Consider the following 54,247-nt stretch of genomic DNA (forward strand, 5'->3'; position numbering starts at 1 on the left):
TCCATCACCATCACGCGCGCCGCTTCGATGTCGGGCGCGAAGAAGCGGTCGTGCTCGAAGGCCGGCACGCGCGCGCGCAGGAGCGCATGTACGTGCTCGAGGTGTTCGGAACTGGTGAGCGGACGGTGGAACTCGATGCCCTGCGCCGCCGCCAGCAGTTCGATCCCGACGATGACGCCGGTATTGTGCGCCATCTGGCCGAGACGGCGCGCGGCGAAAGTGGCCATGCTGACGTGGTCTTCCTGGTTGGCCGACGTCGGCAGGCTGTCGACGCTGGCCGGATGCGCCAGCGATTTGTTTTCCGAAGCCAGCGCGGCCGCCGTGACGTGGGCGATCATGAAGCCGGAATTGACGCCCGGCTCGCGCACCAGGAACGGCGGCAGCCCGGACAGCGTGGCGTCGATCAGCAGCGCGATGCGGCGCTCGGCCAGCGCGCCGATCTCGGCGATGGCCAGCGCCAGCGTGTCGGCGGCGAAGGCGACCGGCTCCGCATGGAAGTTACCGCCCGAGACGACCACGCCGCCGCCCGGCGCATCGGCGTCGGGGAACACCAGCGGGTTGTCGGTCACGGCGTTCGACTCGATCAGCAGCGTGCGGCCGGCCTGGGCGATGAGGTCCATGACGGCGCCCATCACCTGCGGCTGGCAGCGCAGGCTGTACGGGTCCTGCACGCGCTCGTCGCCGACCAGGTGCGAGGCGCGGATCGCACTGCCCGCCACCAGCTCGCGATAAATCCTCGCGGCGGCGATCTGGCCGGGCTGGCCGCGCACCTCGTGCACGCGCGGATCGAACGGAGCGTCGCTGCCGCGCGCGGCGTCCAGCGACAGCGCGCCGGACACCATGCCGGCTTCCAGCAGGCGTTCGGCCAGGAACAGGCCGTGCAGCGCCAGCGCGGTCGACACCTGGGTGCCGTTGATCAGCGCCAGGCCTTCTTTCGCGGCCAGCGTCACCGGTTCGATGCCGGCGGCGTCCAGTGCGGCGTTGGCGTCCATCAGCGCGCCGCGCATGCGCACCGGGCCCACGCCCAGCATCGCCAGCGTCATGTGGGCCAGCGGCGCCAGGTCGCCGGAAGCGCCGACCGAACCCTGCGCGGGGATGGCCGGCATGATGCCGGCGTTGTACAGGGCGATGAGGGTGTCGACGATCAGCGGGCGCACGCCGGAATAGCCGCGCGCCAGGCTGCCGATCTTGGTCAGCAGGATCAGGCGCACCACGTTGTCGGGCAACAGCTCGCCGGTGCCGACCGCATGCGACAGGATCAGGTTCTGCTGCAGCTGCTCGAGCTGGGCCGGCGCGATGTGGCGCTTGGCCAGCAGGCCGAAGCCGGTGTTGATGCCGTAGGCCGGATCGCCCTTGGCGACGATCGCCTGCACGGTGGCGGCCGAAGCTTCGATGGCGGCGTAGGCGGCAGGCGCGAGCGCCAGCGTGCCGGCCGAGCTCCAGGCGGCGCGCAGCTCGGGCAGCGTGAGCTGGCCGGGTTGCAGGGTCAGGTGGTGCGAATCTTGATGAATGAGTTGATGCATGAGTTGAGTCATAAATCGTGGTGTCTTGTGTTACTTGATCATTGGGAGCGTCAGGCCGAAACGCTTCGCGGCTTCGATCGCGAGTTCGTAGCCGGCGTCGGCGTGGCGCATCACGCCGGAGGCGCAATCGTTGACCAGCACGCGCGCCAGGCGCTTGCCGGCCGCTTCGCTGCCATCGGCCACGATGACGACGCCGGCATGCTGCGAATAGCCCATGCCGACCCCGCCGCCGTGGTGCAGCGAGACCCAGCTGGCGCCGCCGGCGGTATTGAGCATGGCGTTCAGCAGCGGCCAGTCCGACACGGCGTCGGTGCCGTCGCGCATGGCCTCGGTCTCGCGGTTCGGGCTGGCGACCGAGCCGGTGTCGAGGTGGTCGCGGCCGATCACGACCGGCGCTTTCAGTTCGCCCGTGCGCACCATCTCGTTGAACGCCAGGCCGGCCAGGTGGCGCTCGCCCAGACCCAGCCAGCAGATGCGCGCCGGCAGGCCCTGGAAGGCGATGCGCTCGCGCGCCATGTCGAGCCAGCGGTGCACGCGCGCGTGCTGCGGAAACAGTTCCTTGATCTTCGCATCCGTCTTGACGATGTCTTCCGGGTCGCCCGACAGGGCCACCCAGCGGAACGGGCCGCGGCCTTCGCAGAACTGCGGCCGGATGTAGGCCGGCACGAAGCCGGGGAATGCAAAAGCGTCCGTCACGCCGGCGTCGAAAGCGACCTGGCGGATGTTGTTACCGTAGTCGACCGCCTGGGCGCCCAGCGCCTTGAAGTCGAGGATCGCGCGCACGTGCGCGGCGCAGGACTCGGCCGCCGCCTGCTTCAGTTCGGCGTGGCGCGCCGGGTCGCGCTGCGCGTCCTGCCATCGTTCGATGCTCCAGCCGCGCGGCAGGTAGCCGTGGATCAGGTCGTGGGCCGAAGTCTGGTCGGTGACCAGGTCCGGCACCAGTCCCCCTTCCCTCGCGCGCCGCACCAGCTCGGGCAGCACCTCGGCGGCGTTGCCGAGCAGGCCGATCGAGACCGCTTCCTTGCCGGCCTTGTGCGCGCGGACCAGCGCCAGCGCCTCGTCGATGCTGGCCGCCTGCTTGTCGAGGTAGCGCGTGCGCAGGCGGAAATCGATGCTGCTCTGCCGGCATTCCACGCTCAAGGAAACCGCGCCGGCAAAGGTGGCGGCCAGCGGCTGGGCGCCGCCCATGCCGCCCAGGCCGGCGGTCAGGATCCAGCGTCCGCGCATCGTCCCACCGAGGTCGCCGCCGAAATGCTGGCGCCCGGCTTCGGCAAAGGTTTCGTAGGTGCCCTGCACGATGCCCTGGGTGCCGATGTAGATCCAGCTGCCGGCCGTCATCTGGCCGTACATGAACAGGCCCTTGCGATCGAGCTCGTTGAAATGCTCCCAGGTCGCCCACTTCGGCACCAGGTTCGAGTTGGCCAGCAGCACGCGCGGCGCATCCGGGTGCGTTTGAAACACGCCGACCGGCTTGCCGGACTGGATCAGCAGGGTCTGGTCGTCTTCCAGCTCGCGCAAGGACGCCAGGATCTGGTCGAAGCAGGCCCAGTCGCGCGCCGCGCGGCCGATGCCGCCGTAGACGACCAGGCACTGCGGGTTTTCCGCGACCTCGGCGTCGAGGTTGTTCTGCAGCATGCGGTACGCGGCCTCGGTCAGCCAGCTCTTGCAATGCAGCCGGCTGCCGCGCGGGGCGCGGATGTGGCGCGTAGGGTCGAAGCGAGGATCGAAGCGGGGGTCGACGACAGTGGTCATGGCAGCCTCCTTGGCATGCCAATCAGACTAGCTTGTCTATACAACAGCGTCAACCCCGCCGGCGGGATGGGTCCTTACTTTTTCTGGTAGACCGGGCGCCCGGCGACCCAGGTCTGCAGCACGCCGATCTTGTAGATGTCGTACGGCGAAATCTTGAACATGTCGCGGTCGACCACGATGAAGTCGGCGTACTTGCCGACCTCCAGCGAGCCCAGCGTCTTTTCCTGGTGGCCGGCATAGGCGGCGTCCAGCGTAAAGCAGCGGAACGCTTCCTTCAGCGACATCTCCTGCTCCGGATACCAGCCGGCGATCGGGTTGCCGCCGGCGTCCTGGCGCGTGACCGCGGCGTGGATGCCGAAGAAGGGATTCGGCGCCTCGACCGGGAAGTCGGAACCGCAGGCGATGCGCGAGCCCTGCTGCAGGAAGGTGCGCCAGGCGTAGGCGCCCTTGATGCGTTCGTGGCCGACGCGGGTCTCGGCCATGTTCTTGTCCGAGGTCGCGTGGGTCGGCTGCATCGACGGGATGATGCCGATGGTCTTGAAGCGCGGGATGTCTTCCAGGGTCACGATCTGCGCGTGCTCGATGCGGTTGCGGTTCGCCTCGGTGTGGTAGACCGGGATGTTCCTGGCGAAGGCGTCCAGGATCTGGCGGTTGCTGGCGTCGCCGATCGCGTGGATGTTGACCTGGTAGCCCTTCTGCATCGCCTTGGCGATCATGAAGTTGACTTCCTCGTCCGAGTGGAACAGCAGGCCGTGCGAATGCGGATCGTCGCTGTAGGGCGCCAGCAGCGCGGCGCCGCGGCTGCCCAGCGCGCCGTCGGCGTACAGTTTTACCGCGCGCAGCGCGTACATGTCGTGGCCGTAGCTGTCCAGCGGGCCGTTCTTGGCCAGCTGGTCGAAGTCGGTGCCGGTGCCGCCGATCATCGCGTAGATGCGCGTGGTCAGCTTGCCGTGGTCGGCGTAGTCGCGGTACAGGCGGTCCTCGTTGACGGTGATGCCGGCGTCGTGCGCGCTGGTCAGGCCGACGCTGGCCATCTTCGCCAGCGAGCGATCCAGCATGGTGCGCGCTTCCGCCTCGGTCGGCTGCGGCAGCACCTTTTCCATCAGGCCTTTGGCGGCGTCGACCAGCACGCCGGTGGCGTGGCCGTCGGCGTCGCGCACGATCCGGCCGCCGGCCGGGTCCGGGGTCTGGTCGGTGATGCCGGCCAGCGCCAGCGCGCGGCTGTTGGCCCAGCCGGCATGGTCGTCGACGCGCCCGAACCAGGCCGGGCGGTCCGACACCGCGCTGTCGAGTTCCTTGGCGGTCGGGAAGCGCCCCAGCTTCCAGACTTCCTGGTTCCAGCCGCGCCCGCGCACCCACGCGTTGCCCGCGTTCGCGCGCGCGTAGGTTTTGATGTCCTGCAGGGCCTGCGCCAGCGTGGTGGTGCCGGACAGGTCGAGCTGGGTCAGCATCTGGCCAAGGCCGAAGATGTGGCCGTGCGCGTCGATCAGGCCGGGCAGCACGGTGCGCCCGCCCATGTCGACGTGGCGCGCCCTGGGCGCCTTGGCGGCGACGTCCTTGGCCGCGCCGACCGCCAGGATCTTGCCGTTGTCGTCGAACGCCAGCGACGCGAACTGGACCACGTCGCCTTTGGCGTCGAGCGTGTAGCCGTTGGCGTTGTCGATAATGGTATCGATGCGGGTATCCGCGTGGGCGGTGGACAGGACGCCACAGGCGGCCAGGGTGAGCAGGGAACTGAGCAAGGAAGGCTGCAGGCGCATCGGGATGGTTCTCCGTTCTGTTCTGATGAGCTGAAAGAAACAGAGTGTATAGAAATCCCGGCAATGGTCAATCGCCGCCTTCCCCAGCGCCGGCCGCCTGTTCGGCTTCCCTGGCAAGCAGCGTGCGCTTGCGCTCGACGCCCCAGCGGTAGCCGGAGATGGCGCCGTCGTTGCGCACCACGCGGTGGCACGGGATCGCCACCGCGACCGGATTGGCCGCGCAAGCCCCGGCCACCGCGCGCGCGCCCTGCGGCATCCCCAGGCGCGCAGCCAGTTCCGCATAGCCGACCGTCTGCCCGGCCGGTATCCGGCGCAGCGCCTGCCAGACGCGCTGCTGGAAGGCGGTGCCGCGCACGTCCAGCGGCAAATCCAGGCCGAGACGCGGCGCTTCCACGAAACCGGCCACCAGCGCGACGCTGCGCTCGAAGCCGGGTTCGGCGCCGAGCAGCTCGGCCTTCGGGAAGCGGTCCTGCAAATCGCGCACCAGCGCGTCCGGATCGTCGCCGAGCAGGATGCAGCAGATGCCCTTGCCAGTGGCCGCCACCAGCAGCGCGCCCAATGAACACTGCGCCACCGCGAAGCGGATCGTCTCGCCTTCTCCGCCTGCGCGCCAGCGGCGCGGCGCCATCCCGAGCAGGCCTGGCGACGCCGCGTAAAAGCGGCCGCTGGAATGGAAGCCGGCGTCGTAGGCGGCCGCGGTGACGCTGGCCGCATCCTTCAGCGCCTGCGGCAGGCGCGCGGCGCGGCGCGCATCAAAGTAGGCCTTGGGCGTGATCCCGGTCTGCGCCTTGAATACACGGTGGAAGTAAAAGCGGCTCATGCCGCAGGCTTCGGCCAGGGCGGCCAGGCCGGGGACCGGATCGGCGGCGTCGATGGCCGCGTCGATCAGGCGGCAGGCCTGCGCCACCGCCTTGGCGTGGCGCTCGGCCAGCGGCGCTTCGAGCGGGCGGCAGCGCAGGCAGGCACGGAAACCGGCCGCCTCGGCATCCTGGCAGCTGGCGTGGAAGGCGACGTTGGCGCGGCGCGGCGTGCGCGACGGGCACGAGGGCCGGCAGTAAACACCGGTGCTGCGCACCGAATACCAGAAGCGGCCGTCGGCGCCGGATGCGCGTGCGCGCACCGCGTCCCAGCGCGCTTCGTCGCTGTCATAAGCGTGGTCGTGCGGGTTGGTGTCGATGCTGGCGTCCATGCGGGTCTCCCGGTAAGTCGATGGCGTCATCCTAAGCTGCGTGGGGCGCGTTCGCACTTCGCCGCTTGCTTTCGAATTTTCGCATTGCCGATGCTAGAATGCGATATTCGACATGATGTCTTTCCCGATTTCGGAGAAGTGGTTTGGACCAGTATCCCCCGCACGACAGCACGCCCATCTTCCAGCGCATCAAGGATTACCTGCTCGGCGAAATCGCCGCCGGCCACTGGAAGGAAGGCGACCTGGTGCCGTCCGAACAGGCGCTGGTGCGCCAGTTCGGCGTATCGCGCATGACCGTCAACCGCGCGGTACGCGAGCTGACCGCGGAACAGGTGCTGGTGCGGCGCCAGGGCTCGGGCACCTTCGTCGCGCCGCAGAAATACCAGGCTACGCTGGTCGAGATCCGCAACATCGCCGACGAGGTCCGCGCGCGCGGGCACGTGCACGCGAGCCGTCCGCGCCTGCTGGAACGCGGCCAGGCCGGCGAAGCGCTGGCGCGCCAGTTCGAGCTCGCCGCCGGCGCCCCGCTGTTCCATTCGGTGATTGTGCACGAGGAAAACGGACAGCCGATCCAGGTCGAGGACCGCTGGGTCAACCCGGCCTGCGCCCCGGCCTACCTGGAGCAGGATTTCACGCGCATCACGCCCAACGAGCACCTGACGGCGGCCGCGCCGCTGCAGGGCGCGACCTACAGCATCGAAGCGCTGCCGGCGCCGCGCGAGGTCGCGGAGATGCTCGGCATCGGCATCGGCGTGCCCTGCCTGGTGCTCAAGCGCCGCACCACGTCGAACGGCCGGGTCGCTTCGGTGGTGACGATGTGGCATCCGGGCCAGCTGTACAAGTTCACCGGCAGCGTCGGCTGAGTTGCAAAAGCGCCGCAGGTGGGCCGATGTCGGATGCACCACGGCGCAAAATAAACCCGCTTCGGCATATTGACGCGGGCCCGACATCCGCGATAATGAGAGCAGGTCAAGCAGCGCCGATCCTGCGCCACCAGGGCGCGCAACAACGTGTTAGGATTTTGTACAAAGCCCGCGAACACGTTTCAGGAAAATCGGTTATTATTTCAGCCAATCCCCGCCTGACGTCCTCTTGCAGCTCTTCCAACGATTGAATATTGCACGCGCTGACACCACCTCCGCTGTGCAGCAGTCTGACAAGCATGGGAACCAGACCGCCGAGCGAAACCGGCCGAAGGCCCTTGAAGCCATCGGGCGTTAATTGACCACCCTCACATTGAGGAAAAAATGAGCGAAAATATCAAATACATCAGCGATGCATCCTTTGACACCGACGTGCTCAAGTCCGAGCGCCCGGTCCTGGTCGATTTCTGGGCCGAGTGGTGCGGTCCGTGCAAGATGATTGCCCCGATCCTGGAAGAAGTCGCCAAGGAATACGACGGCAAGCTGACGATCGCCAAGCTGGACGTCGATGCGAACCAGGCCGTGCCGGCCAAGTTCGGCATCCGCGGCATCCCGACCCTGATTCTGTTCAAGAACGGTGTCGCGGCTGCGCAAAAAGTCGGCGCGATGGCCAAGGGCCAGCTGACCGCTTTCATCGACAGCAACATCTGATACCATAAGCGGCGGCAGCGCGCCCGCCCTGCCGCCTTTTCTGATCGGGAAGCCATCGACTCCGGTGCCTCCTCATTATTAACCCACGCAGTCCCCTCCCCTACCTTTACTTTCCCGTCACGGGACACCCGACACATGCACTTATCTGAACTGAAGGCAATGCACGTCTCCGCCCTTCTGGAGATGGCGATCAGCCTCGATATCGACAACGCAGCCCGCCTGCGCAAACAAGAACTGATGTTCGCGATCCTCAAGAAGCGCGCGAAACAAGGCGAACAGATTTTCGGCGACGGCGCGCTCGAGGTATTGCCGGACGGCTTCGGTTTCCTGCGCTCGCCGGATGCCAGCTACATGGCGTCGACCGACGACATCTACATCTCGCCGTCGCAGATCCGCCGGTTCAACCTGCATACGGGTGACTCGATCGAAGGCGAAGTGCGTACGCCCAAGGATGGCGAACGCTATTTCGCGCTGGTAAAGGTGGACAAGGTCAACGGCGAATCGCCGGAAGCCTCGAAGCACCGCATCCTGTTCGAAAACCTGACGCCGCTGCACCCGAACGTGCCGCTGCGCCTGGAGCGCGACATGAACGGCGCGGAAAACATCACCGGCCGCATCGTCGACCTGATCTCGCCGATCGGCAAGGGCCAGCGCGGCCTGCTGGTGGCGTCGCCGAAATCCGGCAAGTCGGTCATGCTGCAGCACATCGCGCATGCGATCACCGCCAACCACCCGGACGTCACCCTGATCGTGCTGCTGATCGACGAACGCCCCGAGGAAGTGACCGAGATGCAGCGCTCGGTGCGCGGCGAAGTGGTCGCCTCGACCTTCGACGAGCCGGCCACCCGCCACGTGCAGGTCGCCGAGATGGTGCTGGAAAAGGCCAAGCGCCTGGTCGAGATGAAGAAGGACGTCGTGATCCTGCTCGACTCGATCACCCGCCTGGCGCGCGCCTACAACACCGTGATCCCGGCCTCGGGCAAGGTGCTGACCGGCGGTGTCGACGCCAACGCGCTGCAGCGTCCGAAGCGTTTCTTCGGCGCCGCCCGTAACATCGAGGAAGGCGGCTCGCTGACCATCGTCGCGACCGCGCTGATCGAGACCGGCTCGCGCATGGACGACGTGATCTACGAGGAATTCAAGGGCACCGGCAACATGGAAGTGCACCTCGAGCGCCGCCTGGCCGAGAAGCGCGTCTACCCGGCGATCAACCTGAACAAGTCGGGCACCCGCCGCGAGGAACTGCTGATCAAGCCGGACCAGCTGCAGAAGATCTGGATCCTGCGCAAGCTGCTGTACTCGATGGACGAGATCGAGGCGATGGAGTTCATCCTCGACAAGATGCGCGCGACCAAGACCAACATCGAGTTCTTCGACTTGATGCGTCGCGGCGGCTGATCCCGGCCGTGGTATGACGGGATCCCAGGAAAAGGCGAGGCGACTCGCCTTTTCTGTTTTATGCGCCACGATTTATTTAGGTCAAACGCCGTACGCTTCCAGCATGGAGAATCGGCCTGAACCCATCAAGGAGCGCACCATGCATACCGAAGAACTACAAGACCTGCCTGCCCAGCGCACCAAGGATTTGTTGCTCGACCGCCGCCTGACCGTCCTCGAAACCCGCTTCGATACGACTGTGACCATGCTGCCCAACAAAGCCGACCTGTCCGAACTGAAAGCCGAACTGAAGGCCGACATCCACGGCGAAGCCGCGCAACTGACCAAGTGGATGGCCGCCACCGTCATCACGATGGTCATCGGCTTCGGCGGCATGATCCTCACGCTCGCGCGCGCGCACGGCGCCTGAGGCCGGCGTGTCGCGCAACACCGGTTGCCTCGAGGTCGCGCCTGGCTTATAATCTCCGGTTACGTACCCAACCCTGGCAAGTGATCGGCAATCGGGTCAAGAAGCAGCAGGACCGACGAAGTGCCGCTTGGCTACCAAACCTAACCGAGGCAACATGAAAACTGATACCCATCCGGATTACCGCGAAGTCGTTTTCCACGACCTGTCGTGCGATTTCAAATTCATCACCCGTTCGACCATCAATACCCGCGAAACCATCGATTTCGAAGGTAAGCAATACCCGTTGGTCAAGATCGAGGTGTCGGCTGAATCGCACCCGTTCTTCACCGGTAAGCACAAGATCGTCGACACCGCTGGCCGCGTCGAGAAATTCCGCCAGAAGTTCGGTTCGGTCGGCTCGAAGACCAGCGTCGCCAACGGCTAAGCGCGTTCAACAAAGTCTCAGGGCAAGGCGCATCGTCGAAGACAGTACGCTAGTACGGCGAGACGACGCAACGCAGCCATGGGACTTTGTCGGGCGGGCTAAGCCCCGCTCGGGCGCATACCCGGGGAGCCCCAGAGGCTTCCAAGAAGGAAGCCCTGGGGCTTCCTTTTTTTTTGCCGCTATACTAGCGCGACATTAATTCCCCGCATCATCCAATGCAGTTTTATCGATGAAACCAGTCCGTCTTCCCGCCGCCGCCACCCTCGCGCTGCCACGCTGGGCGCTGTTTGCGCTCGGCATGCTGTATATCCTGCCTGGCCTGATCGGGCGCGATCCGTGGAAGGACGATGCCGGCAGCTTCGGCATCATGTGGACGATGGCCCATGGGCACTGGCAAGACTGGCTGCTGCCGAATATCGCCGGCCTGCCCGCGCCCGACGAAGGCCCGCTGGCCTTCTGGCTGGGCGCGCTGTGCATCAAGCTGTTCGGCTGGCTGGTCGGCGACGTGCTGGCGGCGCGTGTGTCGACCATCGGCCTGTTCGTGCTCGGCACCGTGTCGCTGTGGAGCACCGCCTTCCGCCTGGGCCGCCGTTCCGAAGCCCAGCCGCTGCGCCTCGCCTTCGGCGGCCAGCCCGAACCCGACGACTACGGCCGCACCCTGGCCGACACCGCCGTCCTGATCTACCTCGGCTGCCTCGGCCTGCTGCTGCAGAGCCACGAGACGCTCGCCGTGACGCTGCAGGGCGCGCTGCTGTCCTGGTTCCTCTACCGTTCGGTTCGCTATATCGAAGGGCCGTCCGTGCGCAACGCGATCCGCGCCGGTGCCGCCCTGGGTGCGTTGACCCTGACGCGCGGCTATGCGCCGCCGCTGGTGCTGCTGGCCGCCCTGTTCCTGTGCACCCGCTCGCTCAAGATGCCGGCCGCGCCAACCCTGCGCCACCTGGCCCAGGCCGCCGGCACGGCCGTGCTGGTGACGCTGGTCTGGCTGCTGCCGGCCAGCCTGCTGCATCCCTACGGCCAGACCCCGATTCCCGACTGGCTGGACTGGAACGCCAGCCAGCTGAGCGTGCCGAGCTGGTCCTCGCTCAAGGCCTTTTTCCGCAACGGCGTCTGGTACTTCTGGCCGGCCTGGCCGTTCGCCGCCTGGGCCGCCTGGGCCTGGCGCCGCCAGCACGGGATGATGCACATCATCCTGCCGACCTGGTTCGTGGGCGCCCTGGCGGTGCTGATCCTGTTCGACCCGGTGCCGGAAAACGGCGACCTGCTCAAGCTGTTGCCGCCGATGGCGCTGATGGCCGCCTTCGGCTTGCCGACCATGAAGCGCGGCGCGATCAATGCGATCGACTGGTTCTCGGTCATGGTGCTGACGCTGCTGGGCGTGATCGTCTGGCTGTTCTGGATTGCCAAGCTGACCGGCTGGCCGGCCCAGCTGGCCAAGAACGCGCTCAAGCTGGTGCCGGGGTTCAAGCCGGAATTCGGCATCGTCGCTTTCCTGGTGGCGGCCGCGACCACGGTCGGCTGGATCGTGCTCGTGCACTGGCGCCTGTCGCGCCAGCGTACCGTGCTGTGGCGCGCCGTGGTGCTGTCCTCGGGCGGCCTGATCCTGCTGTGGGTGCTGCTGATGACGCTGTTCCTGCCGGACCTGAACTACAGCAAGAGCTACGCCAGCGTAGCGCGCCAGATCGCCTCGCGCCTGCCGGCCGACGCCGGTTGCATCGCCAGCAACGTCGGCCCGGCCCAGCGCGCTTCGTTTGCTTACTTCGGCCACCTGCCCTTCGCCGGCGTCGAGGAAAGCGAATGCAATTACCTGCTGCTGCAGGACGGCGCCACGCCCAGCGGCGCGAGCCTGCAGTCGCGCGGCCAGGAGCGCAACGTGACCCAGTACGGCGACGGCGCCATGGGCGGCCGCCAGGTGGCCACGTTCAACCCGCGCGACTGGACCCTGCTGTGGGAAGGACGCCGCCCGTCCGACCGCGACGAGCGCTTCCGCCTGCTGCGGCGCACGCGCTGACCCGGCGTCGGCGCCACGACAAGCCAGCCCGGCCGCAAGCCGCGCTGGCTTTTTTCATGCCGCCAAGTGCGCTCCCTCAGCGCCTGCGGCGCCAGGCCAGTGCGCCGAGCATGCCCAGGCCGGCCGCCAGCATATGCCAGGCCTGCGCTTCCGGCACCGCCGCGACCGCCAGGTCGGCGCCGAACACGCCCCCAGCCGTCCCGCTCACCCGGCCGTCGATCCTGACCGCATAACTACCGGCAGGCAAGCCGAACGCCGACAGCGACCAGGCATCGGTCGGATGCTGGCCGATGCCGGTCTGGTCGATGCCGGAGATCGCGTTGCCGAGGATGGCCGAGCTGGCCGGATCGTAGCGATACAGGTTCAGGCCGACGACGTCCAGGTCCTTGGTTTGCGGGCTGTCGAGGTAGAGCGACGTCAGGGAGGCGGCCGCGTCGAACGGCGTCGGCACGCTGAAGGTGAACACGTCGGCGAAATCGCGGCTGGCCGTGGAAGCCGCGAAGGCATCGCCGAAATACGCGTTGAAGCCGCCGACGCCATCGCTCGTGGTCGTGAGCGCGGCGCTGCGTTCCAGGGTTTGCGCGCCGCTGCTCGGGACTGCCATGAGCGCGCCCGCCGTCATGGCGGCCAGTACGAAAGAGTTGGGTTTCATGAGGATCGGTGTGATCGATGATCGGATGTGATATCGACCCGATCGAACGGCTGAAGTTCGCTTCGATCACCCGGCCTTGGAGGATGCTCAAAGTCGCGCGCGACGATGACGAATTTGAGGCGTCTCAATTCTGGCCAAGGCTGCTTCAGCACAATGGGGTGTGCGGCGCGTTCCGGATGCCGTTCAGAAGGAGCCTCCATGAAAAGCGTAACGTTTTCCGACATCGAACCTGTCCAGGCCCGTGCCCACCGCCTGCCGCGGCGCGGCCTGATGCGCCGCCTGGCCACGCTGGCGCTGCTGCTGGCAATCGGGCTGCCGGCGCTGATGATCGCCTTTCACCTGCTCGACCCGACCGCGCCGCTGGGCTACATCGTGGTGCCGGTGCTGCTCGGCGGGCTGCTGCCGATCACGCAGGTGCTGCCGGGGCGCTTCGAAGTCAAGACCCGCTTCGACGCCTGCCACATGGTGGTCACGCTGGACGAAACGCTCGGCCGGCTCGGCTACCAGCAGGCCGAGCGCGGGCCCGGCTCGGTGCGCTACCGCGCGCGCGGCGGGCGCTGGCCGAGCTGGCTGCACAAGGAAATCGACGTGACCGTCAAGCCGCACGCCCTCGAAGTCGTCGGCCCGATGCCGGCCCTGCGGGCCTTGCGCCTGCAGATGCAAGCCCACTGAAGCAGCCCGCCCCAGCCGGCAGCCTGCCGGCTATACCTTCATCGGCAGGATCACCATCTGCAAGCCTTCGAGATGCAGGCGGCGCTGCACCGTCAGGGCCGCCTGGTTGTGCAGCAGCCGGGTGAACCAGTTGTCCGAGGTAAAGATCAGCTTGCTGGTAAAAAAGATCGAATTCGGATACGTGTGGCTGATCTGCTCGCACATGCGGGTCACCTCCTCCACCGCATCGGTGCCGAAGCCGATGTAGGAGGCCGACGCCATGCCGTGGCTCTGGCAAAAGTCAACGAAATACTCGAGGGTGCGTGCGGCATCTTCGCGCATCTGCTCGAGCGCGCCTTCGCCGCCGTAGGCGTGCGCATCGACCGTGCGCGCGTTGACGAACAAGAAATTCTTGAAGTGGCCGGGGAACATGCGCAGCACCCACAGCAGCGCATGCAGGCCGCCGCCGCGCGAGTTGCCGACGATGAACACCGCGGTCTGCGCCTGGGGATCGGGTTCGACCGGTTCGGTCACCGGGCCGAAAGGCTGGCTTTCGAACACCTGGTCGACCGAGCGGATAGCGCGCTTGGTTTCGCGATAATGGTTGCGGATGAAGATGCACAGGCCGGCGATCGCCGCAATGATCAGCACAGTCGCCCAGCCGCCCTGGGTAAAGCGCTCGAACAGCAGCACCACCAGGATGCCGGCGCAGATCACGAAGCCGACCGCGGACAGCAGGAAGCGGCGCACCCAATGGACGCTCTCGGTGTCCTTGCGGTGGCGCCACCAGTACAGGCACAGGCCGAACAGCGAGATCGCAAAGGTCAGGAACACCGAAATCGAATACAGCACCACCAGCAGCGTGACCTGGCCGCGCGTCCAGAACAGGATCGCCAGCGCCGCGATGCCCATCACCAGGATGCCGTTCTGCGTTACCAGGCGCGTCGACAGGTAGCGGAACTGGTGCGGCACCCAGGAATCGGAGGCCATGTTCGACAGCACCGACGGGCCGCCCAGGAAGCCGGTGTTAGCGGCCACGAACAGCAGTCCCGCCTCGAAGGCCAGCACGACCGCCAGCAGCACCTGGTTGAGCATCTCGCTGCCCAGGCCCATGTGGGCGATGATGCGCCGAAAGGCGGTCGCGTTGAGGGTTTCGCCATCGGTCGGGTGCGCGTCCCACAGCAGGTACAGCAGGATGATGCCGCCGGCCGTGATCGCCAGCGACAGCGCCATGTAGAACATCGTCATCTTGCCGGTGCGCACGCGCGGCTCGGCCAGCAGGTTGACGTTGTTCGAGACGGCTTCCAGGCCGGTGTAGGTGCCGCCGCCTTGCGAGTAGGCCAGCAGCAGCATGCCGGCCACGCCGGTCCAGCCGATGCTCCCGGCCAGCGCGCTGGTTTCGGCGACGGTGTTGGGGATGACCTGCGGCAGGTTCGAGGCATGCGCGACGATGCCGTAGACGATCAGCACCAGGTGGGTTGCCACGAAGCCGAGGAAGATCGGCAGCAGGATCTGGATCGCCTCCTTGAGCCCGCGCAGGTTCATCACGATCAGCAAGGCGATGAACACGGCTTCGGCCCATAACTTATAGGGCTGGAAGCCGAGCGGCAGGAAGGACGCCAGCGCGTCGACGCCGGAGGCGATCGAGATCGCGATCGTCAACACATAGTCGAGGATCAGCGCCGCGCCCGACACCAGGCCAAGATACGGCCCGACCAGCTGGGTGGCGACGCGGTAGCCCCCGCCCCCGGTCGGAAACAGCTCGATCACCTGGTTGTAGGCGAGCGCGATGATGAACACCGTCACGGCGGTGGCGATCGCCATGTACAGGCCGAGGTGGGTGTGGGCGCCCAGCGCGCGGAAGGTTTCCTCGGGGCCGTATGACGACGACGACAGGCCGTCGGCGCCGAGCCCGACCCAGGCCAGGAAGGCGACCAGCGCCATCGAATGGCGGGTTTCGCTCTTCATCGGGTCGAGCGGCTTGCCGAGGATGATCTCGCGGATTTTATTGTTTTTCATTATGGACGCTGCGTCTCCGGCGGCGGTGATGGCGCAAATACGCGAGATCATACGCCGGAACGACAGGACCGCCCACTCGAGTCCGCCTAACACTGGTCATTTCGGCAGCGCATGTGCTAAGATGCGCGCCTGCGCTTGCAGCCTCTGTGGCGGAATTGGTAGACGCACTTGACTCAAAATCAAGCGCCGAAAGGCGTGCCGGTTCGATTCCGGCCGGAGGCACCACCAGCATGTATCGCAAAGCACCAAATTTTCCCGTTTTCTAAGTAAAAACAGTGACTTAGAACGCGCGGCAAGTCTAAGAGGCTCCTACATTTTCCCGCATCTTCCCGCTTTATCTCGTCACTAAGTACGCACGTTTTACGCAATAATTACGCACGAGATTTCTCAGCAGGAGTTCAAAGCGTGGCTTCATTTGCAAAGCGTACGAACGGCTGGCGCGTACAGATCGCGATCCAGGGCATTCGAGAGTCGAAAGTATTCTCCACCAAAGCCGAGGCGGTCGCATGGGCGTCGATGCGAGAGGCAGAAATCCGCACTGGCAAAGCGACCGGCATCCAGCCAGGCCGGACAGTTGGAGACGCATTCGACCGCTATGAAAAAGACGTGTCGGCCGGAAAGCCTGGACATCGGTTTGAGTCGCTCAGGCTCAGGGCGATCGGAGGATGGGAGATCGACGGAAAGCCGTTCCGCGACATGAAGCTGGTCGACGCAACTTCCGAAGTACTCGGCAAATGGCGGGACCACAGGCTAAAAATCGACAAGGTAACCGGCTCGACCGTCAATCGTGAGCTGAACCTTTTATCGCATGTTTTTCGCACGGCCGCCAAAGAATGGAAGTGGATCGCGACCAGTCCAACCGCTGACGTTCGACGTCCAGAGGAGTCGCAGCCGCGCGACCGCTTATACGAGGACGACGAGATCGAACGCATCTGCCTGGCGCTCGGCTTCGACCTAGACGGGGATGAGCGCGCTGAGACGACAAGTCAGCGAGTGGCCGTGGCGTTTTTGTTCGCCATCGAAACGGCCATGCGTGCCGGCGAGATCTGTGGCTTGAAGCCGTCTGACGTCGCTGGCCGCGTTGCTACGCTGGAAAAAACAAAGAACGGCACGAAGAGGAAGGTGCCGCTATCGAAGCGTGCGATTGAGCTGCTCAAGCTGCTACCACCACCCGAGGAAAGCGGCACCCTGTTCGGCGTCACGACTGCGTCGCTTGATGCCCTCTTCCGCAAGGCGAAAATACGAGCCGCGATTGAAGACGCCACGTTCCACGACTCACGCCATCTGGCCATTACTAGGCTGGCGAAGAAATTCAACGTGCTAGACCTGGCACGGATTGTCGGGCACCGCGACATCAAGCAGCTGATGGTGTACTACAACGAGACGGCCGAGTCGATGGCCGAGCGCATCGACTAAGAGACCAAAAAGATCTGTACACCTATTGCGCATTGCGCGATTTCTAGGGAAAGATAGGCGCGCAGTGAACCTACATAGCAGGACCAAGATTTTCAAAACAAACTGGAGAGTAAAAATGGACGACAACATGTACAGACTTGTAAACGCCGTCTTGAAACTTGACGACGGGGAATCTGATTTTTCTGATCCGGATGCGGCCCTATCACCATTTACTGAAGAGGCAATAAACCGCGTTGCACAACAATGCGGCGTGCCCTTTCAGACAATTCGCGATGAACTGACGCAAGTTTCGCAAGACGAAGATGAGCATAATGAGATCGAGTTCGAACTCCAGTATGGCCACTTAAACCAAGACGGCCTTTTTCCACACGAGGTTGAACAGGAATAGAACGTAAAGACGAACGCCCATGTTCAGACGCCCATGATGCATGGGTGTCTTCCCGTATGAAGAAGTAAGAGCTATTGGACAACCTACGCCAAAAGTTACGCCGACTAACGCGGCTCTATCATCACTGACCACTCTTGTACGAATGCTGGTCCGTCGTCACCTGCCGGCCGTTCTTCACCCTTGAACAGCATTCCACCATTGTGCATGGTGATCAGCTTCGCCTCATAAAGGACTGGGAGTAAGCCAGGTCTGACTTGAGAGTCCGGCCTGCATACTTCGAGCACATACATACCCTTGAGGCCGACGAGCGTTAGATTGCCCTCGACGTAGGGTGCTTGGGCGACCTCACGATTTGTAAGGCGCTTACCATGACGGCGTAAACGTTTGACTTTTCCGTACATCACATGGTTGAAGTTATACTGTATGTTTGTACAGTATAACGCGGCAAGCTTATCTTGTCGGAAAACAACGGAACGATAGAACGGGGTGCAGGATGTTGGACGAAAGTTTCTGGGATGAGTTGACAGCAGTAGGTGACGCAGCACGTCGCGCAGTGCCTGAGATTGTTAGCCGCTACAGGCACGAAGGTGTCTTGACTTGGTCGCTACTGCATGAGATCGAGGCCGAGGTTCTAGCCGAGCTGCGTGCGCTTGGAAAATACGAAGAATGGATCCTCAACATGATTCGAGCGGCACCCGTGCTCGGCTATCCAACTGATGATCGACCGGTATCATTCGCGAATGCTGGAGTCGTGCCCATCATCTTCAAGCTGGTTGAGAAAGCGTGGAAGCTGGTACATTGAAGCATACCGGCAGTGTGCAGACGTCTGCACACGCCGTCTTCTATTCAGATCAATTGGATGCCGCCCTCACGGCATCGTAGGCTGCAGTGCAGGCTTGGACTGCGTCGAGAGCGTCGTTCCTGGTCTGCCGGACCCATTCAAGATCAGCTGCAGCTCGCCCGTCGAGATCCGCGGTTGCTGGCCGGCTGCCTGTATCCATGCCGGCAGCGGCTGTACCTTGATCGTGTTCGGTTTGAGCAGCACTGCAGGGGCCAGCGATGGCGACGCGCAGCTGACGACGGCCAGCGGCAAGATCAGACTGCAGAGCAGCCGAGTGAGCTTGTGCATCAGCGACTTCCTTTCCTTGTTGATTGAGTTGAGTTTGCAAAGCGTTCAGCTGAGCCTGCAGGCTGGCCACCTTTCCGTTCGCCTGCGCAAGAGCGATCTTTGCTTGTCCATCGCGTTGCTTGTCGATCTCGTCGCGCTGGGCCGATTCCTGAGCCACGCCCAGGCCCACCAGGTGCTCTCGGTAAAGCATCGCAGTGCCGGCACCCAGAACGCACAGCGCTACGATCGCGACCACGCGAGAGATACTGATCATGGCTTCACCTGGTCAGGGAAGATCATTTTCAGGGCGGCCGACATTACGCCGCCAAGACCCGCAGCTTGGCCCCAATCTAGGCCCGCGCCATACTTCGCGCCCGTCAGCGCGACCAGAAATCCAACGCCCTGCCAGGTCGATTGTTCGCTCAGGCGCGCTGCGATAAATTCGAGCACGGTTTGAATACGTTTTTTCATGCGAGTTGCCCTCCTGCTTTGAGATAAGCCCGGCGGAGATCCGCCAAGTCGTTTTCGTGCTGGCCGTAGCCCGCGCCCGGGAGCGATGCCCAGATCGCAGCACAGCGCGCCACCGCGTCATCGAACCGGCCGGCCTCGGCGTAGACCAGCGCCTTACGCTCGCGGATCTGCTGCACGGCGATCGCGTCCTGGCTCGCTGGCGAGAAGTCGCGCAATCCGAGCTGCTGCTTGTATGGGTCGAAGTAGCGTGCCAGCAGCTGGTAGCGGCCGGCCGCCGTTGACTTTTTGCCCAGCCGCGGCAGGTCGATCAGCTGACGCGGGTGGTCGGCGTAGCTCGAGAACAGGCGCGGGTGATCGGCCGTGCTGCCGACCAGGACGTTGTAGCCATTGTCCGAGGCCAGCAGCAGCCGCGCGCCAAGCTCGCTCGTGGCGATCATGTCGAGGAATGCTTTCAGGTTCGGGCTCATCATCGCGTCACCGTCACCTTGGCCGCCTGCCAGATCGCCAGCACCAGCCAACCGGCCGCCGCCAGCGCGCCGGCGCCGACCATCTTCGTCAGCGCCTCGCGCACCAGCTTGTTCCGCAACTCGCGCCATTCGATTACCGACTCGTGATAGCGACGGTGTCCGTCGATGTCGTTGGCCGGGAAGCCAGAGATCAAGCGTGCGATCGCAGCTTCGTGCTCGCCCATCTTCACGTTGTGCGCATCCATGTTCGCCATCAGTTCGGCTTGTTCATCGCGCATCTGGCCGACGAGCTGGGCCAGGCCGGGCAGGCCGAGCCGGGCAAGTTCTTGTTGCCAAGGAGAGTTCATTCAGTGATCGCAGTCGTAAAAAAACCGGCCTGAGCCGGTTGGTTGATGAAGCTGAGTGCCGCATGTAACGTGCCAGGATCGAAGCGCGCCGAGTCGGGGATTCCGAGCGCCGCACCGACTGCTTCGGAGCAGAACCACGCCATCTTTTCGTCGCCAACGCACGAGAACACGAAGTGCACGTTGCCCAGGTAGTCGTAGCCCTGCCCGCCGTGCGCGTTGAACCATGCGCGCGCCGCCGGCGCCAGCTCGGCCGGCAGAGGCACGAAGTCCCACAGGGCCGGGTCGAAGTCAATCGCCTTGAAGCGCACGCCGCCGTCCATCGAGGATGACGACGCGGCTTGGCCGTCAGCGAAGACCAGTTCGACGTGCGAATACGGACTGCGCGTCCACCAGCGCACCAGGCGGTTATAGACGCCCGACAGGCCGGGGTGTGTGCCCTTGTAGAAGGCGGCGCGAATTTCGCTCATGTGAGTCCTTTCATCAGGGTGGTGAGGTCGGTTTGAAACTGCAGGACGATCGCGTCGACGTCGACGCACGCGCCGGTAACGCGCCGTGCTGCTTCCTTCGCGTTGAGGCGTAGGTCTCGGATCTGATCGAGCGCCTTGTACCAGAGAGACGCGGTGGCCAAGATGTCGATCGCCGCGTTGCGGGGGCTCCACTGCTTTGCACGCGCCCAGCTGTCGACGCATGGCGGGACATCGCCGGTGTACGCCGCGTCTTTGTACGCCTGGGCCTGCACTTCCGCGCGCTGGTATTCCAGATCACGACCAGGCGGTGAGACCGTCAAGCGCGCAGCGTCGGCAGCAGCATCGATCTTGTCGGCAGCGGACGCAATCGTGTCGGCAAGCACTCGCCCATCGACCACGGTACGGCTCGGCATGCTCCACACCTGGCCAGGCTGCATGACGGCGCGCGCTGCCAGCTCGTCGGCGGTGTAGTCGACGAGTTCGTCACCGACCACATACTGCTTGGCTGGATCGCCATGGACATCGAGCAGGACATCGTGGCCCTGGTTCACGTAGAGCTCCAGCGTCTCGTCGGAAACCGTGCCGTAGCTCAGAATTTCGCCCGTGGCTTTGTTGTAGATCGTGCAGTTTGTCATTTGAATAATTTGAGAACTGTTGCATTACCTAAAGCACTCCCTGACGGCGCAGCGCGCAAGCGATACGTGCCGGCATGCTCGACGTTGAAGGTGTACGAGACGGGCACATTTCCAGAAGATCCGGTGACGTTTGTACAGTCTTGAACCTGGACCCAGGTGTTCGAGTAATACCAGTCAACAAAGAAGCCGACGGTTTGCCCCGCGCTTGTGTAACCGCTCATCGTGGCTGATACGGTTACTTTGGTGTTGTCCCTCGGTACTGCGAACTGCACGCCGCCGGAACCGACATTGGAAAAACTGTCGATTGACGAGATGCTGTTGTCTTGCATGTTGTCGGTAGTGACCACACGCGCAGCAGTCAGGGTGCCGCCAAAAGTCGCATTACCGTTGACGATGCTGAAATTCGGCGCGTAGATGTTTCCGTCCGACGTCAACTGGAAATACTTGCCCGCACCCGGATTGCCGACCAAGAGACCGCCGGCACCGAAATACGCGCCCTGTTTCCACGAGCCGTCACCGTTTTGGCCGGGCCAGGCATAGCCGGTGTAGTCGCCAACACATACTCCGCCGCCGCCTGCGTACACGGTGCCCAAGTTGGCGGTAATGGCAGATAGCGCCTGAGCACTGACCTGATTGGCATTGATATAGCTGATCTGCGCGTAGCCGATAGCCGCAGCCTGGATGTACGTCGAAACGTTCTGCGATGTGATGACGTTATCGCACCACGGCGTCATCTTGATGCCAAGCTCAACCTTAATGTTATAGATTTCTGCTGTGCCAGAACCCGCAGTGCCGAATACACGCAAGCGTGCTTGCGGCGCCTGGGCAACGGTCATAATTTCAGTGAAGCTATATCGTGTTGGCGTTCCGGTCAGGGTACGGATGAGGCCAACCGAATCGACGTTCGTGCCGTACAGGTCGACGCAGATATCGCGCGACCCGTTATAACAATGTGCGTCGAAACTGACGGTGTAATAGACGTTTGCAGCAATTCCGATGGAATCACTTTCATAACCCATATATACGCCGCTTTGCTGAGCGCCTATGGAAATGAGCTCGCCGTTAATGGCTGGATGGCCATTGGTATTAACATAGACGCCGGCATTGTATCGAGAGCCTGCAGGCCAGCTGGAAATGCGCGGGATCAGGTTGGGGTTGCCTGCTACCTGCTGCGAGAGGGGCTGGCTCGTTTTGAATAGCGCGCTGCCATCATCTGCAAGTACAGTGACGCTCTTGAGCGTAGCCCCTTGCGCCGACATGATGCCTGCATTCGAGACGCGGAACGGCGCCGCCGCGTAGCTCGAGGCGCCTGCCCATTGATTGCCCCCTGCGTCAACGTGCCAGCTCGCCGCGCCTGTCCCCAAGTCGATATTGCCGGCCGTGATGGCGCCCATGTTGGCCGTAATTGCTGACAGGCTGGCGAACTTCGCATACGACCAGTACGGCACTTCCCAGGTCACGACGTTGGTCGACGGATCGTACAAGCCACCCGACTGGAACAGATAGGAACCAGCAGGCACAGTCGGAACGGTCGACGACCATGTGCCGCTCAAGCCGCTCGAGTTGTCAGCAGGGACGCTTGTCTTGCCGTTCGTGGGTGCCGGCGCGCCGCTCGCCGTGGGCGTCGTCGTCACGCAGAACGCGATCACGTACGACGCGCCCTGCGGCCCGGTGACGCTCGATCCCGGCGCGCCCGCCTTCGCCTTGGCAAGCGACAGCGTTTTCTGGATCGTGACGCCACCATAAACCGCTTGGAGCACCGCTGTTGCTGAATCGGCGGTCATGGCCGAGACCGAGTACGCACCCGCGCTGGTGATGCTCACGGTGCACCCGGTCTGCCACGACACCGAATAGGCTGCCGCCGCGCCCGTCTTATCCGTGACCCCGTCGTAGACCTTGAACGTGCCGGCGGCGCCGGAGAAGTCCGAAACCACGCCCGCATTCGTTGCCGGAAGCGCGGCCGACTCGTTCGTAAGGAAGCCTGTTACCGCGCTGATGCCGTTCTGCCCATCTCTGCCGCCCGTCACCTGCACGACCGTCATCTGGTCCGTATAGACGGTGCCGTTGATGGTGGCCTGTACGCGGTACGTGCGCGAGTCGGTGAAGTCCCCAGACGCGACCGTGTAGCTGCCTGCCGTGCCATTGCTGGCCACGTTGGTCCACGTCGACCCGTTCAAAAATTGCCACTGGAACGTCGCCGATGGCCCGTACGCGGTGGCCGTCAACGTCAGCGTCGTCGGCGCAAATGCAGCAGCCGATGTGGCGCGGCTGAACACCTGGCCAGTCGATGAGATGACGACATAAGCCGCGTTCGCGCCATTGGTGCCGGCGTACCCCGCCGCCGTGATGCTGGCGGTTGACCAGTTAAAAGCGGTGGTCGCTGCCGTCGCGGTATCGGATACCTGGACGACCGCCGCCCACTGGGTCATTCCGGCCGGCGCCGTCGTCCCCGGCGTGAGCGTCCAGCCGGACGGCGCCGCGCCGAACGTTCCGTCGGACCAGTTCAGGGTCGCGGATCCAGCCGGGCCAGTCGGAATCGAGGCGGCCCACTGGTAGACCGTAACGGGCTTCGACTTGATGCCGTCCACGCCCTTCCCGCCGTTTTGCGGCCCGTCCTCGATCGTGGCGTTCGCATAGCTCACCGGCGTCGACGTCGCCGCCGAGGCTGCCGAGAGCGACACCGCTGCGCCAAACAGGCGCCAGCCGGGGGTGCCAGGGTTGGCCGGCGCCGGGTTGGCCCAGCCGTCGTTGCCGGTATAGCCGCTGTTCGTGCCCGGCCAGGTGAATGTGCTGGTGCCGATTGGCTTGGCCGGCGCGGTCGGCGCCCACTGGAACAGGCGCGCGATCGCCGTTTTCAGGCCGTCAGCGCCGGCGGCTCCGTCCTGGACCTTGCCCACCTTCAGCGACTTCGTATAGGTGCGGCCGAACATGGTCAGGCTCGCCGTCACCGTTGCCGACGCCGCGGTCATGCCCGTGAAGGCCAGTTGCGCGGTCGTCGCCGTGGTGTTGGTCAGCTTGCCCCCGACGCACGACCAGGTGACCGCGCCGGCAAGCGCGAGCAGCGACGCCGTGATCGTGATCACCGACGGGTCGGTCTGGCCGTCCTGGTCCGTGTGGAAGTACGGTGTGTCCGACTGCAGCAGGATATCGGCGTTTTTCGACCCGCCATCCTTGTCGATCGCGACCGCCACCGACATCGTCTCGATCGAGGTGATGCCGATCGAGTTCACGGCCGACATCTTGGCCACGTAGGTGCCGGCCAGGATGTCGCGCACGTCCATCGTCGGGCTGGCCTGGCGCGGGATCGCCACCCAGTTGTCATTGCCGCGGCGGTACGCGCCCTCGTAGGCGACCGCGCCCGGCACCGGCGCGCAGCTCACCTGCAGAGCCAGCTTCTGGACGTCATTGAGCGAAACCGTATAGCCGACCAGCGTCACCGATGCCGGCGGCGCTTGCGTGGTCACGTCCAGCGACGTTTGGCTGTGCGCCGTGATCGCAATGCCCTTCTCGACGTAGTCATACTTGCCGGGCTCGTGCTGCACCGCCGTGATGGTGAAGGTGCTGCTGTCCTTCGGCGCCACGGACAGGATGCGGAACAGCGGCGCCGACAGCTCACTGCTATCGATCGACCACACGGCCTGCGCGCGCGGCGGCGTCGACCAGTCCGCGTCGACCGTCACCGTGTCGCCAGCCACCGATGCAACCGTGTGCGTCTCGGTAGCGCCGGCCGGCAGGATGGCGGTCAACTTGTCGCCGACGCTCACAGCCGGCGCCTTGTCGAGCGTGAGCGCGCGGCCGTTGACGGCGCGGATGCGGCCACCCACGCGTCGGCCCATCCGCGACGGATCGGCGACGCGCACGACTTGGCCCGGCAGCGCCATGGCGCCGTCCATGCCGACGTCGAACGAAATGCCCTCCGTCTCAAGGCGCGAGGTGGCCAGCGCCCACAGGCCAACGCGGTGCGCCTGACCCTGCGACGTGCAGCCGAAGCCGGTCAGCTGCACCGTCTTGATGCCGTAGCGCTTGATGCCTTCCGGATCTTCGACGTATTCGGTTTTTTGCGCATAGAAGTCGGCCGGGTCGTTCCAGGTCACCAGGGCGACCGTGTAGCGCGTCGACGCCTTGCTGCCAGTGCGCGTGAACTTGCCGCCGATGACGTTGGCCGCGGTGTAGATGTAGACCGGGTCCGACGGCATGTCGGCCGAGGCCATGATCGTGCCGGCGCCCCAGTACGAAATGCCGCGGAAGATCGACGCGATGTCCTGCAGCACGGCGTAGGCCTGCTTTTGGCTCTGCAGGTACAGGTTGCAGGTAAAGCGTGGCTCCTGACCGCCCTTCCCGTCCGGCACCAGCTGGTCGCAGTACTGCGCGATCTTGTACAGCGCCCACTTGTCGACCTGCGACGCCGTGATGCGGTCGCCCAGGCCGTAGCGGTCGTTGAGGATCAGGTCGCGGAACACCCACGCCGGATTGCTCGACCAGGCCGGCTTGAACGTGCCATCCCACGTGCCCGAATAGGTTCGCGCGACGGAGTCGTAATTGCTCGGAACCTGGATGATGCGGCCGAACAGGTCATAGGCGCGGGTCGGCACCGACTGGAACTGCGTGGCGTCGACCTGCACGCCCACCAGTGCCGACATCGGATAGCGCAGCTTGGCGTCGATGACTTCGGTGTAGCTGACGATCGTGGTCGTGTCCGAGATCCCGACCGTGTTGGCGTTCGGGGTCAGGCGCGTGACGCGCACTTGCCAGCCGCTCGTCGCATGCGGCAGGTCGATGCGCGCAGTGCGCTGGTACAGCGACGTGGTCTTGCCGTTGAAGGCGTTCGACAGCACCACGGCGTAGGCGCCGCCGTCAGTGGCCAGCTCGACCTGGTAGGCGACCTGATAGCCCAGGATGTCGCCGTTCGAGGTATCGGCCTTGCTCAGCGCTGGCACGCCCAGCGTGATGCGGATGGCCGACAGCGCCGTGTTATTGATCGCATGGACCCACGGCGAGCCCGACTTCAGCTCGGTGTTGACGGATACCTCGCTTTCGACGTCGGGGAAGCCCGGGATGTAGTCCTGGGCCTGGGTGCCGGACCGGAAGTCGATCGTGACGCCCTTGAAGTTGCTGGTGCCGTCCGCGTTCTGTACGGGAGTCTGGTTCAGGAAAACCGACTGCACTCCGTTGGCCAGGCCGAGGATCTCCCCTTCGGACACCAGGTCCATCACGCGCGCGTACGCGGTGCTGTGCAGGCTGTCGGTTGCTTCGTAGTGGGTATGCGACGAGCCGCCGCCCTTACCGCCGCCGTGGCCGATGATGTCGTTCATGGGATGTAGTGGTATTTGTTTGGAACCGAAGGAATCGCCGGCTGCGCGAGAGGCGCGCCGACGTAGGCCTGGTCTTCGGCGAGGATGCCGGCCGAGATCACGGCCGAGCCGACGATCATCCGGCCGTACAGGACGGGTACCGCGCTGCCCTGCAGCGTCGTGTTGACGGCGCCACTGAAGTTGTACGAGGCGCCGTTGTCTACTGCCTGCGCGGTGCCGGCGCTTTGCTGTGGCGACAGAGCCTGCAAGACGCCGCCGATCATCGTCAAGAAGCCGAACTGCGTCACTGCCGCGCCGATCTCGTATCCTGCAGCGCCCGCCGCAGTGAAGGCTGAGAGGCCTGCTACAGCCCATCCGCCGACCACGAGTGCCGCGCCCAACATCAGCGAGCCGAGAAATTGAGACTTCGCACCGACGATGACTGGAGCGATTCGAATATCGGCATCGCCACCCGACAGGGTGAGCTCGTCCTTGCTGATGTTCTGCTTGCCCAGGAAGCAAGCGTAGCGGATGCCGCGCTCGTGGCTGGTCATAAGCTCGCGCTCGAAGCCGGGCAGCAGAGCGCACAGCGCGCGCACAGCCTCGGCGGTGCTGGCCACGGCGAGCCGGTGCACACGACCAAAGGTCGCACCCAGCTTGCCGTATAGACGAATATTGCGAAGGGTATCCATAGGCTCCAATGAAAAAAGCCCGCTCGAGGCGGGCTGGTCAGGCTTGCTACTGGTGCCGCAGCACCGCGCGCGTGTTCTCGGCCCACATGCCGCCGTACACGTCCCGGCTCGACAGCCGGCCGTGCAGGTGATGCAGGATCAGCCCGTCGCCCAGGTAAATCGCCGCGTGGTTGGGGACGTCGTTGCGGGCGCGGATCTGCATCAGGATGACGTCGCCGACTTCCAGTAGGGCGCCATTGGGCAGCTTCGCAAAGCCAGCCAGCGGGAACCCTTCGGTGTACAGGTCGGACTTGCCGTCATTCCACCATTCGTCTGCTCGAGCGAACTGCGGCAGCGTAACGCCGCGCTCCTGCGCATACCAGTCGACGATCAGCTGATAGCAGTCCAGCACGCCATGCGAGAACTGCCGGCCGACCAGCGGCGCGCGGTAGCCGCTCGGCTCGATCGTCACCACCTCGCCGGCGGCCGGCGCGCCGTCGACCAGGTCGACCCGGACGATGTGCCAGGGAAGCCCGGAGGCCTCGCACGACACCAGGTCGGCCTGGCTGGGCTGCGCCGGCGCATTCGGGTGCGAGTGCACCACGGCGATGATTTCGCCCAGCTGCTCGGCGTCGGCGTATTCTTCGGCCGGCAGCACAAAGTGTTCCGTGCCCTGCGCCGTGTTCGTGCACTGCTGATACCGCTCGCGGCCTTTGACGACCAGCACCAGGCCACAGCACTCGCGCGGGTATTCCTCCGCGGCGTGCGCGCGGATCGCTTCGATGGTGTCGTTTTGCATTTTAGGACTGGATCAGGGCGGCGGCCGGAAAACCGCCGAAGTTGAGCACGTTGGTGGCGCCGAAGCGGGCCTTGCAGCCGCTCAAGCGCTTGCTGCAGACATCGAGCGCCGGATCGGACACCGGCTGGTCGTTGGCGTCGAATTTACCGCTGCCGGTGTAGCCGCAGTACGCGCCCTTGTACCTCCAGCTGCACAGGTTTGCGATCACTTGGCGACGCGGCAGCTGCGTGTCGTGAAAGTCCAGCGCGCTCGCGAGCTCGAACTGCACCACCTCGTTCGTCTCGCTGGTCTTCTGCTCGATCGTCCACACGTCAGGCGGGAACTCCTGCGTCGGGTCCGCGCTCGGGTTTCCGCCGGCGAAGTTGGCCGCGTCGAGGTACTGGCCCAGCGTGACGTGCCGTGTAAGCGTCGCCCCCACCAGGTCATCGAACAGGATGCACAGCGCCGAGATCGAGCCGTCGACGTTGCCGACCGAAAGCGTGGGCGTAGGCTGCTGGCTTTCGCTGGTTTTGGCGAAGCCCTCGGCCTGGATCGGGAACGCGGTGTATTCGTCCCCCTGCCACCAGATCGACCCGGCCTTCTCGTAGCCGTGGAAGCGTAGCAGCGCGCCGCCGGTGATCATGGTCGCGTCGAGCTCGAATAGTTCGACCCGCGCGCCAGGCTCCAGGCCTTGAATATCTGCTGTGATCATGGTTGAAAGCTCTGGTTGAAGGTTGCGGAAAGCTGCCAGATCGCGCCGTCGACCTGCTTCATGCTGTAGCTGTCGCACTTGTAGAAGCCCGGCACGCTGTTCGGTGGCGTCCACTGGAACGATGCCGCGCCGCCGAGCGCATCGAGGAACGCCTTGATGCCGGCGACGATCGACACGTCTTCGGTGAATGTCACTGGCCAGGACTCGGACTTGTTGTTGATGCCGTCCTGCGCGGTTTGCGCGTACCCATCGCCGAACTGCGCCTTGAGCACGCGGAAGGTCGTCGTGCCGGTCGGCTTCGCGTCCGGCGCCCACGTGAATGTTTGCGTCATCCTCGTCCTTGTTGAAATTTCCAGATGGTGCCGCCTTGGCGGGTCTCTTGCACGATGACGGTTTTGATCTTGGCGTTGAGCGCGTCGGCCATCGCTTGAGCATCTGCGTTCGAACCACCAGCCGTTTCCGCCGTGGTCCCGCCATTGACGTTGGTCGTCAGGTTGATGGTCACGCCACCACCGTCGTCTCCAAGTGCATGGTTTGGCGTGATCGTGCCATTACCGGACGGTGTGAACACCTCTTGACCGCGCTCGCCGACCATGTACGACATGCCGCCCAGGACCGGCCCACCATTCGCACGGTGAGGCAGGAAGTCCAGGTTGTTGAACTGCGACGTGTCAACGGCCTGAGTTGAGGATGTCAATAAGTTCGATGCCGATCCCAGCGAGTCGAGATTGATCCCTCCCGTGAGCATGCTCGTGAACGTCGAGCTCAAGAACCCGGAAACGCCGGACAGCGCCTGCTTGGCCTGGATCCGCGCCAGGTCGGCGATGATCGACGTGGCCAGGCTCCTGAAGTCCAGCTTGCCGGTGGTCACGAAGTTCGCGAATGCATCTTCGGCGCCCCGGAAAGCATTCGTCAGCGAATTGCCGATCTGCGTGCCGACGTCGCTGGCCTCGCGCCCGTACTGCTTGAGCGACTGCTGCAGGCCGAACCATGGGTCAAGCTGCGCCTGCTGGTTCGCGTACCACTGGCTGTAACTGGTGAGCAGCCGCATTTGCGCCTCGGTGCCATCGCCGGCGTTCTTGATGCGCTCCTGCCAGAAGTCGACGTCGATCTGCAGCAGCGCCTGCTTGCTAGCCGTGGCATCGGTAATCTGCTCAGCGGCGTACTTCCGGTTTTCCTGAGCGAGCTCGTACGCGTACTGCAGTGCTTTGCCCTGGCCCATAGCAGCTTGGCCCACTTGCGTGCGCGCGTCGCGCTCCTGGTTCAGTCGCGCGAGCGTCTCATCGGTGATCGGTTTCTGTTCGGCGCGCAGCTTGGCCAGCGCCTCTTCTTTCCAGGTCTCCGAATCGATGGCGACCATCGCCAGCGCCCGTGCGTCGGCGCTCTTGCCGTACAACTGGTACTCGGCTTCGAGCGATGCGTTCTGCTTTGCACGAGCGATCACGCTTTGATCGATATATTTGGTGACCTCTTGCTGCGCTTTCTGAGACTGCGTCAGCTGGTCGTTTGCGCTGATCTGCTTAAGCGCTGCCTGTATCGTGGCCTGCTGAGCCTTTGACAGCTGCAGGTGCCCACTGGCCAGCTCCTCGTTGATCTTGATGGCAAGCTTCTGGGACTCGGTCAGATTCTGGTTTGAAAGCAGCTCTTCCTTCTGTTGTGCCAGCTTGGTATTTACGATCGACAGAACGCGGGCATAGGCTTCCTGCTGTTTCTTGGTGGCAGCCTCATCGGCAGCCTTCGCCTTCTGCATCGCCGTGAAGCGTTGTTCCAGCTGATCCAACTGGTCGGCCTGCGCAAGGCCGCTTTTCAGCGTGGCCGCATCGACGGTACCCTGGCTTTTCATCAACGTGAGCCTGTCGCGCTGGCCCTGCGTCAGGGTCGCACCGGTCTCGATCTGCTTTTGCATGACCGCGATCTGATCGGCCATCGACTTGGTCAGCTGGTCGACCGACTGTTTCGCAGCTTTCTGCGCGTCGGTGACAACAGGCGTCTTCGTTTCGCCATTCAGCTTGGGCGTGCCAGGGATGAAACCGTCAGACAGCGGTTTCAAAGGCCCAGCATTGCCCAGGCCGGTCTTGTCCGCCAGCCACTTCGCCATGCTGACCGTGCTCTCGGTTGCGGCTTTCGTGACCTTGGCAAACCACTGAGCTGCATCCGTAGCCCAGCCCTGGATCTTGTTGCCGAGCCTATCAAGCGTCGACCCGCCACCGTAAATTTGCTGGAAGGCGTCGAGGATGTTGTTTTTGGCCTTCAGCACCGCTTCTGAGGCAATGTTCAGCGCCGGTGTGAACGTATTCGTGAGCTTGTCAGAAATCTGGCTCAGGAACCCCGGGCCACCGTTGCCAATCTCGTGCGTGATCTTGCCGAGGCGCGCAACTGCTGCGGCCTGGTCATCGGTGACTCGTGCCACCAGCGTACCGGCGTGCGCGGTGTCTTCCAGGAACTGAGCCTTGCCGCCGAATCCGACCTTTGCCGCAGCATCGTACTTCGCAGTTTCATTCGACAGCGCAGCAATTTTCTTGGCCGTCTCGATCGCAACCACGTCAGTATCACGTAGGGCACCGTTTGCATCCGTGACCTTGACGCCGAGCCTGGTGAACTCGTCGCTGCCGTCACCGGTAGCCGCCTTCATCATCGCGTCGTGGAAACTCTTGAAGGACGTGCCGAGTTCCTTGATGCTGATGCCATTTTGAGCGGCAACAGCATCGAAGCGTGATAGCTGCGACACTGCGATGTCGGTCGACGTTGCGATGCCGGCATATGCTGCGTCGACGCTCAGGCCTTTGGCGATAAACGCGCCCAGGACGACCGTAGCGGCAACGATAGCAGCGACCAGACCCACGGCGATCTTGCTGGCCAGACTTGACGTCTGCTGCTCGGTTTCGGCCATCTTCCCCTTCGTTTTATCGAGGTCGGAGTGAAACGCGGGGAAGTAGCTGGAAATCTTCTGGAAGGCGCCAGATGCGCTATCAGACATGGATCCGAACGATTTTTTCGTACTGTCGTCGCTGCTCGAGAACAGGGACTTGATCGAGCCCCAAATGCTGCCAAACATGCTCTTGATCTTGTCGAAGATGGATGCGATGAAACCCATGCTCTCGGTGCTGGTCTGCTTGGCCTGGGCCATGCCGGCCTGGTACTTCGAGATATCAGCGCCCAGCGAAACTTGGATCGAGTGGTTCATGGTTACCTTGTATTTTGGAGTGCCGCTTCAATTTGCTGGTCGATAAGGCCGATCGCCGCGACCTCATTGGCATCGACTGCCGGCCGCAGAAACGGATGTGCTTTCATGCCAGGGTGGTGCACCACGGGGTAAGCATGGCCGCCAAACGCGACATCGCCACCGTTCTTGCCCGTGATGTCGTGCGGGGCGGCGCCGGTGTACTCGATGATGTGGGCGTACCAGACCGGTGTGCCGTCGGGCGCGGTCCCGCCGGCCGATACCGTGGCGACGACCTCCGAACCCTTCTCCGTCACCGAGGTATGGATCGTATTGCGCAGCTCGCCCAGGTGCACAGGACAGTTGGCCCTTGCCGTGGCCTCAATCAGCTGCGCACCGGCGAACAGGCCGACGTGCATGCTCTGCTCCATCTGTGCGGGCGAGCCATCGAGGAAGCCGATGAACTCGTCTAAGCCGGTTACTGTCTGATCAGGCATGTTGTCCTCTCGGGTTACGCCAGGAATGTATTCATGTCGCGTTCTTCGCGAAGCGCCTGCAGGCGCGCAGCATCAGACGACTCAGTGAATGGAGCGAACCGGTCCGGCTCGGTCGCATTCGATGCCTCCGCGGCGTACTCCTTCGAAAGCCTCTGCAGCGTCAAAAATTCCCACGGTGACAGGTTCAGGCCGGTTTGCCGCTGCCATGATTCGATGCACTGCGGCTCGACTGGCACACTGCCCATGCCAGTCGCTGTCGTCGGCCCGAATTCGAACAGGTATTCGACCAGGTAGCCGCCCCACTCAAGCGGGGGCAGTTCTGGCTCGATCCCCTCCCCTTCGAGCGTCTCACGCCTGGATTTGCTCGGCGTGTTGTCGCCCTTCGGGGGCTTGGGCGCTGCATTCAGCCAGGCGGCATGCCTGACGTACAGCGCCATGGCCTCGGCGCCGGCCTTTAGAAATTTGCCCAGTCGCCGTGGAAGGTGGCCACCTGGACGGTGATAAAGCCGAGTTTCGGGTTCATGTACAGGTCTTGCGCCGAGATCGGCAGGCCTTCGATGTTGGCGGTCACGGCGGCCAGCTTGTCGGCGCGCTCCTGCAGGTTGCCCTCGACGGTCTCTTTGACCTGCTTACCGCGCATGCCGGCGAAGGTCTTGGCAGTCTCCGACGTATTGATCTTGTGCTGCGCGCGCAGCGCTTCCTTGGTGCCGGGGCTGCGGATCTCGATGCGCACCGGTTTGCCGTTGAACAGCAGCGGGCCGTTGTCCTGCTTGTTCTGGACGTCGAGCCAAGCGGTATCGCACGCCTCGAGGTCGGCGATGGTCTGGACGGTTGCGGCTTTGTCTTGGTCGTGGATCATGGTGTTGCCTTTCTTCGCGGGTTGGATGTGCCCGTGCCGGCCGCTGCTCCCGCGAAGGAGACAGCGGCCGATCGGTGCTCAGGGTGGCCTGGTGGCCGGGTTACGTGGTGGAGGTGATGGTGTCGGTCTGGCGCAGCAGGGTAAGGCTGCCCTTGACCGCATCGTTGCTCTGGCCCAGGTTCTCGACGTACTCGAGCACTTGCGCCGTGAAATAGCGCTTGGTCGTGCCGTCCTGTTTGAGCAGCTTGAAGGACGGGACGCTGTTGTCTTTTGACGCATTGTTGACGATCACCTGGCCGGCATCGTTCTCGATCCATGCGCACTCAAACTGCGCGTTCGGCAGCTTGAAACTGCCCTTCTTCTCGCGATCCTGGGCGTCGCTCACGGTCGAGAGCGTCGCGGTGCTGTAGGTGCGGCCGACGACGTTGCCGACCTTGGTGATGCTGCCGATTTCCGTCCAGACCAGCGCGCCATAACCGGTAGCGTCGTAGGTCGCGGGCGCCGCCGTGCTCACGAAGAGCTTTGTGCCGGCGACGGTTGCAAAATCATTTGCACTCATGATTGGTGATACCTTTCAAAAGAAAAAGCCCGCGGGCATCGCTGCGACGCGGGCGGGCTGGGAAACAGGTTGTGGCGATCGGCTATGTCGGGTTCGGCTCGAGGTAGGTGACCTTGAAGTCCCGCGATTGCGAATAGATGCGCGCTGCGCCATCGGAGAAATCCGGGCCGACGGCGTCACGCAGTACGCTGCGCACTTGGGTGCTGGCGATCGTGCCGGTATGCGTGCCGGCGCCCAGTTTCGTCGCCAGGAGCAGGTTCTTCTGGTCCGGGTAGGTCTTCGCGGCGACCGTCACTTGGATGCGCGCGGTGATCAGCGTATTTGCCTCGTTGCCGGAGACCGTGCCCAGCTCGATGCGGCTGATCTCCTTCACGCCCAGCGCCGGCAGCACAGCATCCGCCGGGATGTCGCCCGCATACACGCGGTCGGCGACGATGGCCTTAACCGGGCCATACGCCAGCTGCAGCGCCACCATTACAGCTACACCATCAGCCATGGCCGAAATCCTCCAGCATCATTTCCATGTGGCGGCGATCATCCAGCAGCGCCGGGCCCAGCAGGATGCGCATGATGCGATCGCCGCGGCCGTGCAGTGTCACCCGCATGTCCATCGCGACCCGGTCATCCACGCGGATGCGCAGCCGGGTCTTGCGCAGCGAGATGCGCACGCCGTTGACGTCCGACTCGGCCTGGCGCGGCAGCTCGTCTTGTACCCAGGCCCATACATGGTCTGCCAGAACTACCCAACCATCGTCGCCGTCCAGCTCCGTGTTGTAGACTGGATCGCGCGCAACAGGCCGCTGCTCGATCGTCACTTGCTCGTCCATTCGGAAAGGCGCGACCATCAGTACACCATCGCGCGGTCGAGCAAACTGCCGAGGTACTGAGCGTTCGGGTTGGGGTAGTAGTCGTTCTCGAGCATACCCAGGATGTAGCGTTTGATGGCCGCAGGCACTGCAGCATCGGTCGCGCCAAAGCCGCACACGTACTGCACCTCGACGGCGCCCTCGCGCTGCAGCTGCGTCGCGGGCCACATCAAGCCAGGTGCCGGCCTGACCGAACCTGGCTCGGCTCCGGTGTTTACCACATAGTCTTGCGGGTCGAGTGTTTGCTGCACCCCGGCAACATCGTAGAACTTGATGTGGTCCACGCTGGCCAACGGCGCGTTCGGCAGTTTGATCGCTTCCTCAAACCGGTCGAGCGTCACGACCCAAGTCTGCGTGATGAATGCGCGCCCAGTCTTGTGCTCGGCCTCTTCGATGATTCCCTGCACCTTGTCCGCGATCTCGGCGTCGAGCGCATTCCCAGGCGCACGCGCTGCACGACGGGCAGCGTCCATCGACACGGCGAGGGCAGCTGGAGGCGTGATCAGCCGCGGCGTCATCGCTTCGCCCCTTGCACGCCAGCCGCCCGGCCGGTGGCCTGCTGGCCGGCGGCCCCGGGCGCACGCGCAAACACGGTCGGCGCCTGGGCGGCCTGCTTGGCTTTTTCCTCGGCCTCGCGCGCGAGCTGGTCGCGCACCACCGGGAAGTCTGTTATTTTCTTCATCAGGTATCCACCCTTTGGAACCAAGTTGTTTTGTCGAATCGCTCGCCGTTCGCGCAGCTGCATCGCGCCGTCCAGAGCCAGTCAGCAGGCAGTGCGGTATCGACCCCACCCAACAGCACGACGATGTAGGTATGAACGACACCGCCTATCGTCGCGGTCTGGATGCTGAAGTCTCTCAGCATGGTGACGCCCTGCAGAATGAGCGTTACCGGTTGCCCGGTAGTCGCAAGCGTTGTATTGCGGTCAAGGAGCTCGTCGGTGATATCCGCCGCGTACCAGCTGATTTCATCAGGGTCGCGGTGCACCATCCACTTGTCCCCGACCTTGGTTGGCTCTGTCGTACTCATTCCATTTCCTTAAGTTGACGTTGCAGAACCGATGCCGACGACTCGGCTACCGCTGCCCTCGAAGACGACCACGCGGCTGCCGCTTCCCTCAAACACGACGATTCGCGCCGGCGAAATCTGCGAAATGTCGATGCCTGCGCTGTTCACAGTCAGATCGCCGCTGGCTTGCGCTACTGCCACAGCTGCGCCGGCCAGGGGAATGCGCGTGACCAGCGCCCCGCTTCCGGCGGCCGAGGCTGATGCCGGTCCAGCCAGCGGGATCGCCGTCGCGAGTACACCGGTCGCCGTCGCCCGGGCTGTGGCGGTGCCAACTAGTCGAATCGACGTCGTCAAGGCGCCGCCAGCGGTCACGCTCGCCTGCGCCGATCCGGACAGAGCAGCACCACCTCCCGCAAGCGAACCGTATGCCTGCGCGACCGCTTGCGCGCCACCAGACAGTGCGATCTTGGTGGTCAGCGCTCCCGTAGCAGTGGCTGACGCCACAGCCGCGCCGGACAGGCCGCCGCCGCTCCCTGCCAGCACCCCAGTCGCCACCGCCACCACCTGCGCCGATCCACTCAACGGAATCGCAGTGGAAAGCGTGCCGCCAGCGGTGGCCACGCTAGCGGCAGCACCTGACGGCTTGACCGACGTGACGAGCGAGCCGGTCGCCTTGGCGGTCGCCGAAGCGCTTCCAGCCAAAGGGATGGCAGTCATCAGCGAGCCAGCACCAGACGCTGCGGTCTGCGCGGCTCCTGAAAGCGGGGTAGCGGTCGACAGTGCGCCGCCGGCGCTCGCCGATGCGGCGGCTGATCCGGACAACTGGGCTGCTACAGCCGCCGGCGCGAGTATCGCCGCTTGAATATTGGCGTTCGAATAGTTGCTGGCTCGGTTGGCGTTCTTCTGCAACAGCTTGACGGTCAGCGTCTGCCCAGCACTGGCCGCCTTGTACGTAATCGATATCGCACCCTGCAAGCCACTACCGCTGCTCCAGGTGACGCCGCTCGAATTCGACACCTGCGCCGCGCTACCGTCCGACAGGGTCGCCGTGACGGACATATCGGCGCCGTAGATACCGCCCAGTATCGTCGCTACGCGCGGCGTGGTATCGGCCGGGAACGTGACCGCGTAGCCGACACCTTCACCATTGCTCGAAAAGATGACGTTGGTTGAGCTGCCCGAGGCGGTCGGACTACCATCGGACCAGCTGACGGCATTGTTTGAGCCGTTCGTGATCGAATCGCTGAACGACCCGACATGCGAAACGTTGATCTGGCTACCGCCCGTCGCCTTGCGTACGGCCGATGCGTTCGGGTAGTTGATCCAGTCGATCGTGCCGAGCGCGGTCAGATCGTAAGGCGCGCCCGTGCTCGGCGTGACCGTCATCGACAGCGAACCCGCTGCGCCAGCGGTCAGCGAACCAGTGGCCGTAGCAGACGCCACGGCCGCACCGCTCAGCTTAATCCCGGTCGACAACGAGCCGTATGCGCTGGCCACGGCAACAGCGGCACCCGACAGAATGGATGGCGCCACAACTGCAGCGGTGAATGCTGGCGCCTCGCCGGTTTCGCCATTGGAGAACACGCGCCACGGATTGTTGTGCAGCGCCAGCGCCTGGACCGCGCCTTCGGGCGTAGCGCCGCCTTTACCGACGGGCGCCAGTTGACCACGGAACGCCGCAATCAGGCTGATGTTGCCGGTGAATCCAGCGTTTCCCCAATTCGAATCGGCGCCGCCAATCAGTAGCGGGCAGTTCGCATCTCCTGCGGTTCCTGTTGGTGCGCCGCCGCCGTTGGTGCCAGCAAAAACGCCGTTGATGTAGGCGGTCGCCAGGGTGCTCGAAGTGAGATCGCCGGTGAAGACGATCAGGATGGTGTTTCGCTGACCCGGGACCAGTTTCGCAGCTGGCGCCGTCAGTGTGGCAAGAACGTAATAATTCGTCGAGCCAGTGATCGAAAACGTCACCGTGTTGTTGGGCTGGATATACAAATTCCAGCCGGTCGCATTGCCGCCGTCGTTCTTGCCGATCAGCGACATGCTGCCCGTGCGCGCGACGAGCGGAAGATAAAACTCGACCAGCAGCGATGACGGGCCGCGATTGTAGAACAGGTCGCGCGCGACGGTATTGCCGTAATGGAAGCCGCCGGTGCCGTTGAACTGCAGGCTGGCGCCCGACGGGGATGGTGCGTTGATCGGTCGCGTGGCGACCGCTGCCGGCACCGCGCCGGTGACGACGTCGCGCGAGTTTCCGACCAGGGCGAACAGCGGAACCAGGCCCGATTGGAACCGCACCCGGCCCTGTGGCTGGCTTCGCATGGCCATAAATTAGCTCCGGGAAGTGCCGCTGTAGGTCGCGCCAAACGTGACAGGATTGGTGGTATTGCCGAAGCCGATGACGCGGATATAGCGCGCGCCCGGCGGAATATCGACGCTCCAGGAATAGGTCGAGCCGGCCACTACGTCGCCGGCGTAACCGGCCAAGTCGTAGACGGTCGAGCCGTTGTCGGGCGACCATTGCACGACGATCGAGCCCGGCACACCTGGCGCGCTCGTGCCGTTGGTGATCGACAGGCCCACCACACCGCTGTCAAAATTGTTCGGCGCCGCTGCCTTGGTGTCCAGCCAGCCGGCGGCGGCGCTGTTCACGCCGGGCGATCCGCGCGACGTGCCCGCGGCTCCATTGTTGGCCGTCGGCGTTATCAGGGTTGTTACGGTATCTGCAACAGTGGTCATTTCGGCACTCCGTTCAGTTCAAACAACGCGTCGTGCACATCACCCACGTCGACCCGATCGGGCGCCTGGACTTTCGACATGATCTTGTCGGCATGCTCCTGCGTGATCTGCTTGATGTAGACCAGCTTTCCAAGCGCCTCTTGGAACGTCTCTGCGCGCGGGTCGACGCGGCCCTGATCGAGCAGCGCGATGACGTATTTGTAGTCGCTGCCGGCATGGATCGTGTCGAGCACCGCGTTGCCCAGCTCTAAGCCCAGGGCGTCGAGGATCGCACCATTGCCGATCGTCTCGCCGGTGAAGCGCATGCGCCCGGGCGACATGGCCACCGCGATGGCATCGCAATCCTTGCGCGCATACGCGGCGGCCAAGTCGGCGTCTGTCTCGATGCGCGCCTTGACCTCAGCACGGAACGCGGCTTGTTGGTCGGCGGTCATCATGATCAGTTGTCGACCTGCAGGGTGAGCGTGCCGGCAGCGAAGTACGGCGCCGGGTCGCCCGCGTTGATCGTTTTGGCCTGGCTGAGCGCAGCGCGGAACACTTCGGTGCCGCCAGTTGCCGAGTCGAAAACGCCGAACTCGACCACTTGGCCCCAGGCCGCAGGTACTGCCGAGCCGCCCGGGAACTGGACCGGGTTGTTGTTCGACGTGGTGCCGCTGCTGCCGCTCGATACTGCGGTGCTGCCGGCGCCCTGCGTGCCGGCCCAGTTGGCCAGCGCCGAGGTGATCGGCACGCGCGCGTAGCTCGTGCCGCTGGTCGACACCTCCGTGCCCGGTGCGCCATCGCTGCCGGCTGCGTTGAACAGGCCGACATACAGCGTGGCCGGGCCACTGCCAGCGCCAGCGGTCGAACCGTTCAGGCCCAGCGCCTGCGCACGGAAGAACCAGTCGACGTATTTGTTTTCGTAAGCATCGGAAAAAGCGCTCATGGGGCTCCAGGTGTAACGGTGTTGGGTTGTTCGGTGAGCCGCGCGACGACATAGGCCGCCAGCTCGTCATCGGACTTGCCGAGGATGTCGTCGGGGAAGATCGCCACCGACCCGCCAGCACGGCGGGGGATGACGACGCAGAGGTTGCCCGGGTCCGCCGCCTGCGCGCGCAGGTTCGCGAGCCAGGCGATGGTCGCAGGTTGCATGCTTACTTCGCCAGCGACTCAGCGTAGGCGACGGCTTCGGCATCGGTGTCGACAGTGCCGGCCATCGCCTTGACCTGCTTCGGGTCGATCTCGACGACGTCATTGCACTTGCCAAGGTCGCAGTCGACCAACACGCGCGCTTTCACCTTTTTGGTTTCCGGCTTGGCCGTAGCTTGGGTCGTATCTTGAGTATCTGCCATGTTGTTCTCCATGTTGGCAACCGGCGCAACGCCGGCCGCCGGTTACGATCAGGTTGCGCTGTTCTGGTAGGTCTTCACGGCGCCGCCTACATCGATCAGGTTGCCGCCCGAGCGCATGAACGCCAGGAAGCCGATCTGGCCCAGCATGGTGAAGGCCGAGTCAGTCATGCGGAACAGCGTCAGGTCCATGACGTCGCGGATCAGGTACTTGCTCAGCTGACCAAAAGCGATCGACTTGGCATTTGCCGCCATGACGGGCATGTCCTGGTTGATAGCGAAAGCGCGGCCCAGCAAGCGATCAGGCGCGCCGCCCGGGTTGCCCTCCTCGTAACCTGGCACGAAGATCGGGCGAGCGTTGTTGTCCTTGAGCTTACGGATCACCTTCAGGCTCTGGTCGTGGAACATGTAGCCCACGCCCGGGGCGTTGCGATATGCCGGGTCCACCGAGTGCTCCAGCTCGACCAGGTCGTCGTAGGTGATCGACGCGGTCTGGCCAGTGGCTCCGGCGCGGCCGACGTTGGCGGCAGTAATGATGCCGCGCGGCTGACCCGAGCCCGAACCGACGGTAAAGTGATTGTTGGTAATGCGGCCCAGTCGCATCGCCAGCACGCTCTGCACGTAGCCCTCAATGTCGATGAAGGAGTCCTGCACCAGCTCGAACGGCAGCGCGATCGCCTTCGACGAATACTTGTAGACGTCCAGCGTCGCATTGCCGAACGCGGTGTTCAGCGTGCTGGCCCCGCCGTTCTGGCCGACGATTTCACCGATCTCGGCAGTGGCGTCCGAGGTCGGGAAGTTCATCGTGACGCCGGTGGCGGTGCGGATCGGGGTACCGACCGAGCGCATGCCGCCGTAGGCCTTCATAGCAGTCTCGAGCGAGCGCTGGTATTCCGGCGACGTGGTGTAGCCGCCTTCGGTCGCGGTGGTGGTGCTCATCGCGGCGCGGATGTCCGGATTCTGGCGGGCCAGCATGCGATTGCGGTCGTCGGCGGACAGGTTCGCCATTCCGCCGCCGAGGAAAGCGCGCAGCGCCTTCGATTCGTCGCTGATCTTGCTCGGGTCGCGGGTCGCCGCATTCAGCGCGGCCTCGTGCTGGGCCTGCGGGTTCTCGCCGGCCAGCGTCGCCATGCGCTGCTCGCGCGCGATCTCGGCATCGATCGCCTCGACTTCGGCCAGGATGGTGTCCAGCTGGGCCGCTTCGGCGGCCGGCATGCGCTGGTCCGCCGGGTACTTGTTGTTCAGGTCATTGGCCTTCTTGGCCACGGCGTCGCGCTGGGCGCGCAGTTGTGCGAGCTTGCTCATGTGGTAATACCTTTCGAGATGGGTCCGCTCTCGCGGCCGGGTTGGGGCAATAAAAAAGCCGCCCGAAGGCGGCCAGCATAGTGGCGCGAGAGCGTCAGCTAACTTGCAGGCGCGCCAGCATGCTGATTCGCTGCTGCTGGCGTGCACGGTGTTCGGCGGTGGCGGCCGGGTCGACCTGGTCAGGCGCCGGGTCCGGGGCTTTCGGTGCGCGCGCGTACGCGCTCATGTTCCAGGAGGCCTCGGCCTTCGCGCCGACCGCCACGCGGTCGACAAGGCCTGCAGCTACGGCTTCCTCGGCGGTGTACCAGGTCTCTGCGTCCATCGCGGCGCGCACGTCGTCGACGGCCATGCCGCTCTTCTTCGCGTACTGGGCCGCGAGTGAGCCGTCGATCTTCGACAGCAGCGCGGCGGTCGCGGTCAGGTCGTTGGCGTTGCCGATCGCCCAGGTCCACGCGTTGTGGATCATGTAGAAGCCACCATCGGCAATCTCGACTTCGTCGGCCGCGGTGGCGATCACGGTCGCGGCGCTAGCGGCGTAGCCGTCGATATGCGCGATGACCTTGGCGCCGGTGTCGCGGATGGCCTGACAGATGGCCTGTGCAGCGAACACATCGCCGCCCGGGCTGTTGATGCGCAGGCGAACGGTCCCGCTCTTGATGCTGCGAATCTCAGGCACCAGGGCTTCCGCCGAGACCCCGCCGCACCAGTACGCGGTTTCTTCATCGGACACGATCGCGTCGTAGATGTAAATGGCCGTCTCGTCGCCGGCGGCCGAGGCCACGATGCGCGACTGCGGCAGCCGGTCAGGACGCTTTTTGTTGCTCGCCAGGAGCTTGGTCAGGCTGTTGGGCACTCGTGCCTCCATTCGTCTTCAATTTTGGATTCGGCGGCATGTTCTCGCGCCGGCGGATTTCGTCTGCGTCCATGAACGGCATTTCGCCGGCGCGGCCCAGGGCAGTTCTGTAGGCGTCGTATCGGGCCTTCAGGTCACCTCGCTCGAGCGCTGCCGTGACATGCTCGACGAAGTATTTCTGGCGAACCGGCCAGAGCTTGCAGTTGATCTCCTGCGCAATCGGCGTCAGGTGTCTCTGCAGGGTGTACCGCACGAAGCCGATACCCATGTTCTCGACACCCGCACCCCATGACGTCGTCTTATCAGTGTGCCCAACCATGAATGGGGGCACACCGAAGATGCGGCAGATTTCTTCGACAGTGAAGAGGCGTGTTGCCAGTATTTCGGCATCCTTCGAATTCACGCTTAGTTGTGCCGGTTCCAGGCCACCTGTAAGGAGCAGCGGCCCTCTTCCACCGTTCTGCACGCGCGCGAGCAGCGATGCTTTCAACTGCTCCAGTTGCTTGTCATCGAGCTTGGATGCAGTCTTGAGTGCGTAGTCAAAATTGGCACCACCAGAGAAGAACCGACCAGCATTTTCCTGCGCTGATAGTGCGGTGCCGATCGCTTCCAATGCCGCATAGGTCAGCGGACTTGGGCTGCACAGCCCATCAAAGCCCAGGCTAGGCAAGTGGATCACGTCTGCGCGGTCCAGCACGTAAGACGGGCCGTCGATCGGGCTAACACGGTAATAGACATTTTTCCCATCCCGAAATGGCATCACCGTATGGCGCAGCAGCGGTTTCCAACCGATTACACGGTTGCTGAAAGGACTAGGGCGGATCCATTCGCCGAACCCGTCACCATGAGAAAGCTTGGACAGAATAAGAGTTTGCCAGGCATCGAAAGAGGTCCAACCGTCGCTGGCCAGCTCATTGAACATCCACCAGTAATCGTGGTCGGCAGTATCGCGCTCGTTACCGTTTCGTTCGTAGATCCCCACGGGCAAACTAGCAATTGCGCCAGCGACCAGTGACATACAGCCGTACGCAGCGGACACACGCATCGCGGTTTCTGCGGTGACGGAGGCGCCCGAAGACGAGCGGTGCGAGGCACCAAGCAGGTTGGCCAGCTCGTTCATCGTCAGGCTACTGCTCGAATTCTCGCCGAGGGCAACAACACCAGCTCGCGCCACACCGCCTTCGCGACCGGCCAGGAATGAGCCGAGCACGCGAGACTCGTGGCGCACAGCCTCCAGGTTCAGTAGTTTTCCGGTCATTAAACGTCCACGTCAAAGATTGAGAATTCCAGGCTCAGGCTGGGTTTCGTAGGCAACGGCTCGACTCAGCGCCATTACGGTCGCGACGATTCCATCGATGCGGCCAGTCGCATTCGACTTCTTCTTGTCAGGGCGGAAATTGCCGTTTGAATCGAACAACAGCGCGACGTTGGTCGCGCACCAGCGCAACACCGGGTTGCCGCGGTGATGCATGAGCTTGCCGTACACCAGCTCTTCGAGCAGCTTGCTGCCGGGGTACATGCCGCCGGTGTTCTGCGGCACTTCAACAAGCGGCACGTTTTGCTCAAGCAGCTCGTTGGCCAGCTGCAGCGCGTTCCAGCGGTCGAAGCCAATCTCCTGCACGTCGAAGTCCTGCAGCGACTGCAGGATGCGCAGGCGGACCGGGCCGTAGTCGGTGACATTGCCTTCGGTGCCTGTGATCCAACCAGCCTCCTGCCAGGCCTTATACGGTGCCGCGTCGTCATGCTCTTCGGCGTTGATCTTGTCCTGGGGACACCAGAACCACACCAGCATGTACCAGTCGCCGCCCTCCTCGTCCGGCGGGAACACCAGCGAGTAGGCGACCAGGTCACGCGTCGACGCGAGATCCAGACCGCCGAAGCAGCGCCGGCCCTTTAGCATCGCCGGGTCAAATTTCTTGCCGCCCTTGTCCCACATGCTGATGTCGAACCAGCCGTCAGCGCTGTTGCACCAGATGTTCAAGTCCTTCGTAAAGAAATTAGCGCGTGCGCCTGGCAGCGCCCCTGCCTTGCGCGCCATGCCGCGCATGTATTCCAGGGTCTTCGAGCGACCCAGCCCAGGATTGGCCTTGTACCAGTTCGCCTCGACGAAAGGATCGTCGTCCTGGTCGAGCGTGTACACGTAGCCGAAGAAGGCGTCATCAACGCGCTTCCCTTCGAGCACTGAGATCAGGTAGTCGCGGATCTCGGTGCAGATGCCATCCAGGATGAAGCCTGCCGTCGTGATCGCGGACAGCAGGGGCTGGCTGCGGGCACCAAGCGCTGATTCCATCACGTCCCACACGTCACGGCTGCGCTGCGCGTGCAGTTCGTCGAACAGGATCGCCGAGGGGTTTAAACCATCGAGGTTTTCCGCATTCGCCGGTAGCGGCGCGAACACCGAGTTGTCGAGCTCGACCTTCTCCTGGTTCAAGCCAGCGTAGGTCTTGAACGACCGGGCTACGCCAGGCGAGCGGCGCACCCAGCGCTTGATATTGTCGAAGGCCGGCTTGAAGACCGTCATCGCCTGGGCGCGTGTCGTGGCGACCGCGTACACCTCGGCTCCGATCTCACCGTCCATGGAGAACAAGTAGGCGCCCTGCGGCCCCTTCCAGGTGCTTTTACCATTTTTGCGGGCGACCTCCTCGTAACCGCGGCTGAAGCGCCGGCCGCCATCGACTTGCCTGCGCCAGCCGTATAAGACGGCGGTCCAGAACTTCTGCCAGGGGTCCAGCAGGATCGGCTTGCCAGCCAGCGGTCCCTTGATGTGGACAAAGAATCGCTCGATGTATTCGATGATGTGCCAGGCGTGCGCCGGACTGAATACTAAGCCACGCGTAGCGCCCTTCAGGAGGTCCCCATAATGCCGCTGCACCGCCAGGTAGACCAGGCGCCCGGTCGGGATCTCGCCGCGCAGCACTGGGAGACCATACGCTTCGTCCCACTCGTGCAGGACCGGCGGCGTCAGCTCGAGGAGTTTCTTCCGGGTGAGCTGGTGGCGTGGTTTACGAGATCGCCGAACAGGTCGTCCTGTCCGCCCCGCTCTCCCGTGTCCTTGCGCACCCGCGCCAGTGACGGAATCGTCAGACATGCTTTTGGTAGCCATTGGCCAAGCTCCATCTTGAGCCGCTTCTCGTCATCGGCCCACGGCGTCGGCGTAGCCCACCCGGTTTTCGAAATCTGCACCCGCCCATTCTTTTTAACGGCCTGGCATGCAACGATCCAGTCGCAATATGTCCGCACGATCACGGCTAGCGGCATCCCTGCCGTCAAATGCTCGATGCCAGCCTGGCGCAGCGACTCGCACAGGTATTCGTAGACCAGCATCTCTTCGTCGTTCAAGCCGATCACCGGTGGCGCCTCAGGCGATGTCAGTTCGGCAGACGACTTGACCTCGGCCCCACCGACCGCCGGCGGCAGCGTGCCAAAATTTTTTAGTTGATCCATATATCCCGCTCCGTTCGCGTGTATTACCGAGGACTAGAGGCGGAATCCGATGCACGCACCTCGAAGACGTTAACCCCCCGGGGGTAGTTTTTCGTTCCCATAAATTTCAAGTTAGGGACTCGGTTTCCGTGTGTGACGGCCCAGAGATTTGACCCGCCCCCGGCCTATCGACCGGCCACCTGGCGCCGGCGCCCTGCGATCCGCTCTTGCTTGCTCTTCGCTTCGTGACACGAATTGCACAAGCCTTGCTCGTTGGTCTCGTCGTCGGGTCCGCCATCTTCCAGGGAGATGATGTGGTCGCGCTGCGTGGCCAGCTTGTCGATGCCGTTCCGTTCGCACTCAGCACAGAAAGGGTTGCGTGCGAACAGCGCTGCACGCATGGCCTGCAGGCGCCGGCCGGTGATGCGCTTGACCGGCTCTCTCTTCACCCATTGCTGTTTGGGATGGGCTTCGCAACGCCCGCTTCCATCGTGTACCAGCACACGGCAGCCGCTGAAGCTACAGGGGCGAGGCGCAGACTTCGGCATATCAGCTCCTGAAGCTTTGTGCAGACGTCTGCACTATCCGATGCTGTGTCTTGTACCCTTGGAATACGATCTCGTCGACGCGCTCGAACAGTGCATCGTTACGTGCAACGATGCAGCTATGCGCGCGGTGGATCGACCAGGTTGCAACTACGAGACCGGCGATGCCTACGATGACGGTAGCAGCGATGATGAGCTGGATCATGCGGGTTCCTTTTCGTTGAGCTTCAGCAGGTTGCGCACCATGTCGGTCAGCGTGTGCGCTGGGAAGGCTGGAGTGTTCAGGCATAGCAGGCGCTTCGCCTCGGCCGCATCTGCCAGACTGTGGCACAGGCAGTTCAGTGCAACTGAATCGGCTTCCTTCGCCAACATCGCCGGGTGCGTACCCAACACCGCGCGGACGACCTGGTGTCGGATCACTTCCTGCGCATGCTTCGGCTGAGCGCCAACGATGGCCGGGAACGTGCCTTCACGCTCGACTAGCAACTCTCCAGGCAGCGTCTGCGGACGCATGCGGGACATGACGATCTTGCCGGTGCGGTCATAGAGCAGCGGATCGAGCACGCCAGGGCGGCGGACCACTACGCCGTCCACTTCGACTCTCATCATCGGGACTTCGCGCACGGCGTACCTCACAAATAAAAATGCCGCGTGCAACCAAATGCACACGGCAAAGCCCGCTCGGTCGAACGGGTGGGAAACGCGGAAACAAAAAGCCCCGTCAGGCTTGCACCGGACAGGGCTTCAATGTGTTTGGAATCTCAAGTCGCAACTACTTCGAGAATGGCGAAAATATATCCTAGTTGGAACAATTCCGTCAATCACTTTCTGTCGGCAATGCAACACCGTCCCGAACGAGACGTTCCTCCAGGTGCTGAAGGGCGAGCTGCTCGAGCTGGCGAAGATGGTTCAGCATCTTGAAGCTCGCGCGCTGATAGAGCATGTGGCTACCGCCGAAGTTATCGGCTAGGTCGCGGTTTGATCCGTCGACCTTTGCATGCCTCGCAAACAGACGTCCGAGCATACAGTCGATCGCAAGCGGCTTGATACGAGGGAACATCGGCTGAAACCAATCAGACAGCCCTTTGATCGCATCGATGCGTTCGGCCGAGAACGCAAAGCGACGGCCGCTCACTCCGGGGGCCAGTGCGACACCGTCGGTCAGGGTCGCACCGCGGGCGCGATCGACGATGATCTGTACCTGCCGCGCAGTCGACTCGAGGCGGATCAGGGCGGCACTCGCATCGCGCACCTCATCGCGCGCGGAAAAGTAGCGTTCCTTCGCAGACGCCTCGATCGCGGCCGACGCGATGCGAGCGCTGTACTGCAGGTGCTGCTCCCGGGTCGTCTCGAGATCCTGGCGGGCCAGGCGCAACCTCTCTCGGCCCGACTCGACATCCGTCTGCGCGCACTGCAGTGCGTTCACCAGCTGCTGACCGGTCATATCCTCGGGCGGCGTGTCCTCGTATTCCACGTAGCCGTACTTCGCCTGCAGCGTCCACATCTCAGCTTGCGGCAGGTGCTTCACCGACTCCGTGATCATGATGCACTGTGCACGCACTTCGTCACCAGTCAGGCCACCGAAGTTCACCGATTCCGAAGGCGCGCCACGCAGCTGCTCCAGCCACTCGCGCTGGTGTTCGCCCAACTGGATCGACTCCATTGCGCGGATCAACGCCTTGCGCATCGGCGCCGCCTGCATGGCCGGCTGGCTCATGACCATGAAGGCCACATGCACCGCCTGGCCAACATTGACGAAAATCGTATCCATCTCTTTCGCTGCTCCCATCTCTCCCCACCCTTTCACTTGTGCTGACGCCCCTGTGCGTCCATTCATCGCTGCTTCTGCTCGTGCGGCTCGATCACGTACGGCAACCCCTTCTCGTCCCACTGCACCCTCGTTCTGGCCGGACTTGGTGTCCCGAACGTATGCCCGTTCTCTTTCGCGTAAAACACCGGCTCGCCCTTCATTGCCCGCCTCAGTACCCCATCGATGTTGTCCTTGCCGAAGACCGCTCGAAACTCATCGATCAGCTGCGCCGTGACCGGCATTACCTTCCTCAAATCACCTGACGCCATCGCTTTCTCCGCTCTCTCGTCTAACCTCGAAATGGTTGGTCGGATAGGTTGGACGGCTGGAACCCGCATGGATGCTGGGTTTGTCTAACCTCCTAACCTGTCTAACCTGTTTTTTTGTTTTGCCAGCGGCAGAATCTTCCCTACCCACTCGTTGCACGCGTATACGCATGCGCGGGTATACGTGCGTGCGCATGTCGGTTGGCGAGGTTAGGAGGTTGGACGAACCCAGTATCCATGCGGGTTCCAGCCGTCCAACCTCAAAAAACATAGGTTGGACGGATAGACGCTGCAGGTTGGACGAGACCGCATGCGAAGTCGACGCCATCACCTTTTCCGCCTGCGCACGAAGCGCCCACGATCCCTGGTGAGACGCCGGCAGCGCGCCGGCTCGTTGATCAAAACGGGAGCGGCTCATCGTCCTCTCCAGTCGTGTCTGCCCCTTGCCCCGCTACCGCTGCAGGGCGTTCGTAGTACCACTCGCGTGCGCCGCTCGATTCGCGGTGCTTTGTCCAACCGAACTTGCGCATGATCGCGCCTACACGCATCGTCTCGGCCTTCGCTGGTCCCATCTTGGACAGCTCGATATGCAAGGCGCGCATGAGCAGCTCGCGCGCTGTGACGCGTACGAGCTTGCCTGCCATCGTTGGCTTTCCTTCGGAGTCCATGCCTTCCAGGTACTCCCAGACGCGGCCAGCCCATGGGTCCGGGATCTCCCGGCTCTGCTGCACCGGGTCGATCAGGCGGCGCTGTTGCTCGAAGGTTGGCCACCACTGCACGCCTGCCTTCATGAGCGCGATCGCTTCGCCGAACAGCTGGTCGCGGTCGACCTTCAACGCTTCAACATCCAGCTTCCCGGTCTCCACCGGCCAGAAGCGCCGGTTGCCCGTCGTGTCCTTGAAGTACGCATCCTCGTTGGTCGACGCCGCAAAGGCGCACCGGCGGGGCACGTTCTTCATACGGCGTCCGTAGGGCTCTCGGAAGCGGTCGACCGTGCTGGACATGAACGCCTTGATCGCGGTCACCTCGGAGCGGTTGAACTGCTCGAGCTCGGCGACCTCATACAGCAGCACTCCTTGGATCGACAGGTAGCCATCCTTGTCTCCCATCCGAAAGGGCGTATCGGCGAACCAGTCGCCACCCAACACCTTCAGCGAGGTCGACTTGCCCTGGCCCTGGCCACCCTCGAACACGGGCGCATGGTCGTTCTTCACGCCTGGCTTGTAGCCGCGCATCACGATGCCGATGAAGAACATGGTTGAGACCAGGCGCAGGTATTCGGAGTCGGCCGCGCCCCAATAGCGCGACAGCGCCGTCTCGACGCGCTTCTGACCGTCCCAGCCGGCGGCACAGCGGTCGAAGTAGTCGATCACGGGGTCAAACTGGTGCCGGCGTGCCGCCTGCGCGACGCCCCGTTCGATATCGCCTACCGATGCCAGTACCAGGCCGTAGTTCTGGGCCAAGTGCATCCCGAGCTCGAAGTCGTCGGATTCCGTCCATTCGCCCGGCGTGCTCTTCCAAGGCGTCTTGCGCAGCTTCACCTGCAGCCCTGAGAACAGGTCGAGACCGACCACGCCGCACAGCTTCGGATCGCCCTCCATCACCAGGTAGACGTTTTCGCGGCAACCCTTGATCCCGCCGTTAGCGGTCGGGATCAGCTTCATCCGCAAGGCCCGGCGATCGTCGCCGCCTGCGCCAGCGGGCAAAGGGGTAGAAGCGTCCTCGAACTGCTCCGATATTTGCTCGGTAACCCAGGCAGGCACCTCGTCATGCGCGTCATGCACCTCGACGCGGCTCGGTGCCGCCGGCGCCGGCGCGCCCGCGTCGACTGCCCGCAGCTTCGTCGCCCAGCGCATGACTTCTTCTTCGGTCGCGCCACCTTCGATCAGATCCGCCACATCCCATCCGTCGGGCGTTTCACCAGGCGGGGGGATATCGACGAACAGAACGTTGCAGCCCTGCTCGCGCAGGATTTCTGCGATCTTGAGCATTGCGCCCATGCCCGGCTGCTCGTGCTCTGGCATGAGCTTGCCGGCATGCTCGTGGCCTTCCTTGTAGGCCTTTGCGTCTGCATCAGCCCAGGCGATAACGTCACGGTCTCGGATTGAGGACCAGTCCGATTTCTTGATCGCCTTGCTGCCGCCAGACCAGGACAGGATCTCGAACGTATCGTTCATCATCGGAATCGACACCGCGGCGTCGACGCACTTCTCGCCCTCGACCAGGAGGACCGGCACGTCCGGACGGTGCGGCCCGCGCAGGTACAGGGGCCGCGGCTCAGGAAACGCCATCCAGTGCCATTCGCGCTTACCGGTGTCGGATGCAGCGAACACGCAGGGCAGCACTTCCTTGCCGACGCCGTCCGATCGACGGAAGCGATAAATCACGCCCAGCAGCTGGCCGGCCTCGTCGCGATATTCCCAGTGCGCCTCTGGCCTGCCGCGCACCACGTGCGCTTTTGGATACGGACCGGCATCGGCTGGGACCGGCAAAATCGGTGTCCAGGATGGTTTTTTCTTACCGTCTGCCGGTGCTCCTACCCCTTTGTCCGCTGGCGCAGGCGCAGGATTCAGTCGTGCTGGCGCAGGCTTGACGAAAGAACGAATATCGCTCGGGCGCCGGTTGGTAACGTCCGCGATCGTGATGCCCAGGCGCTCGGCGAGCGCCCTGCACGCTTGGCCGGGCTTGAGGTCATGCTTGAAGGCGTAGAGCGAGATCAGATCGCCGCCGGCTGCGCCGTCGGAAAAGTCGGACCAAACCCCAGCCTTCTCTCCAGTAAGGCGAATACGCAGCGACTGGCCGGCTTCGCCGGACCGAGATCCGATGCAGAATTCGTTTCCTTCCTTGACGCCGTTCGGGAACCACTCTTCGAGAAGCGAATGAATGGAGTTGAGCGCTGCGCGCCCAACTGTGGAAAAATCGTCCAGGGTCACGCTGCTGCCTTCTTCCCATGCGGGATGACCTGGTCACCCAGGCGCGACGGGATATCGCGGTAGTGGAGCGCACCTGGGCGCATGACGCGCAGCGCCGGCCTGTTCTGTGTGGACAGCGGCCGTTGCGGCGCGGCTTGGCGCGACGTGGCAACGTCGCCGACCGCAGCCGCGGCATCGACGATGCCAAGGTAAGAGCGGCCGGCGGACGTCACACGGTAAGACTCGTTGACCAGCTCGACCAGGTGCCAGGACAAAAGGCGCTCAACGACTTCGTACTGGAAGTCGCGCGCTGACTGTTCGTACGACGATTCCTGCATCCAGCCATAAAGGCTCTCTTGGCCAAGCATGTGCAGGTAGCCCAGCGCACGGTACGGCCAGCTGCCTCGGCGCGGCCCGGTATGCTTATTCGCCGCCATGTGCGCCTCCGCGATGGTTGATCCCGTAGACGCGGACGATGAGCGCGAGCAGCTCGGATGCCGACTTCTGGATACCGATGACATCGCGCTCGAGAACGGCCTCTTCCTGCTTGTCGACGATGCAGTCATTGCTCAATGCGCTGTCGAAGTCACGCGAAAAATTGCCCAGCAGGACATACAGCTGATTGAATTTCTTCATCAGATCTTCGTTCTCGCACTCGGTGTCCGGCAGCTTGACGAACACGCCGCCGCTGGCCTGTGCGATCGCGTCAACGTAGTGCGTAGTCTCCGACAGCTGCTGCAGCGCGAGGGATTTTTCATCGGACAGCTTCTGATCCTTGACCTCGTAGATGCGGTTACGCAAGGCTGCAGGCGACATGCCGAGGTATGCGGCCGCAACATCCCATCCACCTTTTACCCTCTCGATCATATCGAGCTTCGCTTGACGCAACCCCATACAGCCTCCTACTTTGTTTTGGTTTTGCAAACATTTACTTCGATGTAAATTTGCATTGTTAAAAAGCTCACTACATGGATGACCAACGATGAATCTCATAGAAGCCGTTCAACAGCGACATCTGCTGCATTGGCATGATCGGGGCTTAGTACGATCCATTGAGCCGCATGCTTTCGCGCTTTTTCCAGGCGGCAGACTCGTGATCATTGGTTTCCAAGTACGCGGCGGCCCTAACAGCGAACCGCAGAGCATTTGGAGAGTGATCGATGCAAGCGATGGCATTAGCGTCGACTCGCTGAGTAAGTTTTCACGCCAACGCATCGTTCCATCCCATCTGCTGTCTCAAATCTGTCAAACTCTTGCGCTGCCTTATTTCCAGTGAGAAACTTTTTAGATGTGCGAATCCAACGCTTCACTAGCAAAATTTCGTTAGGAAAATTTAGAAAGTTAAAAGACCGCTGGTTACTGCCGTGTTTCGGAGCAGACTGGAGTCTCGACGTAACGGGATGGGTAGATGAGTTGAAGCTCGTTCACCTCACCTTCAAACTCGCTGCAAATCCGCTCAGCCAACTGCGGACCCGGCACCTGGACCCCACGCTCGATGCGACTTAGATTCCCAACGTCGCTGCCTACGATCTTGGCCAATGCGTCCAGTGTCATGCCCCGTTTTTCACGAGCTAGTCGAAGAGGTGATTTCATGGAATGTCTCGCTCCAAAAATGCGTAATCCGCACTTTATACGAGAACACGGTGATGCGCAATACGCCTTGCGAGCCGCGCATCAAAATCCCACAATTCAGCGCATGACCGTAGGCGAAAAAATCAGGGCGATAAGAGTCGCCAAAGGAATGACCCTTGCGGAAGTTGAGGGTCGGGCAGGTCTTACTGACGGCAATCTCTCAAGAATCGAACGCGGAAAGCAATGGGCTAGCGAAGATGTCCTCCGCGCTATTGCGCAGGCCTTGCTGGTCCGAGTCGTCGAGTTCTTCGATGACGAAGAGATCCCAACCGCAGTGTCTGATGGGTACAGGCATCCAGCCACCCAGGAAATACGGTCGGCAATATCCCAAGCCGCAGACGAAGTACGCTTACTTACTGTTTACCGCCTCGCCAATGCCTCGGATCGAGCTGTAATCGACTCTGCTATCGATGATGTGATTGAGCGGCTTGACGTCGTCAGCATTCTTAACAAGCGATAGCATGGGTCGGTTCTGAAGCGGAAAGCGCCTCTGCATATGCTTTGCCATAGAGCGTAGACGATCTCGGCCGTCTGGGCTCATCGTCACATAGATACTTATGAGTTCGTCAACTTCATTCATGAGGCGCTCGCGTGTGAATGTAAACAACTGTACACCTATACAGTAGTTTTTGCCAGTAGTTAGACATCTTCGATTGCCACACGGATTCAAATGCTAGTAAACGCCGTGTTTTGGCGCTTCTCCTTCAGCTCAGCCCGCTACTAGCGGGCTTTTTTTTGCCATCGAACCCGACCACAACCGTGCAAATGGATGTTGCTTAAATTATTTTGCTCGTTACATGCGATTGACGCATTAAAATATAATGCGTAGTATGCATCCATCGCAACCAAGCCCGGCAGGGCTGATGTCTGGAGAGCACAATGATTTACTTCCTTGTAACGCTGAGAAAGGCTGGTGAACCGGTAAGGCACTACTTCCGCCCCGCTTATAACTCAGCGGCAGCTTATGACTTGGTCGCCGCCGAGCAAGGTGACGCCGTCTTCGGCATTACGGTCGTGCCGGCATGAAGCGCGCATCCCATACCCGCGCGCAGACGCCAGCGATCGGTACCGGCGAGCTGCACCAGGCGCTCGAGGATGAGCGGAACCGAATTCAGCTCGCTGAGTTCTGCAGTGCACACGTCTGCACTCCTGACCAAGTGTCGAACGATGGCAAGCGCCTCTACCTGCCGCGCGTGCTGCAGCTGATGCGCGACCGCGGCTACCAGGTCTCGGAACCGGCACCCGCGCCCCACCAACCGAAACGCGGATTTACCGCTTGGCTCGTCCATGTGCGCATCAAGTCCGCCGAGTTCGACCTTGGCTTCTATACCCCTGACGCCGGCAAGGCCGGACCTGTCAGGAAACCTCAGCCGTCCAACCTGGAGCATGCATGAGCACGATCAAAACCGTTAACGTCGCAGCGGCGGGCCCGCTTTGCGTGAAATGCGCCAACGTCATCAAAACGATCAAGGACGGGATGCTATGCGCCGCTCCTCAGATCCTCAAAGACGTTTCGCTTGTGACTGGAATTCAAGCAGCGCCGGCCTGCGCATCCGCCCGCGCAGACCAAGGTGAATGCACGCCTAGCGGCCTGTTTTTCATCGCTGCAGATGAGGCAATTGCTTACGATGACAAGCCTGCAGCAATTGCCTGCCCTGCTTCTTCGATCGCGCTCCCCAACCCGCGCATCGAATCACCAACATCGAGCCGTGCAATGTCTTCGAGCGCCGGTGCAACCCGCCCGGCTACTACAGCCGCCAAGTAGTCATGAGAAGCAGCTTGGATGAAGGCCGCGACGATCTGAGGAAATTTCTCTGCCGCGCCTTCCCCCATTCTTTTTTCGACAGCCTCGATGGCTTCGTGCAAATAGACGTCGGCTGTCATTGAAGCTTGATGCATCAGAGTTTCCAGGCTTGCTACACGTTCACTCATTTCGATTCCCCTTGTCAAAAGCCAATCCTAACACTGGAAATGCATGAGAGACCTCAGCAGAGAAGCTATATCCACCATCGTGCACGCATTGATTTCCGCACGCATAGCCGACGCCAAAGCTTACCAAGACGCTGGTGCTCTAGGCCACCTGATTTATCAGGCGACGATCCAACAAAGGCTCGATGAGAATGCGGCAGCCCTCCGCGAGCTGAACCAAGATGTGGCGCCATGGCTCCAGTTCCACTCGCAACTGCGCGATGTGTTTGCAGTGCCGTCTGCAGCAGATACCGACACAGCTCAAGGGAGCGCGTCATGCTAACGACCATTCTCTTTTCATTTGCGCGCTCACCGGTCACGGCATGGGTGGTCCGCCGTACGCTGCGCCTCCTGTTGGGCCGGCATTATGGCTTCGCCTCCGCGCTCGCGCGACAGATCGGCATGAGCTT

General features: G+C 63.1%; 64 protein-coding genes and 1 tRNA gene (2 of these 65 only partly in view). 17 read left to right on the forward strand and 48 right to left on the reverse strand.

The features are described from left to right. From hutH to ada, 4 genes are all read right to left on the reverse strand, one after another. Positions 1-1,523, reverse strand: partial view of a histidine ammonia-lyase gene (hutH, locus tag FA90_RS15945; RefSeq protein WP_036170306.1) — the 5' portion only. 52 nt of this gene lie to the left of the window's left edge; the window shows 1,523 of its 1,575 coding nt (coding positions 1-1,523); the start codon lies at positions 1,521-1,523; the stop codon falls past the left edge of the window. 30 nt (positions 1,524-1,553) lie between these two features. After that, positions 1,554-3,275, reverse strand: a complete 1,722-nt coding sequence (gene hutU / locus FA90_RS15950; RefSeq protein ID WP_036170309.1) for a urocanate hydratase — start codon at positions 3,273-3,275, stop codon at positions 1,554-1,556. 74 nt (positions 3,276-3,349) lie between these two features. Then, the gene (locus FA90_RS15955; RefSeq protein ID WP_081933883.1) at positions 3,350-5,035 is read right to left on the reverse strand and encodes an amidohydrolase; all 1,686 of its coding nucleotides are present in this window, start codon (positions 5,033-5,035) and stop codon (positions 3,350-3,352) included. Between the two features lie 67 nt (positions 5,036-5,102). Beyond that, complete coding sequence (ada, locus tag FA90_RS15960) at positions 5,103-6,224, reverse strand: bifunctional DNA-binding transcriptional regulator/O6-methylguanine-DNA methyltransferase Ada (RefSeq protein ID WP_036170311.1); 1,122 nt, start codon at positions 6,222-6,224, stop codon at positions 5,103-5,105. A gap of 143 nt (positions 6,225-6,367) precedes the next feature. Between ada and hutC the strand changes: the two genes are divergently transcribed. The 6 genes from hutC to FA90_RS15990 all read left to right on the forward strand — a co-directional run bounded on the left by hutC (position 6,368) and on the right by FA90_RS15990 (position 12,040). Next, entirely contained in the window at positions 6,368-7,087 is a 720-nt protein-coding gene (gene hutC / locus FA90_RS15965; RefSeq protein WP_036170312.1) for a histidine utilization repressor, read from the forward strand. Between the two features lie 384 nt (positions 7,088-7,471). Continuing rightward, a complete protein-coding gene (trxA, locus tag FA90_RS15970) occupies positions 7,472-7,798 on the forward strand; it encodes a thioredoxin TrxA (protein ID WP_036170313.1) in 327 nt (108 codons plus the stop codon). Between the two features lie 135 nt (positions 7,799-7,933). After that, a complete protein-coding gene (rho, locus tag FA90_RS15975; RefSeq protein ID WP_036170315.1) occupies positions 7,934-9,196 on the forward strand; it encodes a transcription termination factor Rho in 1,263 nt (420 codons plus the stop codon). A 139-nt stretch (positions 9,197-9,335) separates the two neighbouring features. After that, on the forward strand, positions 9,336-9,605 hold the full coding sequence (locus FA90_RS15980) for a hypothetical protein (RefSeq protein WP_036170317.1): 270 nt from the start codon (positions 9,336-9,338) through the stop codon (positions 9,603-9,605). Positions 9,606-9,759: 154 nt separating this feature from the next. After that, complete coding sequence (locus FA90_RS15985) at positions 9,760-10,029, forward strand: type B 50S ribosomal protein L31 (RefSeq protein WP_036170319.1); 270 nt, start codon at positions 9,760-9,762, stop codon at positions 10,027-10,029. Between the two features lie 229 nt (positions 10,030-10,258). Continuing rightward, a complete protein-coding gene (locus FA90_RS15990) occupies positions 10,259-12,040 on the forward strand; it encodes a glycosyltransferase family 39 protein (protein WP_036170321.1) in 1,782 nt (593 codons plus the stop codon). 76 nt (positions 12,041-12,116) lie between these two features. Here FA90_RS15990 and FA90_RS25100 read toward each other — a convergent pair whose 3' ends face one another. Then, positions 12,117-12,692, reverse strand: a complete 576-nt coding sequence (locus tag FA90_RS25100) for an FxDxF family PEP-CTERM protein (RefSeq protein ID WP_051971852.1) — start codon at positions 12,690-12,692, stop codon at positions 12,117-12,119. 198 nt (positions 12,693-12,890) lie between these two features. Here FA90_RS25100 and FA90_RS16000 point away from each other — a divergent pair, with 198 nt between their 5' ends. Continuing rightward, positions 12,891-13,364 (forward strand): hypothetical protein, encoded by a 474-nt coding sequence (locus FA90_RS16000; protein ID WP_036170324.1) that lies wholly within the window; start codon positions 12,891-12,893, stop codon positions 13,362-13,364. A gap of 30 nt (positions 13,365-13,394) precedes the next feature. On the opposite strand, the gene FA90_RS16005 is transcribed toward FA90_RS16000, so the two are convergent. Beyond that, the gene (locus FA90_RS16005; protein WP_036170326.1) at positions 13,395-15,362 is read right to left on the reverse strand and encodes an APC family permease; all 1,968 of its coding nucleotides are present in this window, start codon (positions 15,360-15,362) and stop codon (positions 13,395-13,397) included. A gap of 140 nt (positions 15,363-15,502) precedes the next feature. Here FA90_RS16005 and FA90_RS16010 point away from each other — a divergent pair. The 4 genes from FA90_RS16010 to FA90_RS25790 all read left to right on the forward strand — a co-directional run bounded on the left by FA90_RS16010 (position 15,503) and on the right by FA90_RS25790 (position 17,968). Further along, positions 15,503-15,587 (forward strand) — tRNA-Leu (locus FA90_RS16010). 180 nt (positions 15,588-15,767) lie between these two features. Then, positions 15,768-16,778, forward strand: a complete 1,011-nt coding sequence (locus tag FA90_RS16015; protein ID WP_036170329.1) for a site-specific integrase — start codon at positions 15,768-15,770, stop codon at positions 16,776-16,778. 115 nt (positions 16,779-16,893) lie between these two features. Further along, entirely contained in the window at positions 16,894-17,166 is a 273-nt protein-coding gene (locus FA90_RS26535) for a hypothetical protein (protein ID WP_156116733.1), read from the forward strand. A gap of 493 nt (positions 17,167-17,659) precedes the next feature. Then, a complete protein-coding gene (locus tag FA90_RS25790) occupies positions 17,660-17,968 on the forward strand; it encodes a DUF2471 family protein (protein WP_081933884.1) in 309 nt (102 codons plus the stop codon). Between the two features lie 49 nt (positions 17,969-18,017). Here the strand turns inward: FA90_RS25790 and FA90_RS26540 are convergent, their stop codons facing one another. From FA90_RS26540 to FA90_RS16205, 40 genes are all read right to left on the reverse strand, one after another. Next, entirely contained in the window at positions 18,018-18,548 is a 531-nt protein-coding gene (locus tag FA90_RS26540; protein ID WP_156116734.1) for a lysis system i-spanin subunit Rz, read from the reverse strand. After that, a complete protein-coding gene (locus FA90_RS26545; RefSeq protein ID WP_156116735.1) occupies positions 18,545-18,745 on the reverse strand; it encodes a hypothetical protein in 201 nt (66 codons plus the stop codon). Before FA90_RS26545 ends, FA90_RS26540 begins: the two co-directional genes overlap by 4 nt. Further along, the gene (locus tag FA90_RS16025; RefSeq protein WP_036170333.1) at positions 18,742-19,215 is read right to left on the reverse strand and encodes a glycoside hydrolase family 104 protein; all 474 of its coding nucleotides are present in this window, start codon (positions 19,213-19,215) and stop codon (positions 18,742-18,744) included. The genes FA90_RS26545 and FA90_RS16025 overlap by 4 nt, the downstream gene beginning before the upstream one ends. Continuing rightward, complete coding sequence (locus FA90_RS16030; protein WP_036170338.1) at positions 19,212-19,559, reverse strand: hypothetical protein; 348 nt, start codon at positions 19,557-19,559, stop codon at positions 19,212-19,214. The genes FA90_RS16025 and FA90_RS16030 overlap by 4 nt, the downstream gene beginning before the upstream one ends. Beyond that, positions 19,556-20,026, reverse strand: coding sequence for a hypothetical protein (locus tag FA90_RS16035; protein WP_239700770.1), 471 nt, complete (start codon positions 20,024-20,026; stop codon positions 19,556-19,558). The genes FA90_RS16030 and FA90_RS16035 overlap by 4 nt, the downstream gene beginning before the upstream one ends. After that, the gene (locus FA90_RS25105; protein ID WP_051971853.1) at positions 20,023-20,661 is read right to left on the reverse strand and encodes a hypothetical protein; all 639 of its coding nucleotides are present in this window, start codon (positions 20,659-20,661) and stop codon (positions 20,023-20,025) included. The genes FA90_RS16035 and FA90_RS25105 overlap by 4 nt, the downstream gene beginning before the upstream one ends. After that, entirely contained in the window at positions 20,658-25,973 is a 5,316-nt protein-coding gene (locus tag FA90_RS26985; RefSeq protein ID WP_051971854.1) for a phage tail protein, read from the reverse strand. The genes FA90_RS25105 and FA90_RS26985 overlap by 4 nt, the downstream gene beginning before the upstream one ends. Next, a complete protein-coding gene (locus tag FA90_RS16050; protein WP_081933885.1) occupies positions 25,970-26,644 on the reverse strand; it encodes a tail assembly protein in 675 nt (224 codons plus the stop codon). The genes FA90_RS26985 and FA90_RS16050 overlap by 4 nt, the downstream gene beginning before the upstream one ends. Before the next feature lie 46 nt (positions 26,645-26,690). After that, positions 26,691-27,422 carry a C40 family peptidase gene (locus FA90_RS16055; RefSeq protein WP_036170339.1) on the reverse strand — a complete coding sequence of 244 codons (732 nt, stop codon included), beginning with the start codon at positions 27,420-27,422 and terminating at the stop codon, positions 26,691-26,693. A 1-nt stretch (position 27,423) separates the two neighbouring features. Then, on the reverse strand, positions 27,424-28,113 hold the full coding sequence (locus tag FA90_RS16060; protein ID WP_036170341.1) for a phage minor tail protein L: 690 nt from the start codon (positions 28,111-28,113) through the stop codon (positions 27,424-27,426). Continuing rightward, positions 28,110-28,445, reverse strand: a complete 336-nt coding sequence (locus FA90_RS16065; RefSeq protein ID WP_036170342.1) for a phage tail protein — start codon at positions 28,443-28,445, stop codon at positions 28,110-28,112. The genes FA90_RS16060 and FA90_RS16065 overlap by 4 nt, the downstream gene beginning before the upstream one ends. After that, complete coding sequence (locus FA90_RS16070) at positions 28,442-31,297, reverse strand: phage tail tape measure C-terminal domain-containing protein (RefSeq protein WP_036170344.1); 2,856 nt, start codon at positions 31,295-31,297, stop codon at positions 28,442-28,444. Before FA90_RS16070 ends, FA90_RS16065 begins: the two co-directional genes overlap by 4 nt. Positions 31,298-31,299: 2 nt before the next feature. Continuing rightward, positions 31,300-31,770 (reverse strand): HK97-gp10 family putative phage morphogenesis protein, encoded by a 471-nt coding sequence (locus FA90_RS16075; RefSeq protein ID WP_036170346.1) that lies wholly within the window; start codon positions 31,768-31,770, stop codon positions 31,300-31,302. 14 nt (positions 31,771-31,784) lie between these two features. Then, on the reverse strand, positions 31,785-32,207 hold the full coding sequence (locus tag FA90_RS16080; protein ID WP_051971855.1) for a hypothetical protein: 423 nt from the start codon (positions 32,205-32,207) through the stop codon (positions 31,785-31,787). A 17-nt stretch (positions 32,208-32,224) separates the two neighbouring features. Beyond that, positions 32,225-32,629 carry a hypothetical protein gene (locus tag FA90_RS16085; RefSeq protein ID WP_036170352.1) on the reverse strand — a complete coding sequence of 135 codons (405 nt, stop codon included), beginning with the start codon at positions 32,627-32,629 and terminating at the stop codon, positions 32,225-32,227. 100 nt (positions 32,630-32,729) lie between these two features. Further along, the gene (locus FA90_RS16090) at positions 32,730-33,143 is read right to left on the reverse strand and encodes a hypothetical protein (protein WP_197065313.1); all 414 of its coding nucleotides are present in this window, start codon (positions 33,141-33,143) and stop codon (positions 32,730-32,732) included. A gap of 127 nt (positions 33,144-33,270) precedes the next feature. After that, complete coding sequence (locus FA90_RS16095) at positions 33,271-33,684, reverse strand: hypothetical protein (RefSeq protein WP_156116736.1); 414 nt, start codon at positions 33,682-33,684, stop codon at positions 33,271-33,273. After that, a complete protein-coding gene (locus FA90_RS16100; RefSeq protein ID WP_051971856.1) occupies positions 33,677-34,015 on the reverse strand; it encodes a head-tail adaptor protein in 339 nt (112 codons plus the stop codon). Before FA90_RS16100 ends, FA90_RS16095 begins: the two co-directional genes overlap by 8 nt. A 17-nt stretch (positions 34,016-34,032) precedes the next feature. Continuing rightward, positions 34,033-34,572: a hypothetical protein gene (locus tag FA90_RS25115; protein WP_081933886.1), complete on the reverse strand. Its 540-nt coding sequence runs from the start codon at positions 34,570-34,572 to the stop codon at positions 34,033-34,035. Beyond that, entirely contained in the window at positions 34,569-34,736 is a 168-nt protein-coding gene (locus FA90_RS26555; protein ID WP_156116737.1) for a hypothetical protein, read from the reverse strand. The genes FA90_RS25115 and FA90_RS26555 overlap by 4 nt, the downstream gene beginning before the upstream one ends. Further along, positions 34,736-35,083 carry a hypothetical protein gene (locus FA90_RS16110; protein WP_036170359.1) on the reverse strand — a complete coding sequence of 116 codons (348 nt, stop codon included), beginning with the start codon at positions 35,081-35,083 and terminating at the stop codon, positions 34,736-34,738. The genes FA90_RS26555 and FA90_RS16110 overlap by 1 nt, the downstream gene beginning before the upstream one ends. Before the next feature lie 9 nt (positions 35,084-35,092). Then, a complete protein-coding gene (locus tag FA90_RS16115; protein ID WP_036170361.1) occupies positions 35,093-37,384 on the reverse strand; it encodes a LamG-like jellyroll fold domain-containing protein in 2,292 nt (763 codons plus the stop codon). 3 nt (positions 37,385-37,387) lie between these two features. Further along, positions 37,388-37,708: a hypothetical protein gene (locus tag FA90_RS16120; protein WP_036170363.1), complete on the reverse strand. Its 321-nt coding sequence runs from the start codon at positions 37,706-37,708 to the stop codon at positions 37,388-37,390. Between the two features lie 83 nt (positions 37,709-37,791). Further along, positions 37,792-38,232 carry a hypothetical protein gene (locus FA90_RS16125; RefSeq protein ID WP_156116738.1) on the reverse strand — a complete coding sequence of 147 codons (441 nt, stop codon included), beginning with the start codon at positions 38,230-38,232 and terminating at the stop codon, positions 37,792-37,794. 2 nt (positions 38,233-38,234) lie between these two features. Continuing rightward, a complete protein-coding gene (locus tag FA90_RS16130; RefSeq protein WP_036170367.1) occupies positions 38,235-38,720 on the reverse strand; it encodes a hypothetical protein in 486 nt (161 codons plus the stop codon). Beyond that, positions 38,717-38,926 (reverse strand): hypothetical protein, encoded by a 210-nt coding sequence (locus FA90_RS16135; protein ID WP_036170369.1) that lies wholly within the window; start codon positions 38,924-38,926, stop codon positions 38,717-38,719. The genes FA90_RS16130 and FA90_RS16135 overlap by 4 nt, the downstream gene beginning before the upstream one ends. A 2-nt stretch (positions 38,927-38,928) precedes the next feature. Next, positions 38,929-39,126 (reverse strand): hypothetical protein, encoded by a 198-nt coding sequence (locus FA90_RS16140; protein ID WP_156116739.1) that lies wholly within the window; start codon positions 39,124-39,126, stop codon positions 38,929-38,931. A 48-nt stretch (positions 39,127-39,174) separates the two neighbouring features. Continuing rightward, entirely contained in the window at positions 39,175-40,428 is a 1,254-nt protein-coding gene (locus FA90_RS16145; protein ID WP_036170372.1) for a phage major capsid protein, read from the reverse strand. A gap of 94 nt (positions 40,429-40,522) precedes the next feature. Further along, positions 40,523-41,281, reverse strand: a complete 759-nt coding sequence (locus FA90_RS16150; protein ID WP_036170374.1) for a head maturation protease, ClpP-related — start codon at positions 41,279-41,281, stop codon at positions 40,523-40,525. Beyond that, positions 41,232-42,539 carry a phage portal protein gene (locus FA90_RS16155; RefSeq protein WP_051971858.1) on the reverse strand — a complete coding sequence of 436 codons (1,308 nt, stop codon included), beginning with the start codon at positions 42,537-42,539 and terminating at the stop codon, positions 41,232-41,234. The genes FA90_RS16150 and FA90_RS16155 overlap by 50 nt, the downstream gene beginning before the upstream one ends. A gap of 12 nt (positions 42,540-42,551) precedes the next feature. Continuing rightward, on the reverse strand, positions 42,552-44,198 hold the full coding sequence (locus FA90_RS16160) for a terminase large subunit (protein ID WP_051971859.1): 1,647 nt from the start codon (positions 44,196-44,198) through the stop codon (positions 42,552-42,554). A gap of 44 nt (positions 44,199-44,242) precedes the next feature. After that, positions 44,243-44,725, reverse strand: a complete 483-nt coding sequence (locus tag FA90_RS27335; RefSeq protein ID WP_156116740.1) for a hypothetical protein — start codon at positions 44,723-44,725, stop codon at positions 44,243-44,245. Between the two features lie 164 nt (positions 44,726-44,889). Continuing rightward, positions 44,890-45,153 carry an HNH endonuclease gene (locus FA90_RS16165; protein ID WP_239700773.1) on the reverse strand — a complete coding sequence of 88 codons (264 nt, stop codon included), beginning with the start codon at positions 45,151-45,153 and terminating at the stop codon, positions 44,890-44,892. A gap of 100 nt (positions 45,154-45,253) precedes the next feature. Further along, positions 45,254-45,454 (reverse strand): hypothetical protein, encoded by a 201-nt coding sequence (locus tag FA90_RS16170; RefSeq protein WP_036170379.1) that lies wholly within the window; start codon positions 45,452-45,454, stop codon positions 45,254-45,256. After that, positions 45,451-45,858, reverse strand: coding sequence for a hypothetical protein (locus tag FA90_RS16175; protein WP_156116741.1), 408 nt, complete (start codon positions 45,856-45,858; stop codon positions 45,451-45,453). Before FA90_RS16175 ends, FA90_RS16170 begins: the two co-directional genes overlap by 4 nt. Before the next feature lie 208 nt (positions 45,859-46,066). Beyond that, on the reverse strand, positions 46,067-47,020 hold the full coding sequence (locus FA90_RS25125; RefSeq protein WP_156116742.1) for a hypothetical protein: 954 nt from the start codon (positions 47,018-47,020) through the stop codon (positions 46,067-46,069). Between the two features lie 62 nt (positions 47,021-47,082). Continuing rightward, the gene (locus tag FA90_RS16190) at positions 47,083-47,328 is read right to left on the reverse strand and encodes a hypothetical protein (RefSeq protein WP_051971862.1); all 246 of its coding nucleotides are present in this window, start codon (positions 47,326-47,328) and stop codon (positions 47,083-47,085) included. 395 nt (positions 47,329-47,723) lie between these two features. Further along, positions 47,724-50,258: a VapE domain-containing protein gene (locus tag FA90_RS25130; RefSeq protein ID WP_156116744.1), complete on the reverse strand. Its 2,535-nt coding sequence runs from the start codon at positions 50,256-50,258 to the stop codon at positions 47,724-47,726. Continuing rightward, complete coding sequence (locus FA90_RS16200; RefSeq protein ID WP_036170382.1) at positions 50,255-50,674, reverse strand: hypothetical protein; 420 nt, start codon at positions 50,672-50,674, stop codon at positions 50,255-50,257. The genes FA90_RS25130 and FA90_RS16200 overlap by 4 nt, the downstream gene beginning before the upstream one ends. Then, the gene (locus tag FA90_RS16205) at positions 50,661-51,131 is read right to left on the reverse strand and encodes a YmfL family putative regulatory protein (RefSeq protein WP_036170383.1); all 471 of its coding nucleotides are present in this window, start codon (positions 51,129-51,131) and stop codon (positions 50,661-50,663) included. Before FA90_RS16205 ends, FA90_RS16200 begins: the two co-directional genes overlap by 14 nt. 88 nt (positions 51,132-51,219) lie before the next feature. Here FA90_RS16205 and FA90_RS26560 point away from each other — a divergent pair, with 88 nt between their 5' ends. Then, a complete protein-coding gene (locus FA90_RS26560) occupies positions 51,220-51,513 on the forward strand; it encodes a hypothetical protein (protein WP_156116745.1) in 294 nt (97 codons plus the stop codon). A gap of 80 nt (positions 51,514-51,593) precedes the next feature. On the opposite strand, the gene FA90_RS16210 is transcribed toward FA90_RS26560, so the two are convergent. Continuing rightward, on the reverse strand, positions 51,594-51,830 hold the full coding sequence (locus FA90_RS16210) for a helix-turn-helix transcriptional regulator (protein ID WP_036170385.1): 237 nt from the start codon (positions 51,828-51,830) through the stop codon (positions 51,594-51,596). Between FA90_RS16210 and FA90_RS25795 the strand changes: the two genes are divergently transcribed. The 3 genes from FA90_RS25795 (at position 51,829) to FA90_RS16220 (ending at position 53,263) form a co-directional block, all read left to right on the forward strand. Further along, positions 51,829-52,329: a helix-turn-helix domain-containing protein gene (locus FA90_RS25795; protein ID WP_197065315.1), complete on the forward strand. Its 501-nt coding sequence runs from the start codon at positions 51,829-51,831 to the stop codon at positions 52,327-52,329. The two genes, FA90_RS16210 and FA90_RS25795, sit on opposite strands and share 2 nt — an antisense overlap. 419 nt (positions 52,330-52,748) lie before the next feature. Further along, complete coding sequence (locus tag FA90_RS26565) at positions 52,749-52,895, forward strand: hypothetical protein (RefSeq protein ID WP_156116746.1); 147 nt, start codon at positions 52,749-52,751, stop codon at positions 52,893-52,895. Then, positions 52,892-53,263 (forward strand): hypothetical protein, encoded by a 372-nt coding sequence (locus FA90_RS16220; RefSeq protein ID WP_036170387.1) that lies wholly within the window; start codon positions 52,892-52,894, stop codon positions 53,261-53,263. The genes FA90_RS26565 and FA90_RS16220 overlap by 4 nt, the downstream gene beginning before the upstream one ends. Before the next feature lie 229 nt (positions 53,264-53,492). Here FA90_RS16220 and FA90_RS16225 read toward each other — a convergent pair whose 3' ends face one another. After that, on the reverse strand, positions 53,493-53,801 hold the full coding sequence (locus FA90_RS16225) for a hypothetical protein (RefSeq protein ID WP_156116747.1): 309 nt from the start codon (positions 53,799-53,801) through the stop codon (positions 53,493-53,495). 43 nt (positions 53,802-53,844) lie between these two features. On the opposite strand from FA90_RS16225, the gene FA90_RS16230 reads away from it, so the two are divergent. Further along, complete coding sequence (locus tag FA90_RS16230) at positions 53,845-54,120, forward strand: hypothetical protein (protein ID WP_036170391.1); 276 nt, start codon at positions 53,845-53,847, stop codon at positions 54,118-54,120. Continuing rightward, positions 54,114-54,247, forward strand: partial view of a hypothetical protein gene (locus FA90_RS26570; protein ID WP_156116748.1) — the 5' portion only. 61 nt of this gene lie beyond the right edge of the window; 134 of the gene's 195 nt are visible here — the first part of the coding sequence; the start codon lies at positions 54,114-54,116; its stop codon lies off the right edge, out of view. The genes FA90_RS16230 and FA90_RS26570 overlap by 7 nt, the downstream gene beginning before the upstream one ends.

The organism is Massilia sp. 9096 (assembly GCF_000745265.1).
GTDB lineage: Bacteria > Pseudomonadota > Gammaproteobacteria > Burkholderiales > Burkholderiaceae_D > Telluria.

Bases quoted from the DNA above. Each gene is read 5' to 3' on its own strand.
- FA90_RS16070 (WP_036170344.1), bottom strand. From the start codon at position 31,297: ATGAACCACTCGATCCAAGTTTCGCTGGGCGCTGATATCTCGAAGTAC.
- FA90_RS16205 (WP_036170383.1), bottom strand. From the start codon at position 51,131: ATGGGGTTGCGTCAAGCGAAGCTCGATATGATCGAGAGGGTAAAAGGT.
- FA90_RS16115 (WP_036170361.1), bottom strand. From the start codon at position 37,384: ATGGCCATGCGAAGCCAGCCACAGGGCCGGGTGCGGTTCCAATCGGGC.
- FA90_RS15980 (WP_036170317.1), top strand. From the start codon at position 9,336: ATGCATACCGAAGAACTACAAGACCTGCCTGCCCAGCGCACCAAGGAT.
- FA90_RS16065 (WP_036170342.1), bottom strand. From the start codon at position 28,445: ATGACGCAAACATTCACGTGGGCGCCGGACGCGAAGCCGACCGGCACG.
- FA90_RS26540 (WP_156116734.1), bottom strand. From the start codon at position 18,548: ATGATCAGTATCTCTCGCGTGGTCGCGATCGTAGCGCTGTGCGTTCTG.
- FA90_RS16170 (WP_036170379.1), bottom strand. From the start codon at position 45,454: ATGATCCAGCTCATCATCGCTGCTACCGTCATCGTAGGCATCGCCGGT.
- FA90_RS16085 (WP_036170352.1), bottom strand. From the start codon at position 32,629: ATGATCCACGACCAAGACAAAGCCGCAACCGTCCAGACCATCGCCGAC.
- rho (WP_036170315.1), top strand. From the start codon at position 7,934: ATGCACTTATCTGAACTGAAGGCAATGCACGTCTCCGCCCTTCTGGAG.
- FA90_RS16225 (WP_156116747.1), bottom strand. From the start codon at position 53,801: ATGAGTGAACGTGTAGCAAGCCTGGAAACTCTGATGCATCAAGCTTCA.
- FA90_RS15985 (WP_036170319.1), top strand. From the start codon at position 9,760: ATGAAAACTGATACCCATCCGGATTACCGCGAAGTCGTTTTCCACGAC.
- FA90_RS16200 (WP_036170382.1), bottom strand. From the start codon at position 50,674: ATGGCGGCGAATAAGCATACCGGGCCGCGCCGAGGCAGCTGGCCGTAC.
- FA90_RS16000 (WP_036170324.1), top strand. From the start codon at position 12,891: ATGAAAAGCGTAACGTTTTCCGACATCGAACCTGTCCAGGCCCGTGCC.
- FA90_RS16030 (WP_036170338.1), bottom strand. From the start codon at position 19,559: ATGAACTCTCCTTGGCAACAAGAACTTGCCCGGCTCGGCCTGCCCGGC.
- FA90_RS16210 (WP_036170385.1), bottom strand. From the start codon at position 51,830: ATGAAATCACCTCTTCGACTAGCTCGTGAAAAACGGGGCATGACACTG.
- FA90_RS25795 (WP_197065315.1), top strand. From the start codon at position 51,829: ATGGAATGTCTCGCTCCAAAAATGCGTAATCCGCACTTTATACGAGAA.
- FA90_RS16080 (WP_051971855.1), bottom strand. From the start codon at position 32,207: ATGGCGCTGTACGTCAGGCATGCCGCCTGGCTGAATGCAGCGCCCAAG.
- FA90_RS16130 (WP_036170367.1), bottom strand. From the start codon at position 38,720: ATGAGCGCTTTTTCCGATGCTTACGAAAACAAATACGTCGACTGGTTC.
- FA90_RS16145 (WP_036170372.1), bottom strand. From the start codon at position 40,428: ATGAGCAAGCTCGCACAACTGCGCGCCCAGCGCGACGCCGTGGCCAAG.
- FA90_RS16125 (WP_156116738.1), bottom strand. From the start codon at position 38,232: ATGATGACCGCCGACCAACAAGCCGCGTTCCGTGCTGAGGTCAAGGCG.
- FA90_RS25790 (WP_081933884.1), top strand. From the start codon at position 17,660: ATGTTGGACGAAAGTTTCTGGGATGAGTTGACAGCAGTAGGTGACGCA.
- trxA (WP_036170313.1), top strand. From the start codon at position 7,472: ATGAGCGAAAATATCAAATACATCAGCGATGCATCCTTTGACACCGAC.
- FA90_RS16095 (WP_156116736.1), bottom strand. From the start codon at position 33,684: ATGGCTGATGGTGTAGCTGTAATGGTGGCGCTGCAGCTGGCGTATGGC.
- FA90_RS16060 (WP_036170341.1), bottom strand. From the start codon at position 28,113: ATGATCACAGCAGATATTCAAGGCCTGGAGCCTGGCGCGCGGGTCGAA.
- FA90_RS16140 (WP_156116739.1), bottom strand. From the start codon at position 39,126: ATGGCAGATACTCAAGATACGACCCAAGCTACGGCCAAGCCGGAAACC.
- FA90_RS16035 (WP_239700770.1), bottom strand. From the start codon at position 20,026: ATGAGCGAAATTCGCGCCGCCTTCTACAAGGGCACACACCCCGGCCTG.
- FA90_RS16135 (WP_036170369.1), bottom strand. From the start codon at position 38,926: ATGCAACCTGCGACCATCGCCTGGCTCGCGAACCTGCGCGCGCAGGCG.
- FA90_RS16050 (WP_081933885.1), bottom strand. From the start codon at position 26,644: ATGGATACCCTTCGCAATATTCGTCTATACGGCAAGCTGGGTGCGACC.
- FA90_RS26565 (WP_156116746.1), top strand. From the start codon at position 52,749: ATGATTTACTTCCTTGTAACGCTGAGAAAGGCTGGTGAACCGGTAAGG.
- FA90_RS16175 (WP_156116741.1), bottom strand. From the start codon at position 45,858: ATGATGAGAGTCGAAGTGGACGGCGTAGTGGTCCGCCGCCCTGGCGTG.
- FA90_RS16055 (WP_036170339.1), bottom strand. From the start codon at position 27,422: ATGCAAAACGACACCATCGAAGCGATCCGCGCGCACGCCGCGGAGGAA.
- FA90_RS15955 (WP_081933883.1), bottom strand. From the start codon at position 5,035: ATGCGCCTGCAGCCTTCCTTGCTCAGTTCCCTGCTCACCCTGGCCGCC.
- FA90_RS25100 (WP_051971852.1), bottom strand. From the start codon at position 12,692: ATGAAACCCAACTCTTTCGTACTGGCCGCCATGACGGCGGGCGCGCTC.
- FA90_RS16230 (WP_036170391.1), top strand. From the start codon at position 53,845: ATGAGAGACCTCAGCAGAGAAGCTATATCCACCATCGTGCACGCATTG.
- FA90_RS16110 (WP_036170359.1), bottom strand. From the start codon at position 35,083: ATGAGTACGACAGAGCCAACCAAGGTCGGGGACAAGTGGATGGTGCAC.
- FA90_RS26535 (WP_156116733.1), top strand. From the start codon at position 16,894: ATGGACGACAACATGTACAGACTTGTAAACGCCGTCTTGAAACTTGAC.
- FA90_RS16075 (WP_036170346.1), bottom strand. From the start codon at position 31,770: ATGCCTGATCAGACAGTAACCGGCTTAGACGAGTTCATCGGCTTCCTC.
- FA90_RS25125 (WP_156116742.1), bottom strand. From the start codon at position 47,020: ATGGATACGATTTTCGTCAATGTTGGCCAGGCGGTGCATGTGGCCTTC.
- FA90_RS25105 (WP_051971853.1), bottom strand. From the start codon at position 20,661: ATGACAAACTGCACGATCTACAACAAAGCCACGGGCGAAATTCTGAGC.
- ada (WP_036170311.1), bottom strand. From the start codon at position 6,224: ATGGACGCCAGCATCGACACCAACCCGCACGACCACGCTTATGACAGC.
- hutU (WP_036170309.1), bottom strand. From the start codon at position 3,275: ATGACCACTGTCGTCGACCCCCGCTTCGATCCTCGCTTCGACCCTACG.
- FA90_RS26555 (WP_156116737.1), bottom strand. From the start codon at position 34,736: ATGAAGAAAATAACAGACTTCCCGGTGGTGCGCGACCAGCTCGCGCGC.
- FA90_RS16005 (WP_036170326.1), bottom strand. From the start codon at position 15,362: ATGAAAAACAATAAAATCCGCGAGATCATCCTCGGCAAGCCGCTCGAC.
- FA90_RS15990 (WP_036170321.1), top strand. From the start codon at position 10,259: ATGAAACCAGTCCGTCTTCCCGCCGCCGCCACCCTCGCGCTGCCACGC.
- FA90_RS16025 (WP_036170333.1), bottom strand. From the start codon at position 19,215: ATGATGAGCCCGAACCTGAAAGCATTCCTCGACATGATCGCCACGAGC.
- FA90_RS16190 (WP_051971862.1), bottom strand. From the start codon at position 47,328: ATGGCGTCAGGTGATTTGAGGAAGGTAATGCCGGTCACGGCGCAGCTG.
- FA90_RS25115 (WP_081933886.1), bottom strand. From the start codon at position 34,572: ATGACGCCGCGGCTGATCACGCCTCCAGCTGCCCTCGCCGTGTCGATG.
- FA90_RS26985 (WP_051971854.1), bottom strand. From the start codon at position 25,973: ATGAACGACATCATCGGCCACGGCGGCGGTAAGGGCGGCGGCTCGTCG.
- FA90_RS16220 (WP_036170387.1), top strand. From the start codon at position 52,892: ATGAAGCGCGCATCCCATACCCGCGCGCAGACGCCAGCGATCGGTACC.
- FA90_RS16155 (WP_051971858.1), bottom strand. From the start codon at position 42,539: ATGACCGGAAAACTACTGAACCTGGAGGCTGTGCGCCACGAGTCTCGC.
- FA90_RS27335 (WP_156116740.1), bottom strand. From the start codon at position 44,725: ATGGATCAACTAAAAAATTTTGGCACGCTGCCGCCGGCGGTCGGTGGG.
- FA90_RS16100 (WP_051971856.1), bottom strand. From the start codon at position 34,015: ATGGACGAGCAAGTGACGATCGAGCAGCGGCCTGTTGCGCGCGATCCA.
- FA90_RS26545 (WP_156116735.1), bottom strand. From the start codon at position 18,745: ATGAAAAAACGTATTCAAACCGTGCTCGAATTTATCGCAGCGCGCCTG.
- FA90_RS26560 (WP_156116745.1), top strand. From the start codon at position 51,220: ATGAATCTCATAGAAGCCGTTCAACAGCGACATCTGCTGCATTGGCAT.